General features: G+C 46.7%; 51 protein-coding genes and 2 riboswitches. Of the genes, 46 read left to right on the top strand and 5 right to left on the bottom strand.

Going from position 1 to position 52,301, the window contains the following annotated elements; translation table 11 throughout:
* Nucleotides 1-235: 235 nt before the first annotated feature.
* A complete protein-coding gene (locus ACESZH_RS19435; protein WP_373218523.1) occupies nt 236-505 on the bottom strand; it encodes a helix-turn-helix domain-containing protein in 270 nt (89 codons plus the stop codon).
* A 99-nt stretch (nt 506-604) separates the two neighbouring features.
* Between ACESZH_RS19435 and ACESZH_RS19430 the strand changes: the two genes are divergently transcribed.
* From ACESZH_RS19430 to ACESZH_RS19400, 7 genes are all read left to right on the top strand, one after another.
* Nucleotides 605-835, top strand: a complete 231-nt coding sequence (locus tag ACESZH_RS19430; RefSeq protein ID WP_373218522.1) for a hypothetical protein — start codon at nt 605-607, stop codon at nt 833-835.
* A gap of 121 nt (nt 836-956) precedes the next feature.
* Complete coding sequence (locus ACESZH_RS19425) at nt 957-2,252, top strand: homoserine dehydrogenase (RefSeq protein ID WP_373218521.1); 1,296 nt, start codon at nt 957-959, stop codon at nt 2,250-2,252.
* A gap of 96 nt (nt 2,253-2,348) precedes the next feature.
* Entirely contained in the window at nt 2,349-3,890 is a 1,542-nt protein-coding gene (gene gpmI / locus ACESZH_RS19420; protein WP_373218519.1) for a 2,3-bisphosphoglycerate-independent phosphoglycerate mutase, read from the top strand.
* Between the two features lie 182 nt (nt 3,891-4,072).
* Nucleotides 4,073-5,413, top strand: a complete 1,341-nt coding sequence (locus tag ACESZH_RS19415; protein WP_373218517.1) for an MATE family efflux transporter — start codon at nt 4,073-4,075, stop codon at nt 5,411-5,413.
* A gap of 47 nt (nt 5,414-5,460) precedes the next feature.
* Nucleotides 5,461-6,414: a dipeptidase gene (locus tag ACESZH_RS19410; RefSeq protein WP_373218515.1), complete on the top strand. Its 954-nt coding sequence runs from the start codon at nt 5,461-5,463 to the stop codon at nt 6,412-6,414.
* A gap of 199 nt (nt 6,415-6,613) precedes the next feature.
* Complete coding sequence (locus ACESZH_RS19405) at nt 6,614-8,491, top strand: L,D-transpeptidase family protein (RefSeq protein ID WP_373218514.1); 1,878 nt, start codon at nt 6,614-6,616, stop codon at nt 8,489-8,491.
* 102 nt (nt 8,492-8,593) lie between these two features.
* Nucleotides 8,594-8,887: a DUF3784 domain-containing protein gene (locus tag ACESZH_RS19400; RefSeq protein WP_373218513.1), complete on the top strand. Its 294-nt coding sequence runs from the start codon at nt 8,594-8,596 to the stop codon at nt 8,885-8,887.
* A 48-nt stretch (nt 8,888-8,935) separates the two neighbouring features.
* On the opposite strand, the gene ACESZH_RS19395 is transcribed toward ACESZH_RS19400, so the two are convergent.
* A complete protein-coding gene (locus tag ACESZH_RS19395) occupies nt 8,936-9,556 on the bottom strand; it encodes an HAD family hydrolase (RefSeq protein ID WP_373218511.1) in 621 nt (206 codons plus the stop codon).
* A 123-nt stretch (nt 9,557-9,679) separates the two neighbouring features.
* Here ACESZH_RS19395 and sfsA point away from each other — a divergent pair, with 123 nt between their 5' ends.
* Genes sfsA through ACESZH_RS19380 form a run of 3 tightly spaced genes read left to right on the top strand, consistent with a single transcriptional unit; the run spans nt 9,680 to nt 12,444 of the window.
* Entirely contained in the window at nt 9,680-10,378 is a 699-nt protein-coding gene (sfsA, locus tag ACESZH_RS19390; RefSeq protein WP_373218509.1) for a DNA/RNA nuclease SfsA, read from the top strand.
* Nucleotides 10,371-11,426 (top strand): A/G-specific adenine glycosylase, encoded by a 1,056-nt coding sequence (gene mutY / locus ACESZH_RS19385; RefSeq protein WP_373218507.1) that lies wholly within the window; start codon nt 10,371-10,373, stop codon nt 11,424-11,426. Before sfsA ends, mutY begins: the two co-directional genes overlap by 8 nt.
* A 1-nt stretch (nt 11,427) precedes the next feature.
* On the top strand, nt 11,428-12,444 hold the full coding sequence (locus ACESZH_RS19380; protein WP_373218505.1) for a glycosyltransferase family 2 protein: 1,017 nt from the start codon (nt 11,428-11,430) through the stop codon (nt 12,442-12,444).
* Nucleotides 12,445-12,507: 63 nt separating this feature from the next.
* On the opposite strand, the gene ACESZH_RS19375 is transcribed toward ACESZH_RS19380, so the two are convergent.
* Together ACESZH_RS19375 and ACESZH_RS19370 are read right to left on the bottom strand one after the other, a co-directional pair.
* The gene (locus ACESZH_RS19375; protein WP_373218503.1) at nt 12,508-13,197 is read right to left on the bottom strand and encodes a phosphatase PAP2 family protein; all 690 of its coding nucleotides are present in this window, start codon (nt 13,195-13,197) and stop codon (nt 12,508-12,510) included.
* A 74-nt stretch (nt 13,198-13,271) separates the two neighbouring features.
* The gene (locus ACESZH_RS19370; protein WP_373218502.1) at nt 13,272-14,204 is read right to left on the bottom strand and encodes a diacylglycerol kinase family protein; all 933 of its coding nucleotides are present in this window, start codon (nt 14,202-14,204) and stop codon (nt 13,272-13,274) included.
* Between the two features lie 195 nt (nt 14,205-14,399).
* Here ACESZH_RS19370 and ACESZH_RS19365 point away from each other — a divergent pair, with 195 nt between their 5' ends.
* The 32 genes from ACESZH_RS19365 (at nt 14,400) to ACESZH_RS19210 (ending at nt 48,119) form a co-directional block, all read left to right on the top strand.
* The gene (locus tag ACESZH_RS19365; RefSeq protein ID WP_373218501.1) at nt 14,400-16,598 is read left to right on the top strand and encodes a DNA topoisomerase III; all 2,199 of its coding nucleotides are present in this window, start codon (nt 14,400-14,402) and stop codon (nt 16,596-16,598) included.
* Nucleotides 16,599-16,626: 28 nt separating this feature from the next.
* Nucleotides 16,627-17,304, top strand: coding sequence for a YkgJ family cysteine cluster protein (locus ACESZH_RS19360; RefSeq protein ID WP_373218499.1), 678 nt, complete (start codon nt 16,627-16,629; stop codon nt 17,302-17,304).
* Between the two features lie 5 nt (nt 17,305-17,309).
* Nucleotides 17,310-17,873 carry a class I SAM-dependent methyltransferase gene (locus ACESZH_RS19355; RefSeq protein WP_373218497.1) on the top strand — a complete coding sequence of 188 codons (564 nt, stop codon included), beginning with the start codon at nt 17,310-17,312 and terminating at the stop codon, nt 17,871-17,873.
* 29 nt (nt 17,874-17,902) lie between these two features.
* Nucleotides 17,903-18,379 (top strand): pyridoxamine 5'-phosphate oxidase family protein, encoded by a 477-nt coding sequence (locus tag ACESZH_RS19350; protein ID WP_373218496.1) that lies wholly within the window; start codon nt 17,903-17,905, stop codon nt 18,377-18,379.
* Between the two features lie 178 nt (nt 18,380-18,557).
* A complete protein-coding gene (locus ACESZH_RS19345) occupies nt 18,558-18,950 on the top strand; it encodes a nitrous oxide-stimulated promoter family protein (protein ID WP_373218495.1) in 393 nt (130 codons plus the stop codon).
* Entirely contained in the window at nt 18,947-19,345 is a 399-nt protein-coding gene (locus ACESZH_RS19340) for a YbaN family protein (protein WP_373218493.1), read from the top strand. Before ACESZH_RS19345 ends, ACESZH_RS19340 begins: the two co-directional genes overlap by 4 nt.
* Nucleotides 19,346-19,437: 92 nt before the next feature.
* Nucleotides 19,438-19,623: a (2Fe-2S)-binding protein gene (locus tag ACESZH_RS19335; protein WP_373218492.1), complete on the top strand. Its 186-nt coding sequence runs from the start codon at nt 19,438-19,440 to the stop codon at nt 19,621-19,623.
* 134 nt (nt 19,624-19,757) lie between these two features.
* Nucleotides 19,758-21,692, top strand: a complete 1,935-nt coding sequence (locus ACESZH_RS19330; RefSeq protein WP_373218491.1) for a thioredoxin domain-containing protein — start codon at nt 19,758-19,760, stop codon at nt 21,690-21,692.
* 101 nt (nt 21,693-21,793) lie between these two features.
* A riboswitch (THF riboswitch) is annotated at nt 21,794-21,890 on the top strand.
* Nucleotides 21,891-22,059: 169 nt separating this feature from the next.
* Complete coding sequence (folE, locus tag ACESZH_RS19325; protein WP_373218490.1) at nt 22,060-22,617, top strand: GTP cyclohydrolase I FolE; 558 nt, start codon at nt 22,060-22,062, stop codon at nt 22,615-22,617.
* Between the two features lie 24 nt (nt 22,618-22,641).
* A complete protein-coding gene (locus ACESZH_RS19320) occupies nt 22,642-23,151 on the top strand; it encodes an HD domain-containing protein (protein WP_373218489.1) in 510 nt (169 codons plus the stop codon).
* Nucleotides 23,152-23,171: 20 nt separating this feature from the next.
* A complete protein-coding gene (gene folP, locus ACESZH_RS19315) occupies nt 23,172-23,978 on the top strand; it encodes a dihydropteroate synthase (RefSeq protein WP_373218524.1) in 807 nt (268 codons plus the stop codon).
* A gap of 8 nt (nt 23,979-23,986) precedes the next feature.
* Nucleotides 23,987-24,796, top strand: coding sequence for a 2-amino-4-hydroxy-6-hydroxymethyldihydropteridine diphosphokinase (folK, locus tag ACESZH_RS19310; protein ID WP_373218487.1), 810 nt, complete (start codon nt 23,987-23,989; stop codon nt 24,794-24,796).
* Between the two features lie 173 nt (nt 24,797-24,969).
* Nucleotides 24,970-25,530, top strand: a complete 561-nt coding sequence (locus tag ACESZH_RS19305; protein WP_373218486.1) for a hypothetical protein — start codon at nt 24,970-24,972, stop codon at nt 25,528-25,530.
* A gap of 194 nt (nt 25,531-25,724) precedes the next feature.
* On the top strand, nt 25,725-27,494 hold the full coding sequence (locus tag ACESZH_RS19300; RefSeq protein ID WP_373218485.1) for an AAA family ATPase: 1,770 nt from the start codon (nt 25,725-25,727) through the stop codon (nt 27,492-27,494).
* 28 nt (nt 27,495-27,522) lie between these two features.
* The gene (locus ACESZH_RS19295; RefSeq protein ID WP_373218483.1) at nt 27,523-27,675 is read left to right on the top strand and encodes a CD1871A family CXXC motif-containing protein; all 153 of its coding nucleotides are present in this window, start codon (nt 27,523-27,525) and stop codon (nt 27,673-27,675) included.
* Entirely contained in the window at nt 27,668-28,507 is an 840-nt protein-coding gene (locus ACESZH_RS19290) for a 4Fe-4S binding protein (RefSeq protein WP_373218482.1), read from the top strand. The genes ACESZH_RS19295 and ACESZH_RS19290 overlap by 8 nt, the downstream gene beginning before the upstream one ends.
* Before the next feature lie 193 nt (nt 28,508-28,700).
* Nucleotides 28,701-29,183, top strand: a complete 483-nt coding sequence (locus ACESZH_RS19285; RefSeq protein ID WP_373218481.1) for an NAD(P)H-dependent oxidoreductase subunit E — start codon at nt 28,701-28,703, stop codon at nt 29,181-29,183.
* Nucleotides 29,180-31,057, top strand: coding sequence for an NADH-ubiquinone oxidoreductase-F iron-sulfur binding region domain-containing protein (locus tag ACESZH_RS19280; RefSeq protein ID WP_373218479.1), 1,878 nt, complete (start codon nt 29,180-29,182; stop codon nt 31,055-31,057). The genes ACESZH_RS19285 and ACESZH_RS19280 overlap by 4 nt, the downstream gene beginning before the upstream one ends.
* A gap of 12 nt (nt 31,058-31,069) precedes the next feature.
* Entirely contained in the window at nt 31,070-33,778 is a 2,709-nt protein-coding gene (gene fdhF / locus ACESZH_RS19275) for a formate dehydrogenase subunit alpha (protein ID WP_373218478.1), read from the top strand.
* 140 nt (nt 33,779-33,918) lie between these two features.
* Nucleotides 33,919-35,646, top strand: a complete 1,728-nt coding sequence (locus ACESZH_RS19270; protein ID WP_373218476.1) for a [Fe-Fe] hydrogenase large subunit C-terminal domain-containing protein — start codon at nt 33,919-33,921, stop codon at nt 35,644-35,646.
* The gene (locus tag ACESZH_RS19265) at nt 35,633-36,835 is read left to right on the top strand and encodes a PP2C family protein-serine/threonine phosphatase (protein WP_373218475.1); all 1,203 of its coding nucleotides are present in this window, start codon (nt 35,633-35,635) and stop codon (nt 36,833-36,835) included. Before ACESZH_RS19270 ends, ACESZH_RS19265 begins: the two co-directional genes overlap by 14 nt.
* A gap of 32 nt (nt 36,836-36,867) precedes the next feature.
* Nucleotides 36,868-37,302, top strand: coding sequence for an MOSC domain-containing protein (locus tag ACESZH_RS19260; RefSeq protein WP_373218473.1), 435 nt, complete (start codon nt 36,868-36,870; stop codon nt 37,300-37,302).
* A 112-nt stretch (nt 37,303-37,414) separates the two neighbouring features.
* Nucleotides 37,415-39,010, top strand: a complete 1,596-nt coding sequence (locus ACESZH_RS19255; RefSeq protein ID WP_373218471.1) for an RNA-binding domain-containing protein — start codon at nt 37,415-37,417, stop codon at nt 39,008-39,010.
* Between the two features lie 41 nt (nt 39,011-39,051).
* On the top strand, nt 39,052-40,077 hold the full coding sequence (locus ACESZH_RS19250; RefSeq protein ID WP_373218470.1) for a molybdopterin-binding protein: 1,026 nt from the start codon (nt 39,052-39,054) through the stop codon (nt 40,075-40,077).
* A gap of 15 nt (nt 40,078-40,092) precedes the next feature.
* The gene (gene glp, locus ACESZH_RS19245; protein WP_373218468.1) at nt 40,093-41,295 is read left to right on the top strand and encodes a gephyrin-like molybdotransferase Glp; all 1,203 of its coding nucleotides are present in this window, start codon (nt 40,093-40,095) and stop codon (nt 41,293-41,295) included.
* 30 nt (nt 41,296-41,325) lie between these two features.
* Complete coding sequence (mobB, locus tag ACESZH_RS19240) at nt 41,326-41,847, top strand: molybdopterin-guanine dinucleotide biosynthesis protein B (RefSeq protein WP_373218467.1); 522 nt, start codon at nt 41,326-41,328, stop codon at nt 41,845-41,847.
* Nucleotides 41,848-42,783 carry an NTP transferase domain-containing protein gene (locus ACESZH_RS19235; RefSeq protein WP_373218465.1) on the top strand — a complete coding sequence of 312 codons (936 nt, stop codon included), beginning with the start codon at nt 41,848-41,850 and terminating at the stop codon, nt 42,781-42,783.
* 487 nt (nt 42,784-43,270) lie between these two features.
* Nucleotides 43,271-44,386, top strand: a complete 1,116-nt coding sequence (locus ACESZH_RS19230) for a hypothetical protein (protein ID WP_373218463.1) — start codon at nt 43,271-43,273, stop codon at nt 44,384-44,386.
* Between the two features lie 149 nt (nt 44,387-44,535).
* Nucleotides 44,536-45,063: an O-acetyl-ADP-ribose deacetylase gene (locus tag ACESZH_RS19225; protein WP_373218462.1), complete on the top strand. Its 528-nt coding sequence runs from the start codon at nt 44,536-44,538 to the stop codon at nt 45,061-45,063.
* 155 nt (nt 45,064-45,218) lie between these two features.
* Complete coding sequence (gene modA / locus ACESZH_RS19220) at nt 45,219-46,088, top strand: molybdate ABC transporter substrate-binding protein (protein ID WP_373218461.1); 870 nt, start codon at nt 45,219-45,221, stop codon at nt 46,086-46,088.
* Between the two features lie 224 nt (nt 46,089-46,312).
* Complete coding sequence (modB, locus tag ACESZH_RS19215) at nt 46,313-47,008, top strand: molybdate ABC transporter permease subunit (RefSeq protein ID WP_373218460.1); 696 nt, start codon at nt 46,313-46,315, stop codon at nt 47,006-47,008.
* Between the two features lies 1 nt (nt 47,009).
* Nucleotides 47,010-48,119, top strand: a complete 1,110-nt coding sequence (locus ACESZH_RS19210; RefSeq protein WP_373218459.1) for a sulfate/molybdate ABC transporter ATP-binding protein — start codon at nt 47,010-47,012, stop codon at nt 48,117-48,119.
* Nucleotides 48,120-48,134: 15 nt separating this feature from the next.
* Here ACESZH_RS19210 and ACESZH_RS19205 read toward each other — a convergent pair whose 3' ends face one another.
* On the bottom strand, nt 48,135-48,977 hold the full coding sequence (locus ACESZH_RS19205) for a formate dehydrogenase accessory sulfurtransferase FdhD (RefSeq protein ID WP_373218457.1): 843 nt from the start codon (nt 48,975-48,977) through the stop codon (nt 48,135-48,137).
* A 120-nt stretch (nt 48,978-49,097) separates the two neighbouring features.
* Between ACESZH_RS19205 and ACESZH_RS19200 the strand changes: the two genes are divergently transcribed.
* The 4 genes from ACESZH_RS19200 to ACESZH_RS19185 are packed head-to-tail and all read left to right on the top strand — an operon-like array spanning nt 49,098 to nt 51,691.
* Nucleotides 49,098-49,550 (top strand): MOSC domain-containing protein, encoded by a 453-nt coding sequence (locus ACESZH_RS19200; RefSeq protein WP_373218456.1) that lies wholly within the window; start codon nt 49,098-49,100, stop codon nt 49,548-49,550.
* 56 nt (nt 49,551-49,606) lie between these two features.
* Nucleotides 49,607-50,581 carry a GTP 3',8-cyclase MoaA gene (moaA, locus tag ACESZH_RS19195; RefSeq protein ID WP_373218454.1) on the top strand — a complete coding sequence of 325 codons (975 nt, stop codon included), beginning with the start codon at nt 49,607-49,609 and terminating at the stop codon, nt 50,579-50,581.
* A gap of 29 nt (nt 50,582-50,610) precedes the next feature.
* Nucleotides 50,611-51,099, top strand: a complete 489-nt coding sequence (locus ACESZH_RS19190) for a molybdenum cofactor biosynthesis protein B (protein WP_373218453.1) — start codon at nt 50,611-50,613, stop codon at nt 51,097-51,099.
* Nucleotides 51,086-51,691 carry a molybdenum cofactor guanylyltransferase gene (locus tag ACESZH_RS19185; RefSeq protein WP_373218451.1) on the top strand — a complete coding sequence of 202 codons (606 nt, stop codon included), beginning with the start codon at nt 51,086-51,088 and terminating at the stop codon, nt 51,689-51,691. The genes ACESZH_RS19190 and ACESZH_RS19185 overlap by 14 nt, the downstream gene beginning before the upstream one ends.
* 76 nt (nt 51,692-51,767) lie before the next feature.
* Nucleotides 51,768-51,946: riboswitch (cobalamin riboswitch) on the top strand.
* Nucleotides 51,947-52,301 lie beyond the last annotated feature (355 nt).

The raw sequence follows: 52,301 nt of genomic DNA, 5'->3' as shown, positions 1-52,301 counted from the left end.
ATAAGAATTGTCATATCTGAATTCTTACCAAAAAAGAGTTATTTTTTACCAGAAACACAAACTATTTTACACTACCGTTGAAATCGTTAACTACAACAAATAATCAGTAAATTTAAGACAGCGCCCCCTATTTCTGGGGGCGCTGTAATTTTCTCAGTGTCTCTGATATGAACAAGTACAAAACGTTCTGCAAGAGCCGAAACTAATCCCTTTAAGTATTTCCCGACATAACAGTCTATTTATTTTTATCCGGGGATGCTTTGTCATCGTCTTCAGCAGCGTCTTTAAGCTTTTTTCCAGCTTTATCATCCGGTACATATTGTACGATATCCTCAATATTACAGTCCAAAATACTGCAGAACCTATCCAGTGTATAGATTTCTACATTCATATTCTTGCGGAGTCTGTGGAGAAGAGAACGCTTGATGCCGTAATGTGTGTATAAATCATACTGCGAAACATGACGTTTTTTCATCGTTTCCCATAATGGGTCATAATTGATCATGTTTATATCCTGTCCATTTTGTTCTTGCTATAAACTCATTATTACTGTAAAATTGAAATTAGAATAGTGTGTTTATAAAGACACTACAGAAGGGAGAGTATGATGAAAAAGTTTGTGAAAATACTTGTTTCTGGGGTCCTGACCATCCATATTGCACTGGTGTTGTTCTACAACATGGTAGCAGGCGCACCTGTAGAACAAAGTGCAGCGGAGATCTATATGATAAAGGCTGCTGTTTTTTCCATCATGATATCCGGCTTTGGGTGTGCCTGTATTCATTACATTCTGTATCTGCAGAAAAAACTGGAGGAAAAGGAATCGGAGCCCTGACAGCAAAGTTATCTGAGCCGTTGCACTTGACAAAAATCTGTTTCTGCCCTACTATTAAAGCCAAAGCGCGGTAAGATCATACCGCCGAAAAAAGAAGGTCGAGAACAGAAGGGAGCCTCCGATGGAAGAAAAAGTCATAAACGCCGCCCTTTTAGGGCTTGGAACCGTGGGAACGGGCGTATATAAAGTGTTAAAAATGCAGGAGGATGAGATGACAGCCAAAATCGGCTGTAAGGTCAGGATCACCAGGGTCCTTGTGCGGAATCTGGAAAAAGCAGCGGCAAAGGTGGATGATCCGTCAATCCTGACAAATAACTGGGAAGATATCATCACAGATTCCTCCATAAAAATCGTGATTGAAGTGATGGGCGGTATCAATCCTGCCCAAACCTACATTACAGAAGCCTTAAAAGCAGGAAAACATGTAGTCTCTGCAAATAAGGACCTGATCGCTGTAAACGGAAAGGAGCTTCTGGATGCCGCGGAGGCTTCCCATTCAGACTTCCTTTTCGAAGCAGCAGTGGCAGGCGGAATTCCCATCATCCGTCCGCTGAAGCAGTGCCTTGCCGGAAATCATTTGAGCGAGGTTATGGGAATCGTAAACGGAACTACAAACTTTATCCTGACGAAGATGAGTCAGGAAGGAATGGAATTTCAGGATGCCCTTGCCCTTGCAACAAAGCTTGGCTATGCAGAGGCAGATCCTACGGCGGATATTGATGGCCTTGATGCCGGACGTAAGGTAGCCATACTGGCATCCGTTGCTTTTAACTCCAGAGTAGTATTTGACGATGTATATATTGAGGGGATCACCAAGATCTCAGCAAAGGATATCCGCTACGCAAAGGAAATGGGATGTACCATCAAGCTTCTTGGCGTGGCACGCAACACCGATGAAGGCATCGAGGCATATGTATGCCCCATGCTGATTCCAAGCACCCATCCTCTTGCCACGGTAAATGATTCCTATAATGCCGTATTTGTAAACGGAGATGCTGTGGAGGATGCCATGTTTTTTGGAAGGGGAGCAGGACAGCTTCCTACTGCCAGCGCTGTTGTGGGCGATGTGTTTGATATTGTACGCAACATCCAGGCAGACTGCAGTGGACGTATCGGATGTACATGCTACAAGAACCTTCCGGTGAAAAAAATGGAGAATGCCCACAGTCGTTTCTTCCTGCGTCTTCACGTAGAGGACCGCTGCGGTGTTCTGGCAGAGATGACAGAGGTTTTTGCAAAATATCATGTGAGTGTAGCTCAGATCATCCAGCGTGACACATTGGACGATGGCTGTGCTGAGGTCGTGGTCATTACAGCGAAGGTCCGGGAGGGCGATTTTAAGACAGCGATCGAGGAGCTTTCCAACCGAAGCTCAGTGAAAAAGATTTCCCGTACCATTCGTGTGTACGGAAAATAATGAAATTTGGAATTGCAAAATCTTAGATTTTTGGTACTATATATAAGTAGATGAAAAAACAAAACGAAAATCCAATCACAGATAAAGGAGAGCATTATGAGCAAAAAACCAACTGTTTTAATGATTCTTGACGGATATGGCCTGAATGACAAGCATGAGGGAAACGCCGTATACGAGGCTAAGACTCCTGTTATGGATAAGCTGATGGCGGAATATCCGTTTGTAAAAGGTTATGCAAGCGGACTTGCAGTAGGTCTTCCTGACGGACAGATGGGCAACTCTGAGGTAGGACATCTGAACATGGGCGCAGGCCGCATCGTATATCAGGAGCTTACCAGAATCACAAAAGAAATCCAGGACGGCGATTTCTTTAAAAATGAGGCGCTCCTTGCTGCTATGAAAAATGCAAAGGAGAATAATTCTTCCATCCATTTCATGGGACTTCTCTCCGATGGCGGCGTACACAGCCATAACACCCATCTCTACGGACTTCTTGAGATGGCAAAAAGAGAAGGTCTGGAGAAGGTCTATGTGCATTGCTTCCTGGACGGACGTGACACACCTCCGGCATCCGGAAAAGGCTACATCGAGGAGCTTCAGGCAAAGATGAAGGAAATCGGCGTAGGAGAGATCGGTGTTGTTTCCGGACGTTACTACGCAATGGACCGTGATAACCGCTGGGACCGTGTGGAGCTTGCATACAAGGCTCTGACAAAAGGTGAGGGAGTTAAAGGCACTGATGCAGCAGAGGCTGTACAGGCTTCCTACGACAACGGCAAGACTGACGAATTTGTTCTGCCTACCGTAATGGAAAAAGACGGAAAACCGGTGACCACCATTTCTGACAAAGATTCCGTAGTATTCTTCAATTTCCGTCCTGACCGTGCACGTGAGATCACAAGAGCATTCTGCACTGACGATTTCACCGGCTTTGAGAGAGGCGCGAGACTTGATCTGACTTATGTATGCTTTACTGAATACGATGACACCATTCCGAATAAAATGGTAGCCTTCCACAAGGTAATGCTGCACAATACCTTTGGCGAGTACCTGGCAGCACATAAAATGACACAGGCACGTATCGCTGAGACTGAGAAATACGCACATGTTACCTTCTTCTTTAACGGCGGCGTTGAGGAGCCGAATGAAGGCGAGGAGAGAATCCTTGTAAAATCCCCGAAGGTTCCTACCTATGATATGCAGCCTGAGATGAGCGCACCGCAGGTATGCGATAAGCTGGTAGAGGCCATCAAATCTGACAAATATGATGTGATCATCATCAATTTTGCAAACCCGGATATGGTTGGACATACAGGCGTAGAGGAGGCAGCTATCAAGGCTGTCGAGGCTGTTGACGAGTGTGTGGGCAGAGCTGTGGAAGCACTCAAGGAAGTTGACGGACAGATGTTTATCTGCGCAGACCATGGAAACGCTGAGCAGCTTGTTGATTACAACACCGGAGAGCCATTCACCGCACATACCACCAACCCGGTACCGTTTATCCTGGTAAATGCAGACCCGAAATATACACTTCGTGAGAACGGCTGTCTGGCAGACATCATTCCGACTCTGATCCAGCTTATGGGTATGGAGCAGCCGAAGGAAATGACTGGAACCTCTCTGCTGGTTGAAAAATAAGTAAGAAAATTCGTGATAATCACAACAAAAACCTCTGTTTTTACAGGGGTTTTTGTAATTTCAGAGAAAATTGCGTTTTTAAAAAAGAGGACTTGCAACAAGAGTTGTTTTTTACTATAATCCCTCTCGTGCGAAATGATATGGCACAGCAAATTTTGCGATTTTGTACGGAGGATATTGGAATGCAGACAGACATGACCGTCGGGAAACCGATGAAAATTTTACTCAACTTTATGATTCCTGTATTTATCGGGAATGTATTCCAGCAGTTCTACAATATGGTGGATGCCATTATTGTAGGAAAATTCGTGGGGACCAAGGCTTTGGCAGCAGTGGGCTCTACGGGAACCATTATGTTTTTGATCCTTGGATTTCTGCTAGGATTGACGACAGGATTTACCGTACTCACATCCCAGAAGTTCGGTGCAGGGAAAATGGACGAAATGCGCCAGACCGTGGGAAATGCAGCAATTTTATCTGTTGTGGTATCGATCATCATGACAGCAGTCAGTATGATTGGGATGCGTTCGCTGTTAGAATTTATGAATACGCCGGAGGATATATTTCAGGAAGCCTACTCGTATATTATGATCATCTGCGGCGGTATTTTCGCTCAGGTGCTGTACAATATACTTGCAAGTATTCTGCGCGCCCTGGGAAACAGCAAAATACCGTTGTATTTTCTGATCCTGTCAGCGCTTTTGAATATAGTTCTTGACCTGGTATTTATCGTTGTTTTTCACATGGGTGCAGCAGGTGCGGCATGGGCCACTGTGATCTCACAGGGCGTTTCCGGTCTGCTCTGTCTGCTCTATATTATCAAGGCAGTTCCGGAGCTTCATCTTTGCCGGGATGACTGGAAATTCCGGAAAAAACTTGCAGGAAACCAGATCCGTTTGGGAATCCCCATGGGGCTGCAGTTTTCCATTACAGCGATCGGGGCCATGATGGTACAGTCCGCTCTGAACATTCTGGGCGCCTATCCTGTGGCTGCGTTTACAGCGGGAAGTAAAATCGAAAATATTTTTGCACAGGCTTTTGTGGCGTTAGGAACAGCCGTATCTACCTATAATGCACAGAATATCGGAGCCGGAAAGCTGGAAAATGTTCGACAGGGATTTCGTTCAGCAGATGTGATCGGTGTCATCTATGCAGTGATAACAGGGGCGATTCTGATCCTCTGGGGGAAATATTTTTCCTACCTGTTTATTTCTGATAACGTTGATACAGTTATTCCAATGGTTCATACCTATTTGAAATGCGTGGGATGTTTCATGATCCCGCTGTATATTGTGAACTGTTACCGCAATGGATTTCAAGGCATGGGCTATGGTTTTCTGCCGATGCTGTCAGGCGTGGCAGAGCTTGTGGGTCGAGGTGTGACAGCCGTTATAGCAGCAAAGAAGGAAAGTTATTTCCTTGCATGTATGGCAAGTCCGGTTGCCTGGATCGTGGCAACAACGCTGTTGATTTTCATGTATTTCTTTGTAATGAAGGATATGAAGAAAAAACTTCGCCTGTAAAATACATCTAAGAGAAAAATTGGGGAAACCCGGGAGGAACGAAAAAGATGATCGATTTACACTGTGATACCATATCAAGGCTTGCGATGCCCATACACAAGGGGGATCTTGTGCACAATCCATACAGCGTAGATTTGGAACGCCTGGAAAAAGCAGGCTCACTGGTTCAGTGTTTTTCCACTTTTTTTGATGCAGGAGTCTATCCCATGCCTTTCCGGAGGGAAATGGCATTCAAAAAAGCAAATCATATGATAGACGTTTTTGAAAAAAATATAAAGCTTTGCGGAGAGCGTATGATTCCTGTGTGCGGCACCGATGATATTGAAGTTTGTATAGAGCGGAAAAAGGTGGGAGCGCTCCTGACGCTGGAGGACGGCGCTGCAATAGGCAGCAGTCTGGAACATCTGCATCATTTTTATGACAGAGGAATCCGGCTTATCACACTTACCTGGAATCATGAGAATGATATCGGATATCCGAATTCCGGCGACCCGGAGGTTATGTCAAATGGACTGAAGCCCTTTGGAATGGAAGTGATCGAGGAAATGAGCCGTCTTGGTATGATCATTGATGTTTCGCATCTTTCAGACGGCGGATTTTGGGATGTGGCGCGTCATGCGACAAAGCCTTTTATTGCTTCCCACAGCAATTCACGCTCTATTACCGTTCACTCCAGAAATCTTACGGATGCAATGATTGAAGCTATTGCAGAAAAGGGCGGCGTGATCGGACTGAATTTCTGTCCGGATTTTTTGGGCGCAGATAAAAAGAGCAGTATTTCCAATATGCTTCATCACATAAAACATATTTACCAGGTAGGCGGCGAGGATGTGCTGGCGCTGGGGACGGATTTTGACGGAATCAGCGGAAAGCTGCAGATCAATAGCTGTGATGAGCTGTGGCGTTTAAAAGAAGCGCTTCAAAATCATAAAATGTCTTCACGCGTTATTGACAAAATGTGGCAGGACAATGCGCTGCGCGTGATGAAAGAAATCTTGTAAAGCGGATATTACAATATGGCTGTGCTTTTCGGATAAAATAAATGTGCCGGGATAAAATAATCCTGACACATTTTTTTGTGCATAATCGTAATTATGTGGTATAATATGAACACTTAGTGAATGCAAGCCGTTAGGCGCAGCATGAGGTTAGTGAGAATATAGGCCTGGACACTTAGATAAATTTGAGGAGAGTATATAGATGAGCAGCGAAGAAAAGAGAGAAAAGGGCAGTCCTGGAGACATTGAGGAAAGAATAAATGAAGCCATGGACCGGATCGTGGAAGACCCTGATGAGCAGGAAGATACTCCCATTGATGAAGAATATGACGATGAAGATACGGCTGAAGAGGCAGACGAAGAATGGGATGAGCAGGAATACGATGAGGAATGGGATGAACTGGAGGACGGAGAAGAATCGGAATATGATATGGATTTCGACGATCTCCCGGACGATGAGGACAGACCGGAGCTGAAGGTAGAGCTGATCGAAACAGATCCTAACCGTTCCCGCAGAAAAAAAGCAAAAAAGGGAAAAGCCGCCTCACAGCCGGAAAAAGAATACAGACCTGCAGCACCGAAATCTGCCAGACCGAAGAAAATTACTTATGTGCCGATTTCGGATGAGGAATTAGAGCCTGCAGTTTTTCCTGCTAAAAAGAAAAAATTTAAAGGCCTTAAGGTTGCAGGGCTTGTGGTTGCCATGATGGCAGGAGCTGTTGTATGCGCTTATGGAGCCGTTACCTACTATTATTCCGACCGATTTTTTGAAGGGACGATCATTAACGGCATTGACTGCTCCCATAAGACAGCTTACGAGGCAGAGCAGGCTATAGCAAGTCAGGTTGAGAATTATTCCATTCAGGTCATGTCCAGAAATCTGGAACCTCAGGCAATAGAAGGAAGCAAGATCAATTACCGTTATATGTCTGACGGCGAGGTCTTAAACCTTTTGAAGCAGCAGAAGCCATATGAATGGGTTCGGGGCTTTTTTGAAACAAAGAGCTTTACCACAGAAAAGAGTGTGACCTTTGACAAAAACCTGCTTCAGACTGAGGTAAAGCAGCTAAGCTGTGCACAGCCTGAAAACCAGGTGGAGCCGGAAAATGCTTACGTGGCTTTGAGCGGGACGGAGTTTACCATCGTTCCGGAGACAGAGGGAAGCAAGCTGAGAGTAAAGGAAGCATACAAGGCACTTGACGCAGCGATTTCCGGCAGCCAGACCTCTGTGGATTTTAATGCCGCTCAGGATGTATACGCAAAGGCAGATGTGACAAGCGACAGCCAGGAGCTGCAGGCTACCAGAGATGCGTATAACAATTATACAAAGGCAAGCATTACTTATACCTTTGGGGAGAATACAGTGACCCTGGATGGTACGACCCTTAAGGATTGGCTGCAGTTTGACGAAAAGGGTCAGCTTGTAAAGGATGACGCATCCTTCCAGCAGCATATTACAGAATTTGTAGCGAAGCTTGCACAGGATCATGACACGGTAGGAACCCAGAGGGAGTTCCACACAACAAACGGCAGAACGGTTTATGTATACGGTTCCGCATATGGCTGGAAGATCAATCAGGAAGAGGAAGTAGCACAGCTTACCGAGGAAATCCGCGCCGGAGCACAGGTTACGAGAGATCCGGTTTACAAAATGACCGCAAACTCCCATGGCTACAACGACCTTGGAAACACTTATATTGAGGTGGATATGGGCGTTCAGCATATGTACTATTATCAGAACGGTTCGATAATTTTTGATTCAGACTTTGTTTCCGGTAATATGAGTTATGCAGACCGTCAGACACCGGAGGGAATTTTCACCTTGTATAATAAAAAGAGCCCGGATGTGCTGAGAGGACCTCAGAAGCCGGATGGAACCTATGAATACGAACAGCCGGTAAGCTTCTGGATGCCCTTTAACGGCGGAATCGGTTTCCATGATGCTACCTGGCAGCCGTATTTCGGTGGCGACCGTTTTCTGACAGGCGGTTCTCATGGATGTATCAATCTGCCTTATGACAGCGCGGCTGCGCTGTACAGCATCATTCAGTATAACGTTCCGATCATCTGCTTCTATTAAATAAAATGAGGAACTCACGGAACCTTGTCAATCATAGTTGCTATTCACAGTTGCTAACTGTGGATAGTAACTAATCGTTACAACTATACAGGAGATAAAACAATGGACAGAACCTTTGATATGATATTGACGATCGTAGCGCTGGTGGTAGGCGTTATGATGGTAACAGGCCACGGAGATATTTTTATGAAGGGCGGAAATGCGGAGCTGAGACAAAAGATATACGATGAGAAAAAGATGGAGAAATCGGGCGGCATTGCTATGATCCTTCTTGGAATTGCCACAGGGATCAATATGTACACCGAAGGGCTTACAGCAAAGATCATTTACATCGTAGTGCTGATAGTCATCTTTGGAACTCTTATTTACTATTTGAGAACAAAATGCAGAAAATAAAAATATGAAAGGGTGCTGAAATCAAACCTCAGCACCCTTTTTAGAATTTTAACCAATGCAGATATCCAGCAGATCAGCAGGCTTTTTGATTCGAAACTGCGGTGTGTCAACCTGACCGAATCCGTATTCCGCAAAGACAAATGGAACACCGGCTTTCCGGCAGGCATTATAATCGCCGGCAGTGTCGCCTACATAAACAGGAGCGGAAAGATGATGCTCACTGACAATTCTCATGATATTTTCAGCCTTGGCTTCACCGGTATCTCCGGGACACAGATGACCCGTAAAATAGTGACCGAATCCGGTTTTTTCCAGAAAAAGTTCAATGTACCCGGCCTGACAGTTGCTTACAATAAAAAGCGGAAATTTCCCGGATAGCTTTTCCAAAACCTTATCAAGGTCCGGATAAACGGGCGCACACTGTCTGGAAAGAGCCTGGTGCTCCGCTTCCGTACAGCCGTCAATGAGGCGCATCTGCTCATTTTCCGGAAAATCAGGAAAGAGCTTCCTGGCAATGTCAGGGAGAAGCTGTCCGAACAAGCTCTTCAGCGTATCTGCTGTAAGTGAGATCTCTACATTTTCTGACTTCAGATATTCATTCCAGGCATGGGCTACGATTTCCGTGGAATCCCAAAGCGTACCGTCCACATCGAAGATAATACTGTCCATTGCTATATCCTTTCAATATATATTCTTAAGAACACATTCTATCGAAGAAAAGACAAAAAATCAACTGTATTTTTGCGGATTTTGTGTTATGATGTAAATATTGCAATTGAAGGGAAAAAGTTTATGAAATACGATAAAATTGTCCGCGGTATTTTTCTGGATCGTCCCAACCGTTTTATTGCCCATGTCAGGCTGGATGGACATATTGAGACTGTCCATGTGAAAAATACGGGCAGATGCAGGGAGCTTCTTGTTCCGGAGGCAGAGGTGATTCTGGAGGAGAGCAGCAATCCTGCCAGAAAGACGAAATATGATCTGATCTGTGTAAATAAATCCGGACGCTGGATCAACATGGATTCCCAGATACCGAATAAGGCAGCAAAGGAATGGATCATGGCAGGAGGCCTTTTTCCGGAGGAGGTTACCGTATATACGGAAAAAACCTATGGAAATTCGCGGTTTGACCTGTATGTGGAGTCATCCATGCGAAAGGCGTTCATAGAGGTAAAAGGCGTGACCCTGGAAGAAAACAACATTGCCCGTTTTCCGGATGCCCCCACCCAGAGAGGTGTAAAGCATATCGAAGAACTGATACGCTGTATGGAGGATGGGTATGAGGCATACCTGCTATTTGTTATTCAGATGAAAGGCATTATCAGGTTTGAGCCAAACTGGAATACCCACCGGGAGTTTGGGGAAACCTTACAGAAAGCAAAAAAAGCAGGGGTACACATCCTGGCCCGGGATTGTATGATCGAAACGGATAGGATTGAGATACAGGATGCGGTTCCCATAAACCTGGAGGATCAGATCCATGCGTGAGGAGATGACAGGCGCGCTGCTTGCCTGGTACCGGGCAAATAAGCGGATTCTCCCCTGGAGGGACAAAAATAACGCCTACTATACCTGGGTATCGGAGATCATGCTGCAGCAGACAAGGGTGGAGGCGGTAAAGCCGTATTTTACAAGATTTATTACAGAGCTTCCCGATATTCCGGCGTTGGCAGAATGCCGTGAGGAAAAGCTATTAAAGCTTTGGGAGGGACTTGGGTATTACAGCCGCGTTCGAAACATGCAGCAGGCGGCAATACAGATGACAGAAGAATATAATGGAAAACTTCCTGAATCCTTTTCCCAGTTACTTTCGTTAAAAGGTATAGGAAGATATACGGCAGGAGCCATTGCATCCATCGCATATGGGATTCCTGTTCCGGCAGTGGATGGAAATGTTCTGCGCGTGGTCACCAGGATCACGGAAAATTCCGAGGACATTATGAAACCGTCTCTTCGGAAAAAAATAGAGGCAGATCTGCAGGAAATCATCCCGCAGGATCATCCAGGTGATTTTAACCAGGCTATGATGGAGCTGGGCGCAGTGATCTGTGTTCCAAATGGGCAGCCGAAATGTGAGGAATGTCCGGTAAAGGACTTCTGCCAGGCAAGACTTCACGGCACAACGGACAAGTACCCTGTAAAGGCGCCGAAAAAGTCCAGGACAGTGGAAAACCGTACCGTACTGGTGATTCAGGACGGAGAGCGGACTGCGATCCGCAAAAGACCGTCTAAAGGGCTTCTGGCAGGGTTGTATGAACTGCCCAACAGACCAGGGCATCTCTCCAGGGAGGAAGCTCTGGAATATGCGGAGAGCCTGGAACTGGAGCCACTGTATATACAGAAGCTTCCGGAGGCAAAGCATATTTTTTCCCATATTGAGTGGAGAATGACAGGATATCTCATCCGCGTGGCGTCGCTGGAGCGGACCAGGGAGCCGGAGATTTTGTTTGTAGAAAAGAAAGAGACAGATAAGGAGTATGCCATACCCTCCGCATTTGGAGCGTATGTGAAATATATGAAGGAGGAAGTTGTTTGATATGAAATTACTAAGCATCGCAATTCCATGCTATAATTCAGAAAGCTATATGGAAAAATGTATCGAGTCACTTTTGCCGGGAGGCGAGGAAGTGGAGATCCTTATCGTGGATGATGGTTCCAGTGACAGGACTGCGGAAATTGCAGATTCTTATGCTGAGAAATACCCTACGATCGTCCGTGCCATCCATCAGGAAAACGGAGGCCACGGAGCTGCAGTCAACACAGGGATCAAAAATGCCCAGGGACTTTATTTTAAAGTGGTGGACAGCGACGACTGGGTAAATCAGGAATCCTATGAGCTGATCCTTCATACCCTGGAGGACCTGATCCGCGGCTCCCGGACAGTAGACCTGCTTATCAGCAATTTTGTATATGAAAAGCAGGGCGCACCGAAAAAGAGAGTGATGCAGTACCGCCACTGTCTGCCGGTAAACCAGATCTTTACCTGGAATGATGTAAAGCATATGCCAAAGGGCAAATATCTGCTGATGCACTCCATGATCTACCGGACACAGCTTCTGGTTGACTGTAAGCTTGAATTGCCGGAGCATACCTTCTATGTGGACAATATTTTTGCCTTTGATCCGCTGCCCTATGTGCAGAACATGTATTATCTGGATACGAATTTTTACAGATACTTTATCGGAAGAGAAGACCAGTCGGTAAATGAAAAGGTGATGATCAGTAGGATCGACCAGCAGATCCGTGTCAACAAGCTGATGGTAAATTCCTACACAAGCTGCGGTCCCATGAACAAGCGGACAAGAGCCTATATGATCAGCTACCTGGATATAATCACCACGATCTCCTCCATCATGCTGATCCGTTCCGGCACAGAGGAAGCGCTGGAGAAGAAAAAGGAGCTGCTGTCATACATCCGCACCACAAACAGGACGCTGTATGGAAAGCTGCGTCACAGCCTGATGGGGAACTTTATGAACCTGCCGGGAAGAGGCGGACGGAAGGTTTCTGTGGCAGCTTACAAGATAAGCCAGAAATTTTACGGATTTAATTAAAAGAACAGCAAGTAAGCAAGGACCATGGAAACCGGCGTTTCCATGGTCCTTAATTGTAGTTGTTTAAAAATGTCTGCGTTTTCCTTTTCCGTTGCCTGCAACTGCAACACGGCGGCGGGAGCTTTCGTGGGCCTTCTGCGGATAGAAGAACAGATGACCAAACAGCGCTAGGGTGGAACCTAGACAAACGTCAATAACAGAATGCTGCTTCAAAAACATGGTGGACAGGATGATCAGAACCGTCAGCACCAGAGAAGCACGGCGTATACCCTTGCGGTCCCTTAAAGCCTCGCAGTTTGTGAGAGACATGTGGATGGCAAGAGAGTTAAATACATGGATACTGGGAAGTACGTTGGTAGGAGTATCGGTACGATACAGCCAACGAACCGCATCCGTAAAAATGTTGTCCCTTGGAAATTCGGTGGGACGAAGATGAAGGACATTGGGATAAATGTAGGATACGATCAAAAAGACAGTCATGCCCATCATCAGGTTTAAAATAAGCTGATAGTATTCACGCTTATTATCATTCCAGAATATAAAATACAGTACTGTGCTGATCATATAAGGAAACCACAGCAGGTACGGTACGATGAAAAATTCACAAAACGGTATGTGATCATCAAAAACAGTATCTACAACGTGATAACCATACACAGTCCGGTTTTCCAGATAAGCAAACAGAATGAGATAAATGATGCTGTAAATCAGGATTACTAAACCGTGACCGTATTTTTTGGTAAATCTAACCAAAATTTCAACTCCTTTACAGATGTCCGTTCGGGACATAAAAACATTGCCTGTAAGTTTCCTGATAATCGAAGAGATTATATCACAGGCATAATAACTTTTAAAGTTCTTTTTTCAAAAAACACAGAAACATCACTTTGTATGCCGCCGGATTCCCCGTCTCTGTGTACAGGAAGGGGAACACTGCTATGAATATCTATGTTTTTGCACTGATAAATATGTATTCCCTTTATGTGGGTGTGCTTTCCGAAAAAAGCAGTGGGCAGGCAAAATAAAACCTTAAGCCTGCTGACACCCTCCACCAGAATCACATCCAGAATACCGTCATCAGCCTTTGCCGCAGGGCAGAACATAAAACCGCCGCCCTCGTATTTCTGATTCATCACTGCTGTGAAATATACCCGGCTGTAATGGAAAGTGCGGTTCCCATCCATACGGATCGTCATGGGTGCAGGATTCAGAAACATAAGCTGCTTAAGAGCAACAAAAAGATAGATCAGTTTACCCATCTTCAGACGGTTAAAATGTTTTTTAAAAGGCGTTGAGAGGACCTCCTGGCATACGGCTGCGTCATATCCAAGACCTGTGCTGATCCCGAAACGGTATTTCCGTCCATTCTGCAGCATACAGGGTATATCCATGTTGACGATACGCTCTTCTTTCAGAATGGAATCCAGGGCAGCCATAGGTTCCTGGGGAAGCTTCAGGCTGCGGCAGAAGTCATTGCCTGAACCTGTGGGAATGTAGCCGAATATCACAGCGTCAGGATCCACAATACCGGTAAGCACTTCCTGAATGGTTCCGTCCCCGCCTACCGTTATGAGATGAACCGGATTTTCGGGCGTGGCAGAGCTGGTGATGCGTGAAGCAATTGTTACCGCGTGTCCCACAAAACGGGTAAGATAGCTCTCAAAAGAAATCCCTCTCAAAAGAAGCTCGCGGCGAATTTCGTTCCAGATCACGCCCCCGGCACCGGAGCGGGAGTTGGGGTTTACAATAAAGTAATACATACTGCCTCCTTGGGCATAAAGATTATCATTCCTATAATAGCATTCATACCGTCGGTTTACAAACAAATTTTTGTAAAATATAATGAAATTATTATAAACTGCGTCCCGACAATAGGAGGAAAAAGCAGGAAACAACTGGCAGGGGCGGAAAAGATATGATATACTCATCAAAGATATTAGACGAGGAGTGAAAAAATGAAATCACTGGTAATTGCTGAAAAGCCCTCTGTTGCCCGGGATATTGCCCGTGTGCTGAGGTGCTCCCAAAAGCAGAACGGAGCTCTTGAGGGAAAAGAATATGTGGTAACCTGGGCACTGGGACATCTCGTTACCCTGGCAGACCCGGAGGAATACGATAAAAAATATGAGAAATGGGAGATGGCGACCCTTCCCATGATGCCGGAGCATATGAAACTGGTGGTGATCCGGCAGACTGCAAAGCAGTATAATGCCGTGAAGACCCAGCTTTTCAGAAAAGATATAGGAGATATTATCATTGCCACGGATGCAGGGCGCGAGGGAGAGCTTGTGGCACGCTGGATACTGGAAAAATCCCAGTGCCGTAAGCCGATCAAAAGGCTATGGATCTCCTCCGTGACGGACAAGGCCATTTCAGAAGGCTTCCGGAACCTGAAGAACGGACATGAGTATGATAATCTGTACCGCGCCGCTGCCGCCAGAGCGGAGGCAGACTGGCTGGTAGGTATGAACGGAACCAGGGCTTTGACCTGCAAATACAATGCACAGCTTTCCTGCGGACGAGTGCAGACACCCACGCTTGCCATGATCGCAAAAAGAGAAGAGGAGATCCGGAAATTTGTCCCAAAGGAATATTACGGGATCACCCTGGAGGCAGGAGAGGTGCGGTGGACCTGGCGCGATGGGAAAAGCAACGGCTATCGGACCTTTTTAAAGGAACGTGCAGAGGAAATCCGTGACAAAGTAAAGGACGGTGCGCTGGAGGTTGTTTCCATTACGGAAAAGCCCAAAAAGACACCGGCACCGGGACTTTATGATCTTACCACCCTGCAGAGGGAGGCAAACCAGAAATACGGTTTTTCCGCAAAAGAAACCCTGAACATCATGCAGCGCCTTTACGAGAACCACAAGGTTCTGACCTATCCCAGAACCGATTCCAGATATATCGGAAAAGATGTGGTTCCCACCATCAAAGAACGTCTGAAAGCCTGCGGAACAGGCCCTTACAGAAAGCTTGCAGGGACTCTCTTGAATAAGCCGATCCAGACAAATGCCGGCTTTGTGGATGACAAAAAGGTCAGCGACCACCATGCCATCATCCCCACAGAGCAGTTTGTACAGCTTGACCATATGACCAATGAGGAACGCAAGATTTATGACATGGTAGTACGACGGTTCTTAAGCGTACTGTATCCGCCCTTTGTCTATGAGCAGGTGACTATGGAAGCTGTGGCAGCAGGAGAAACCTTTGCAGCCAGCGGAAGGATCATAAAAAGCCTGGGCTGGAAGGAAGTTTATGAGGGCAGCTATGCCCAGGAGGATGAAGAGGACAGGGAGGATGAAGGCTTAGGGGACCAGCGCCTTCCAAGGCTTCAGAAAGGGGCGCGGCTAAAGGCAGAAAACGTGTCCATAAGCACAGGAAAAACAAAGCCGCCTGCAAGATTTACTGAGGCAACGCTTCTGGCAGCAATGGAAAATCCGGTGAAATTCATGGAAACCAGAGATAAGGAGGCTGTGAAAACCATCGGAGAGACAGGCGGACTTGGCACAGTTGCCACCAGAGCGGATATCATTGAGAAACTTTTTAATTCCTTTCTCATGGAAAAGAAAGGAAATGAGATACACATTACCTCCAAGGCAAAGCAGCTTCTGGAGCTGGTGCCGGAGGATCTGAAAAAGCCGGAGCTGACGGCTGACTGGGAAATGAAGCTTTCCGGGATTGCAAAAGGCAAAATGCGGCAGGATACGTTTCTGGATGAGATCCGGGATTATGCCTGCGACATTGTAGAGGAGATCAAAACAGGAGACGGAACCTTCCGCCATGACAATCTGACCAACAAGGTCTGCCCGAACTGCGGCAAGCGTCTCCTGGCAGTGAATGGCAAAAACAGTAAAATGCTTGTGTGCCAGGACAGAGAGTGCGGCTACCGGGAGACCGTTTCCCGCACCACAAACGCCCGCTGTCCGAAATGCCACAAGCGTATGGAAATGTATGTAAAGGGCAAGGAAGAAACCTTTGTATGCGCATGCGGCTATAAGGAAAAGCTTTCCGCTTTCCAGGCCCGCAGGGCAAAGGAAGGAGCCGGAGTGGGCAAGCGGGATGTGCAGAATTACCTCCGCAAGCAGCAGAAGGAAGCAAAGGAACCGGTAAACAACGCTTTTGCCCAGGCATTGGCAGGGATAAAGCTGGATTAATCCACAGGCAGGGAAAGGCAGGAGAAATATGCGACGCGAAGTTTCAATGGAAGAGATTTCCGATGGAAAGCTTTATGAGGCAAATGATATGGTAAAGGCTGACTGCCATGACTGTGAAGGCTGTCACGACTGCTGCACAGGCATGGGGGATTCCGTGGTGCTGGACCCGCTGGATGTCTTCCGGTTATGTGCAGGCCTTGGAAAAACGGCGGAGGAGCTTGTCAGTCTTGGATATATTCAGTTTGATGCCGCGGACGGCAACATCCTGCCCCATCTCTGTATGAGGGGCAGGGAGGAGAGCTGCGTCTTTTTAAACGGGGAGGGAAGGTGCTCGATTCATGGATTCCGGCCGGGATTCTGCCGGCTTTTCCCACTGGGAAGATACTATGAAAACGGAGGCTTCCGATATTTTCTGCAGATTCATGAGTGCAAAAAGACGAACCGCAGCAAGATCAAAGTAAAAAAATGGATCGACACGCCGGAGCTTAAAAAATATGAGAAATTTGTGGCAGACTGGCATTATTTCCTACTGGATGTGCAGGAGGTATTGTATCAGGCTGAAGACGGGGAGCTGATCAAGAATCTGAATCTCTATGTGGTGAACCGCTTTTATATGAAGGCATATGAGAAAAATGAGGATTTTTACGCCCAGTTTTACACAAGGCTTGAGGAAGGCAGAAAGCTTTTGAGTCTGGCAAAGGAGTAAAGAGAATGAAACAGTCACAAATTACCTTATGGTGCCATGAAATGATCCGTTCCCAGTCACCGGAAGGGGGCTTTTATATTGATGCCACCATGGGAAACGGCAGTGACACCCTGTTTCTGTGTGAGCTGGCAGGGGACAAAGGCCGGGTGCTGGCGTTTGATATCCAGGATGCAGCGCTTCAGAAAACGGCGGAGGTTTTAAAAGAACATGGATATGAGGAAAGGGCAGAGCTGATACATGACGGGCATGAGCATATGGATCTCTATGCAGGGGAAGAGTTTGCGGATGTGATCTGCTTTAACTTCGGATACCTGCCTGGCGGTGATCACGCCATTGCGACAAGGGCAGATACCAGTGTGGCAGCAGTGGAAAAAGGACTCCGTATCCTGAAGAGCGGCGGCATGATGAGCCTTTGCATTTATAGTGGCGGTGACACGGGGTTTGAGGAAAAAGAAAGGCTGCTGGCCTTTTTGAAGGAGCTTCCGTCCAGAGAATATACGGTGATCGTCAATCAATATTACAACCGGAGCAACAATCCGCCTTTGCCGGTTTTTATATTCAAAAAATAGTGGAGAATACTGAAAGGAGCGTAAACGCTATGAGACGCAGTGACAGAGAAGTAACGGACAGAAATGAGATGATCCAGATCATGGAAAAATGTGATGTATGCAGGCTTGTTCTGAATGATGAAGGATATCCTTATATTGTCCCTCTGAATTTTGGAATGCTGGTAAAAGAGGACAGGCTGGAGTTATATTTCCACGGTGCCGCAGAAGGAAAAAAATACGACTTGATCGCAAGAGACAACAGAGCGACCTTTGAAATGGATTGCGAACATCTGCTCGTGCTGGATGAGGAAAAAGGAAATTGTACCATGAACTACGAAAGCGTGATCGGAAGAGGCTTTGTAGAAATGGTTCCGGACGATGAAAAATACGAAGGGCTGTGCATCCTTATGAATCATTACCGTGAGGAAGGCTTTCCTTTTAGCCAAAAGGCAATTCCCCGCACAAATGTATTTAAGCTTGTTGTCACAGAGATGACGGGAAAAATCCGTACCAAAAAGAAGAAATAATCTTATTGACAAAACTGCATTTCTTCAGATAAAATATCAAAAGTAAGCCGCTTTAGAGAGCGGCTTATTTTAACAATACAAATTAGATAAAACTAATTAAAGTGAGTGTATAAAAACAAAAGGCAGAAACATCAACTTTGATGTTCAACAGACGGCTGGTTGGCACAGGCAGTTGGCGATGCCATTGCGGAATTATGTATTCGATGTGAAATGGGAGGATAAGCTGGTGAAGGGTAATGTGGACGAAAAGAGAAAGAGAGAGAAACAAACCGTAGCTCTGATGATAAGGATTTATTGCCGCAAAAATCACGGTACAAAACAGGAGCTTTGCCCTGAATGTAGAGCGCTCAGTGATTATGCAGATCAAAGGAGTGATAAATGTCCCTTTATGGAGACAAAAACCTTTTGTTCCAATTGCAAGGTCCACTGCTACAAGCCGGAGATGAGAGAAAAAATCCGTGATGTCATGCGTTTCTCCGGCCCGCGGATGATTTTTCATCATCCGGTTATGGCGGTGCGGCACGTGATTGAGACAAAAAAAGAGAAAAAAAGATTGGAGGAAACCAAATGAGACTGAAACGACTTTTATTATTGATCGTGGGGTGTATTTGCCTGGGACTTGGATGCATAGGGATCGTGCTGCCCATCCTTCCCACAGTACCCTTCTTTCTGGTAACAGCATTCTGCTTTGCCAATTCTTCTCAGAAGCTGCATGACTGGTTTGTTGGTACAAAAATGTACAAGAAGCATCTGGAGTCTTTTGTGCAGAAACGGGGTATGACTACTGAAACAAAGATTACGATCATTACCAGTGTGACTGTTTTAATGGGAATCGGCTTCCTGCTGATGAGCCGTGTTCCGGTAGGACGGGTGATCCTGGCGATTGTGTGGATCTGCCACCTCTTGTATTTTGTATTCGGTGTAAAGACACTGCCAAAGAATGCCGTACCGGAATCAGAGACATAAAGGCGCATATTTCGGCTGGATGGAGCCGAAGGCGCAGCATGAACTTAGTGACCACGGTATAATGTACCGCAAAGAATACAAGGAGGTTTGTTATGAACAGAGAGAAAGTAATTTGCCCCTGTTATCACGTTACAAAAGGGGATGTGGCAGATGCGGTAAAAAACGGTGCTTCTTCTTTTAAAGAGGTAAAAAAAGCTACGAAAGCCGGGAAGGGCTGCGGAAAATGCAAGAAAAAGGTAAAAAAACTGACGAAAAAATTGCTTGAAAAGCAGGCATAAAGAAGGCGGCGTAACCAGGTTGTCTGGTAAGCAAAAAAAGCGCATAAATCTCTGCTGACTGTACAGACTAACTTATGTGCTCATTTTCTTCAGGAAAAAGGAGTGGATTATATTCTTGCAGAAGGAGGAAATACATGAAAAACCGATTGAAAGACCAGAACAGCCCATATCTTTTGCAGCATGCGTCCAATCCCGTTGACTGGTATCCCTGGGGAGAAGAGGCTTTTGAGAAAGCGCGGCGGGAAAATAAGCCTGTGTTTTTAAGTATCGGCTACAGCACCTGCCACTGGTGCCATGTTATGGCTCATGAGAGCTTTGAAAATCAGAAAATCGCAGAAATCCTGAATGAGAACTTTGTGTCCGTTAAGGTAGACCGTGAGGAAAGACCGGATATTGACAGCGTATATATGGAGGTCTGTCAGGCGCTTACAGGAAGCGGCGGCTGGCCTATGAGTATTTTTCTCACAGCAGAGCAGAAGCCTTTTTATGCCGGAACGTATTTTCCACCCTCATCACGATACGGAGTCATGGGCTTCCGGGATCTGCTCATCGGGATCGCAGACGCATGGAAGCATAAAAAGGCGGAACTGCTGAGATCAGCAGACTATATTCTGGAACAGATTACGGTCCGGGAGCAGGAATCCGACAAAGCTATAGACAGAAATCTGCCGGGGCGTGCTGCAAAAATCTTTTCCGAAAGCTTTGATAAAGGATACGGCGGTTTTGGGCAAGCGCCGAAATTTCCCACGCCGCATAACCTGATTTTTCTCACCCTGTATTCGTCTCTGAATGAGGATGAAGCAGCTTTTGTGCAGGCAAAAAGAACACTGGAGAAGATGCGCAGAGGAGGAATTTTTGACCATATTGGATATGGATTTTCCAGGTATTCCACAGACAGGTATTTTCTTGTCCCGCATTTTGAGAAGATGCTTTATGACAATGCGCTTCTGATCATCGCCTACTGTGCAGCGTACAAGAAATCCGGCGACAGCCAGCTTCTTGATACAGCGGAGAAAACGGCGGAGTATATTTTCCGCGAAATGACAGACCCAGACGGAGCATTCTATTCTGCTCAGGATGCGGACAGCGAGGGAGAAGAGGGAAAGTTTTATGTCTGGAGCTATGAAGAGGTATGCAGGATTCTGGGAAATGAAAAGGGCGCACAGTTCTGTGAATACTTCGGTATGACAAAAGAGGGAAACTTTGAAGGAAAAAACATCCCCAATCTTTTAGATGGAAATGAGATTTCGGAGAAATTTGAAGCAGAGCGGAAGGTTTTATTTGAATACAGAAAGGAAAGGACAAAGCTCCATCTGGACGACAAAATCCTGACCTCCTGGAACGCACTGATGATTTGTGCAATGGCAGTTTTGTACCGGGCAACAGGCTGCGGGAAATATCTTTCCGCAGCAAAAAAAGCTGATGAATTTATCCGAAAGAATCTTTCAGACGGAGAGCAGCTTTATGTAAGCTGCCGTGAAAAAAGGCGTTCCGTCAAAGGCTTTTTGGATGAATACGCATATTACACGGCTGCCTGTCTCTGCCTGTATGGGGCAAGCCAGGAGCGTGGATATCTGGAACAGGCGGAAAAGATCTGCAGACAGGCAGAGCAGCAGTTTGGGGACAAGGATGGCGGCTATTTCCTTTATGGGAAACAGAACAGCAGTCTGATCACAAGGCCAAAGGAAACCTACGACGGCGCCCTTCCAAGCGGAAACTCGGTGATGGCATTCTGTCTGGTGAGACTTTCGCAGATTACGGAAAAGGAAGAATACAGGCTGGCAGCAGAAAAACAGCTTGCCTTTCTGTCCGCACAGGCAGCCGCCTACCCGGCCGGATACTGCATGTTTCTCATAGCAGAGCTTCTCTATTTTTATCCGCCCCAGAGGATCACAGCAGTGCTGGCAGAGGGAGACAGCGAAGAGAAGATAATTTCCCGTCTGCCCCTTGAAGCCGACATTCAGATCCTGAGAGCGCCTGCGGAGGAATATGGTCTGTTAAATGATAAAACAACATACTATGTGTGCAAAGGAAACAGATGCCTTCCGCCTTCAAATGAGGAGCCGTAAAGGCTTCGGGGCTTTCACGTTCACGAAAAGCTGCGGTAAAAAAGCAGAAATATGTTGAACTGTGGGGACAATCGCAGTATAATAGCCCCAGATAAATAATATGCAAAATAGGATTCCATGCGTCAAGTGTTCAGTGGATGGGGAGTTGCCGCAGAAACGAAAAGCTCGTCTTACGATATGGGATCCGCACCCGTTGCAACACACAGATGACAGACATCTCGATTGTGAAGGGATACAGGGATTATTATTTATCCGGATGCTCATTCACATCGGGATGTTTTTTGTGTACATAAATTTTTACGCATTTCTCTGCAGCAATTCAGGGCCAAATGCCGCATCCCGAAATAATTTCAAGGAGGTATGGGGCATGATGGATCATGAAAAGATCAAACAGGGAGTCCGGCTGATGCTGGAAGGCATCGGCGAGGATATCCACAGGGAAGGGCTACTGGAGACACCGGACCGCATCGCGCGTATGTGCGAGCAGATCTACGGCGGTCTTTACCAGGATGCAGCCACCCATCTGAACAAACAATTCCAGGCAACCAACAACAATATGGTATTGGAAAAGGATATCACCTTTTATTCCGTATGCGAGCACCACCTGCTTCCGTTTTACGGCAAGGCACATGTGGCATACATTCCCGATGGAAAAGTTGCGGGCTTAAGCAAGCTTGCGCGTACTGTTGAGGTGTTTGCCAGAAGACCGCAGATCCAGGAAAACATGACTGCCCAGATTGCAGATGCACTGGAAAAATATCTGAATCCCAAGGGTGTCATGGTAATGATCGAGGCGGAGCATATGTGCATGACCATGCGAGGCGTTCAAAAACCGGGAAGCAAGACTGTTACAACCATTGTGCGGGGTGTGTTTGCAGACGATTATTCCCTGCAGCAGACCTTTTTGCAGATGGTAAACCGCTGACCGGGAAAATGTGAGGACGATTAGATGAAAAATACGGAAGCAAGAAGCATGGATCGTGTCCATCGCATACAGGCGCATCCGTTATTCCAGGAACTGTGGAAGAAGCTTCAGGACGCAGAAAAGGACCGTATATTCTGCCGCCATACCATGGAACATTTTCTGGATGTGGGGAGGCTTATGTATATTTACAGCCTGGAAAACGGCGCAGAGATCAGAAAGGATGTGATCTATGCAGCCGCCCTTCTTCATGATATTGGAAGGTATGAGCAGATCGCGGAGGGAACACCGCATGACATTGCCAGCGCCAGGATCGCAGAGGGGATCATGAAGGACTGCGGCTTTACACTGGAAGAGATACAGGCCATTCAAAATGCCATTTTGGGACATCGGAAAAAAGAGAGCCTCACCAGTGAGGACAGCCTGACCGCATATCTTTACCGTGCGGATAAGAAATCCAGAAACTGCTTTGCGTGCCCGGCGGAGCCTGCGTGTGACTGGTCGGTGGAAAAAAAGAACCTATGGATCGAATATTAGTGGAAAAACAGGAGAAAAGCATGAAAATCGGTGGAAAAGAATTTGATGTAAGCAAGAAAACATATATTATGGGAATCCTGAACGTCACACCGGATTCCTTTTCAGACGGAGGAAAATATAACAGGATGGATGCAGCCCTTTCCCATGCAGAGGAAATGATCCGGGACGGCGCAGATATTGTTGACATTGGCGGAGAATCCACCCGTCCGGGACATACTGTGATCACAGACGAGGAAGAGATTGCCCGTGTGGTACCTGTGATCGAGGCAGTTAAATCCCGTTTTGATATCCCCGTATCCATTGATACATACAAAGGAAAGGTTGCGGAGGCAGCTTTGAAAGCCGGAGCGGACCTGGTAAATGATATTTGGGGCTTCAAGCATGACCGCCGTGTGGCAGAGCTGACTGCACAGTACGGCGCAGCCTGCTGTCTGATGCACAATCGTCACGAGGCTGTTTACCAGGATTTCCTGGAAGACATGGTGCAGGATATGAAGGAGTGCGTCAGCATTGCAAGAGAGGCTGGCGTAACAGAGGATAAGATCATTCTGGATCCGGGAGTTGGATTTGGAAAAACATATGAGATGAATCTGGAGGCAATTCATCATGTGGACGTACTTCACAGGCTGGGATTCCCGATTCTGCTGGGAACCTCCCGGAAATCTGTCATCGGTCTGACTTTGGATCTTCCGGCGGACCAGCGTGTGGAGGGAACCCTTGCCACAACAGTGATCGGTGTGATGAAGGGCTGTGCATTTGTCCGCGTACATGATGTAAAAGAAAACAAGCGTGTCATCCGGATGACAGAAGCCATTTTGGGATGTTAGGGGGCTTTATGGATAAGATTACCATAAAAAAACTGGAAGTATTTGCAAAGCACGGTGTTTATCCGGAAGAGAATGTTCTCGGACAGAAATTTGTGATCTCAGCAGTCCTGCACACAAGCACCAGAAAGGCAGGCGTCACCGATAATCTGGAATATTCCGTAAATTACGGAGAAGTAAGTCATTTTATCCAGGAGTTTGCCACCAAACATACCTGGAAGCTGGTGGAAAGCATAGCGGAGCAGCTTGCCCAGGCGCTGCTGCTTCAGTTTCCGCTGGTGGAGAAGGTGGACCTGGAGATTGAAAAGCCCTGGGCACCCATCGGCCTTCCGCTTGATACAGTTTCTGTGGAGATCAGCAGAGGGTGGCATACGGCGTACATCGCGCTTGGCTCGAATATGGGAGATAAAAAAGGCTATCTGGATATGGCGGTAAAAAGACTGGATGAAAGAAAAGACTGCCAGGTGAAAAAGGTTTCCGATTATCTGGTGACCGCACCTTATGGCGGTGTGGAGCAGGATGATTTCCTCAATGGAGCACTTGAGCTGCGGACCATGCTGGCTCCGGAGGAACTTCTGGAGATACTTCATGAGATCGAGCAGGAGGCAAAACGTGTCCGGGAAATCCATTGGGGGCCAAGGACGCTGGATCTGGATATCCTTCTTTATGATGATCTGGTAATGGATACGCCCGAGCTTCATATCCCACATATTGAGATGCACCTGAGAGATTTTGTGCTCATTCCCATGGCGCAGATCGCACCGTGGAAGCGCCATCCCCTGACCGGGAAAACCGTTGAGGAGATGCAAAAAGCCCTTTGACATTTTTGAGAATTTTGTGATAAAATGTCTGCGGTAAAAAACTAAATAGAACATATATGATGACACAGGTAGTGCTTTGCACGTAAATCTGATTACGGAACATGGTTTTTGATTCTCAGAAGATTGCGTGCAGGCCGGCCTGTGTTTTTGTATGTGAAGAGGAGGAAATAAGTATGCCAAGAAATCAATTTCAAAGAATGGTGTTTGCATTTATTACTGTTGTGATAACAGTGCACGCCTATGTATTTTACAGCCTGTATGTGGTGAACGGCTCTCTGCTGATGGAGATAACGGGAGCCGATTCGGTGATCCATGCGATCAATGCCCAGGGCGGCGTTTATATGTTTGGAAAGATGCTGCCGATCTGGGCCGTGATACTGGTGGAATTCTGTTTTGCATATGGTCTGGAATGTGTGATGGGCAGCCCATGCTCCTTCAGGCTTGCATGTAAGGTGTATAACCCCAGGGAAACCCATCCTGTAACCTTTGAGACAACGATCATCTGTGCAACGGTTGGCCTGATGTGTCCTGCCATGAGTTTTTTAGCGGCATGGTTTTATTATCCTTACTATGCTGGCTTTAACATTTTTACGCTGCTGGCAAACTGGCTGAAGCTGGTATGCTTCAATTTTCCATTTGCATTTTTCAGCCAGCTATTTTTCATCCAGCCATTTGTCCGGACTGTGTTTAAGGTTCTTTTCCGGAAAGATATTGAAAAAAGAGCAAAATACTAATTCAGGGAAATTTCCCGCACAAAAGCCAGACCAAGTCCTGCACCGCCCATTACGCGGCTGCAGGATTTTTTAATCGCATCCTGTCTGTTCTGACAGGCATTCACCTCTTATCCATCCATACGAAGTGTTTTTAACTTTTTAACTTTACAAATGAGGTTAAAAAAGATAAAATTGAATTGCAAGGAGGGATGCACATGTCAAACGAAGAATACAGCAAGATTATTTCGGAGATTGAAACATTACCATCCGGTGGTATCACTTACAAGAAAATAAATGGTAAGGAGTATGCTTATTATCAATGGAGAGAAAATGGAAAGCAGCGCTCCAGAAGAATAAAGGATGAGGAATTAGAAAAATTTACAAAGCAGATTGAAAGAAGGAAGGAACTACAAAATCTGATTAAAAATACGGAAACCCATATAATAAAAATGACGAAGCCTGTATATCAGTTTCGTTGTGCTGTGAGAATCGGTAAAGATCTGGAGCGTTTTGTGAAGCCTGTTGCTAAATGGATGAAGCGTGAATGTTACCAGCAGTTACATGATTATGTTTATGGAGACCTTTACGACAGAGTATACATTTTATACGGTCTGCGAAGAACCGGAAAGACTACACTGATTCGTCAGTTGATTTACGATATGGATGCAGAGATGAGAAGTAAATCGGTGTTTATTCAGATACAGGACAGAAAGAGCCTGGATGATGTTAATCGCGACCTAAAATATTTGGAAACAAATGGTTACCGATATGTGTTTATTGATGAGGTTACGCTTTTGGATGATTTTATAGAAGGTGCAGCTTTGTTTTCCGATGTTTTTGCTGCCAGTGGGATGAAAATTGTTTTATCTGGTACGGACTCTCTGGGATTCATGTTCACAGAAGATGAGGAGTTGTATGATAGATGTATGATGTCTCATACTACTTTTATTCCATATCGTGAATTTGAAAATGTGTTAGGCATAATTGGAATAGATCATTATATTCGATATGGCGGCACTATGAGTCTGGGCGGAAAGCATTACAATGATGATGCGATTTTTGCTACTAAAAAAAGTACGGATGAATATGTAGACAGCGCGATTGCCCGTAACATCCAGCATTCTTTGAAAAATTATCAATATGAAGGCCATTTCCGTTCATTGAGAGAACTGTATGAGAAAAATGAGCTGACAAGTGCAATTAACCGGGTAGTTGAAGATATGAATCATCGGTTTACCATGGAGGTTTTGACAAGGAATTTCAGGTCAAATGATTTAAGGATATCGGCAAAGAATCTTAGAAAGGATCGTGAGAATCCTACGGATATTCTGGATCGGATTGATATTGTGAAAGTAAATGAAACGTTAAAATCTCTGTTGGAAATCAGGGATAAAGCGGAACAGTCTGTGGAAATACAGGACGTGCATCGGTTTGAGATAAAGGAGTATTTGGATCTTTTAGATCTTACGGCAGAAATTGAAACCCGATGGATGTCTGACTTTAATCGTAAGGAAACAAGGACAGCGTTTTCACAGCCAGGTATGCGTTATTCGCAGGCTGAGGCTTTGATTAAATCTCTTATGCAGGACGAAAAGTTCAGGGATATGTCTCTGACAGAGAGAAATGGAGTAACTGAACGGATTCTGGATGAAATCAAAGGTAGAATGATGGAGGATATCGTTCTTCTTGAAACGAAGATCTCCAGGAAAAATTGTGAGGTATTTCGATTGCAGTTTGCGATTGGCGAGTTTGATATGGTTGTCTTTGACCCGGAGAAAGAGAGTTGTGAGATATATGAAATTAAGCACAGTATGGAAATGGTTGCGCAGCAATGCAGGCATTTGCTGGATGAACAGAAATGTAAAGATACAGAATTTCGATATGGTAGAATCATTGGAAAGTATATAATTTACAGAGGTGTAACGGCTGAATTGAAAGGTGTCACTTATCTGAATGTGGAAGAATATTTGAAAGGTTTGTATTAGATGTGAAAAATGTAAGGAGAAGCATTGTATGAAGAAAAGCTGGCTGCAGTCATCATGGAAAGGAATCTGTATTGCTGCTCTGGGAGTGGGAATGATGGCGTATGGCATCTTCCGGGGCGAGATGGCAGTGGTACTGACAAAAGCGATTAATATATGTCTGGAGTGTATTGGAATTGGATAAGAAGAAAAATACAAATGAATGGCCGCGCCACGGAGCTCAGGCTCTCTGGGCGCTTCTGACAAACAGCTACCTGGCAGGTTTTGTCCAGGGGAAGATTTATAAAGGCAAGCTGAAAAACCTGTGCGTTCCGGGCATGAACTGCTATTCATGCCCGGGAGCCAGAGGCGCCTGCCCCATCGGGGCAATGCAGGCAGTGATCGGAAACTGGAATTTTAAATTTGCTTTTTATGTGGCAGGCTTTCTCATGTTCGTGGGAGCGCTGGTGGGCCGCTTTGTGTGCGGCTGGCTGTGTCCTTTCGGGCTGATCCAGGATCTGCTGCACAAGATCCCTTTTCCGAAAAGGATCAAAACCTTTCGGGGCGATAAGCTTCTGCGGAAGCTGAAATATGTGATACTGGTGGTTTTTGTAATCCTCCTCCCCATGTTTCTGGTGGATATTCTGGGTCAGGGGGCACCGTATTTCTGCAAGCTGATCTGTCCGGTGGGAACGCTGGAGGGAGGCATTCCTCTCGTTCTTCTGAACAAATCTCTGCGCAGCGCCCTTGGCTGGCTGTATGCGTGGAAGCTGGTGATACTGGCGGTTACGATCTTTGCGTCCGTTTTGATCTACCGCCCCTTCTGCAAATACATATGTCCCCTTGGGGCTGTCTACTCGGTATTTAACCCTATTTCGGTATTTAGGTACCGGTTGGATAAAGAAAAATGCGTAAACTGCGGCGCCTGCGCAAAAGCCTGCAAAATGCAGGTGGATCCTGTACAGAACGTGAACCATCCCGAATGTATCCGCTGCGGACAGTGTAAAAAGTCCTGTCCTGTGGGTGCGATCAAATAGCGAAAGGAAATATGGCGTACAGGTATGTTAATGTATCGGTACGTTAAAAAATTAACCAAATTATCTGATAAATTTAAAAATAATCAGAACGTTTCTTGTAAATTATTTGGTCATAGTGTATAATGATGTCTATATGAGTAAGGTATAACAGAAACTTATATGGGGCTGCAAAAAAACAAAGGAGGTAGGTTATATGCTTGACCAGTCGTATTATGCAAAAGCGGATGAGGTGATTGCGCGTTACGGACGAAAAGCGGGCTCACTGATTCCGATTATGCAGGATATCCAGGAGGAATACCGGTATTTGCCAGGTGAGCTTTTGTCGTACGTTGCGGAACAGATCGGTGTGACGGAAGCCAAGGCTTACAGTGTGGCAACATTTTACGAGAACTTTTCTTTTGAAGCAAAAGGAAAGTACGTGATCAAGGTCTGTGACGGAACTGCATGTCATGTGCGTAAATCCATTCCGGTGCTGGAAGCTTTGTACAAAAAGCTGGGTCTCAGCAAAACTAAGAGAACAACAGACGATATGATGTTTACGGTGGAGACAGTTTCCTGTCTCGGCGCCTGTGGACTGGCACCCACTATGATGGTGAATGATGAGGTGCATCCCAGAATGACGCCGGAAAAAGCGGAAGAGCTGATCGACACATTGAAAGGGGGCGGACAGGCATGATCGAGAGCAGAGAAGCATTGCAGCAGGTAAGAGAAGAGGCAAAGAAAGTCCTGGATTCCTATGATTGCCGGATTCTTGTCTGTTCCGGAACCGGCTGTATTGCAACCGGTTCACAGAAAATATATGAGAAATTTATGGAGATCGCAAAGGATGCTCCCGGAGTTACCATTGAATTTGGTCCCCATGACGAAAAAGCCCATGTAGGCGTGAAAAAGACAGGCTGTCAGGGTGTCTGTGAGTTAGGACCCCTTGTCCGTATCCAGAAGGGCGAGGATGTCATTCAGTATACAAAGGTCCAGTTGGACGACTGCGAAGAAATCTTTGAGCAGAGTGTCCTTGGAAATGAAGTGATCGAGCGTCTGCTGTATCAGAAGGGCGGAAAGATCAGCAAAGGCCCGGATGATATTCCGTTTATTGCAAAGCAGACGAGGATCGTGCTGAAGAACTGCGGAAAATATGATGCAGAGTCTCTTCAGGAGTACATAGCAAGCGGCGGCTTCGAAGCGCTTTGCAAGGCAATGTATGAGATGGACCCGGATCTTGTAGTGGATGAGGTTGATAAATCCGGTATCCGCGGACGAGGCGGCGGAGGATTTCCGGCAGGCCAGAAGTGGAAACAGGTGGCACGCCAGGCTGATCCGGTTCATTATGTAGTATGTAACGGCGACGAGGGTGACCCGGGAGCGTTTATGGACGGATCTGTTATGGAAGGCGATCCCTACCGTCTGATCGAAGGTATGATGCTGGCAGCTTATGCAGTAAGAGCCCAGCATGGATATATTTACGTGCGTGCGGAGTATCCCCAGTCCGTGGCACGCCTGAAGCACGCCATCGCAGTTCTTGAGGAAGCAGGACTGTTGGGAGATAACATTCTTGGCACAGACTTCAGCTTCCATATGCACATTAACCGCGGCGCAGGTGCGTTTGTCTGCGGCGAGGGTTCCGCCCTGACAGCCTCTATCGAGGGAAGCCGCGGAATGCCCCGTGTAAAACCTCCTCGTACAGTTGAGCAGGGACTGTGGGCAAAGCCGACTGTTCTGAACAACGTGGAGACCTACGCAAATATACCTGAAATTATTTTGAAGGGTGCAGACTGGTACCGCAGCATCGGTACGGCAGGCTCACCTGGTACGAAGACCTTCTCTCTGACCGGAAGTATCGAGAATACCGGTCTGATTGAGGTACCTATGGGTACCACTCTTCGTGAGATCATATTTGATATCGGCGGCGGATTGAAGGAAGGCGCTGCTTTTAAGGCTGTCCAGATCGGCGGACCGTCCGGCGGCTGTCTGACAGAAGAGCACCTTGATGTGCCTCTTGATTTTGACTCCGTTAAAAAATACGGCGCCATCGTAGGTTCCGGCGGTCTTGTTGTTATGGATGAGCATACCTGTATGGTAGAGGTAGCGCGGTTCTTCATGGGCTTCACACAGAGAGAGTCCTGCGGAAAATGCGGCCCATGCCGTATCGGTACAAAACGTATGCTGGAGATCCTGGAAAAGATCGTGGACGGAAAAGGCGAGATGGAAGATCTGGATAAGCTGGAGGAGCTTGGCCGCTTCATAAAAGACCGTTCTCTCTGCGGCCTTGGAAAGAGTGCTCCGCTTCCGGTTCTCTCTACGCTTAAGAATTTCCGTGATGAGTATGTTGAACATATCGTAGATAAGAAATGTGCAGCGCATGTATGTAAGTCCATGCAGGTATATGCAATTGATCCTGAGAAGTGCAAGGGCTGTACCAAGTGCGCGAGAAATTGTCCGGTGAATGCCATCACAGGCAATAAGAAAGAAGCACATACCATTGATACCTCCAAATGTATTAAGTGTGGAACGTGTCTGGATAACTGTGTGTTTGGCGCAGTATACGTGAATTAAGGAGGGAGAACTATGATACATTTGAAAATAGACGGGATCCCTGTGGAAGTCGAAAAAGGTACGACGATCCTGCAGGCGGCGAAAAAAGTCGGTGTTAAAATTCCGACACTGTGTTATCTGGAAAATGTGCTGCCGGATGGTTCCTGCCGCCTTTGTGTGGTAGAAGTGACAAATAACGGCAGAACGAAGTTTGATACAGCATGTACACTGCGCTGCGCAGAAGGCGACGAGGTGCAGACCATGTCTGAAAAGGTGGTGGAATACCGCAGAAAAACTCTGGATCTGCTTCTGTCTGACCACCGTATCCACTGCTTCTCCTGTGAGGCAAACGGAGACTGTAAGCTGCAGGACTACTGCTTTGAGTATGGCGTGGAGCATACAAGCTATCCGGGCGAAATGAAGCCTGGTGAGATCGACGATACAAATAAATTCTTTACCTATGACCCAAGCCTTTGCATTCTCTGCCACCGCTGTGTAAATACATGTAAAGAAATCGTAGGACGAGGCGCGATCGACACCATGGACCGCGGTTTCCAGTCTGTGATCGGTGCTCATTACGAAAACAAATGGGCAGAGGGTATCTGCGAATCCTGCGGCAACTGTGTGCAGGCATGTCCCACAGGTGCTCTGTCTATGAAACGCAGAAAGAACTACCGCCCATGGCAGGTAGAGAAAAAGGTTCTTACCACTTGTCCGCACTGCGCAACAGGATGTCAGTATTATCTGATCGTCAAGGATGGTAAGATCGTGGATACAGAGGCATATGACGGACCATCCAACAAGGGTCTGCTCTGTGTAAAGGGGCGCAGTGGAAGCTTTGATTTCGTACACTCTCCGGAGCGTATCAAATATCCGCTGATCAAGAATAAAGAAACCGGTGAATTCGAGCGTGCTACCTGGGATGAGGCTTTGGACCTTGTGGCTTCCAAATTTATGGAGATCAAGAAACAGTATGGCCCCAATGCACTCGCAGGATTTGCATGTTCCCGTTCCCCGAATGAAGATATTTATATGGTGCAGAAGATGGTTCGCTGCTGCTTTGGCACGAACAATACCGATAACTGCGCCCGCGTCTGCCATTCCGCATCCGTATCCGGTCTGGCGATGACACTTGGCTCCGGTGCTATGACGAATCCTATTGAGGATATCACAAAGAATGCAGATGTGATCATGCTGGTAGGCTCCAATCCTGAGGAGGCACATCCGGTTGTCGGTATGCAGATTCGTCAGGCGATCAAGCGCGGCTGTAAGCTGATCGTTGTGGATCCGCGAGACATCGGACTTTCCAAGAAGGCAGACATCCATCTGAAACTGAAACCGGGCACCAACGTTGCGTTTGCAAACGGTATCATGAATGTCATCATCGAAGAAGGGCTTCAGGATGAAAAATTCATTGCAGAGCGCACAGAAGGCTACGAGGAATTAAAAGAGATCGTAAAAGAGTACACACCGGAACGAGTGGCTGAAATCTGCCATATCGATGCAGACGATCTGAGAAAAGCTGCCATTATGTATGCAAAAGCAGACCGTGCACCGATCATCTACTGCCTTGGAGTTACCGAACACTCTACAGGTACAGAGGGCGTTATGTCCATGTCCAACATGGCAATGATGGTGGGCAAGCTGGGACGCGAGGGCTGCGGCGTGAACCCGCTCCGTGGACAGAACAATGTGCAGGGCGCCTGCGACATGGGCGCACAGCCTAACGTATATCCAGGCTACCAGAAAGTAACGGATCCGGCTGTCAGAGAAAAATTTGAAAAGGCATGGGGCGTTAAGCTTGACCCGAATATCGGTACCCATGCGACAGATATTTTCCCGAAAGCGATTTCCGGCGAAGTGAAAGGCCTGTATATTTACGGTGAGGACCCGGTTGTTACCGATCCGGATACCTCACACATCATTAAGGCGTTAAAGAGCCTTGACTTCTTTGTTCTGCAGGAGCTGTTCATGACAGAGACAGCACAGTATGCGGATGTGATCCTTCCGGGCGTAAGCTACGCAGAGAAGGAAGGTACCTTTACCAACACGGAGCGCCGTGTGCAGAGGGTCCGCAAGGCTGTCACTCTGGAAGGTGAGATGAGACTGGATACGGATATTATCATTGACCTGATGAACCGTATGGGATATCCGCAGCCGCACCTGACTTCTGCCCAGATCATGGATGAGATCGCATCTGTGACACCGAGCTTTGCAGGAATCAGCCACGAACGTCTTGACAGCGAAGAGGTGGGCGGCAGAGGCTTACAGTGGCCATGCACCTCCAAGGATCATCCTGGCACAAAGATCATGCACGTGGGCGAATTCACACGCGGTCTTGGATGGTTCTATCCGGCGCAGTATGTGCCGTCAGCGGAGCTTCCGGATGAAGAGTATCCGATCATTCTGATGACAGGACGTATCCTGTATCACTATACCACGAGAGCTATGACCGGAAAGACTCCGGAGCTTATGGAGATTGAAGGCAAGTCCTTTATTGAGATGAACATCGTGGATGCCGAGAAGCTTGGCATTGCAAACGGCGACAAGGTAAAAGTATCCTCAAGACGCGGTTCCATTGAATCTACGGCGCGTGTGGGTACAAAGACATCACCGGGTGAGAGCTGGATGCCATTCCACTTCCCGGATGGAAATGCAAACTGGCTGACAAATGCAGCCCTTGATAAATACGCAAGAATACCGGAATATAAGGTATGCGCCATTAAGATCGAAAAGGCTTAATGAATACCCGCGGTTCAGCCAGGCAGGTGCGCCTGGCTGGACTGCCATATAAAATGTTATGACGCAGGAGGAGTCATCTTCCTGCGTTTTGCTGGTTACCAGGCATTGGAAAATACATGATAGGAGGGGCGACAGTTTAGATGGGGGAATTTCTATCTATCCTGCAGTTTAAAAAGGTAAATTGCAAAAATTGTTATAAATGTGTGCGGTATTGTCCGGTAAAAGCAATCCGTGTGCGGGGACATCAGGCACAGATCATAGAAAGCCAGTGCATACTTTGCGAAAAGTGTACGATCGTCTGCCCGCAAAATGCAAAGGCAGAGCAGAATCTGATACCGGAGATCCAGGCTGCCATGGGGCGGGGCGAGAAGCTGATCGCGTCCGTACATCCCGCATATCTGGCAAAATTTGGTGTCACGGATTTTTCATGGCTGTCCCAGGCGCTGAAAAAGCTTGGCTTTGCAGAGGCATTTGAGGCGGCTGAGGGCGCATACCTGATGAAACAAGAGTACGAGAAGGTGATTTCGGAAAGAGCCGGACGGAAGCTGATTATTTCCTCAACCTGCCCGGTTATCGTGCAATTGATCGAAAAGCATTATCCGGAGCTTATGCCGAATCTGGCGCCGGTGCTGTCTGTTATGCAGAGTCATGGAAAATATCTGAAAGAATCCCATCCGGATGCAAAGCTTGTCTATATCAGCCCCTGCATTTCCGCTATGGCTGAAATGAAAGAGCCGGAAAACTATGTGGATTATGTGATCACGCTGCAGGAGCTTTCTGAGTGGATGGAAAAAGAAGGGATACCGAAGGAAGAGAAAGCCGGGGAAGAGAAGGTTTGTCTTTCCAGAGCCGTGGCGCTGCCGGATGGGCTGATCCTTTCCATGCACCGTCAGGAGGGACAGAGGTATTTGCCCATCAATGGCATGGATTCCTGCAAAAAAGTACTGAAGGAGCTGCAGGAGGGCGGCTTTGAGGACTGCTTTGTTGAAATGAACGCCTGTGTAAACGGATGTATTGCGGGGCCGTCCTTTCAGAAGGAGGAGCGCAGGCTTTTGGCTGATGTCTTTGCTGTGCGCAATGGGGCGCTTGTACAGGGACAGCCGGAGTTTGAGCAGGATTATCACATTGACAGCGATATTTGCCTGACGAGAAAATTCGGCACCTTTGCACGCCGCAGGGAGGAACTGGTTTCCGAGGAGGAAATCCGCGATATTCTGGCAAAAATGGGAAAATACTCCGAAAAGGATGAGCTGAACTGCGGTGCCTGCGGCTATGACACCTGCCGTGAAAAGGCAATCGCCATCAGCCAGGATAAGGCTGAGGCCGCTATGTGTATTCCTTACATGCAGGCAAGGCAGGAGGATTACTCGAATAAAGTATTTAATGCCATGCCGGGTCTTCTGGTGACGGTTGACTATGATCTGAAGATCGTCCAGATGAATCACGCGGCTATGGATCTGTTCAATATACAGCGGAAAAAAGAGATGATCGGAAGATCTGTGTCTGAGATCATGGATGATTACAGCCTTGCAAGTATCTTGTCCTTTGACCGGAATCTGATGCAGGATGAAATATATCTGGAGGAGCAGAAACGGTATCTGGACCGCGTCATGACGAATGACCGGAAAAACCGTATGATCCTGTGTATCATGAAGGATGTGACAAAGGACCGGGTGCGCCGTGAGGAGATTCACAAAGCACAGGTGGAAGCAGCACGCATTGCGGACCGTCTGATGGAAGAGCAGCTAAAAATCGTACATCAGATCGCTGGCCTTTTGGGTGAGACGGCGGCTGACACGAAGGTGGCAGTGGAGGAACTGAAAAATACGATCCTGATGGAGAGTGAGCGCCAGAATGAAAAGAAATAAATATTATGGTATGAATGTGGAGTTTGATGGTCTTTGTGTGGACTTCGGCCATGTCAGCCTGAATAAAAAGAAGGAATTTCTCTGCGGAGATTATTATAAGATCCAGGAAAAGGATGACAACCACGTGCTGGTCCTTTCTGACGGAATGGGAAGCGGCGTGAAGGCAAATATCCTGTCCACGCTCACGGCGACAATGCTTTGTACCATGATCAGCAATCGGGTGCCTCTTGGGGAGGCGGTTTCTGCAACAGCAAAAACACTGCCTATCTGCAGTGTGCGGCAGATGGCGTATGCCACCTTTACCGTACTGGACATTCAGGGAAGGGAGGCGAGCCTTTATCAGTTTGATAATCCGGATGCCATTTTGATACGGGACGGCAGGGTTTTTGAATATCCGATCCAGGTGGAGGAGATTGAGGATAAGGTGATCCATCAAAGTACGATCCGGCTGCAGGAGGAGGACATGCTGATCCTGATGTCAGACGGGGTGACAAACGCAGGAATGGGAAAAACCACCAACGGTGGCTGGGGCAGAGAGGATGTTGTGCGTTTTTGCCAGAGTAAATACAAAAAAGGCATGAGCGCGCAGGAAATGGCCGGATATGTGGCAGAGGCAAGCGTGGATCTGAATCTCAATGAAACAGATGACGATATCACGGTGATTGTGCTGCGCATCCGCAAAAAGCAGACCGTCAACCTTATGATTGGACCGCCCCGTAATGCGGAGCATGATGAACAGTATCTGCAGACCTTCTTTAACAGCGAGGGCTATCACGTGATCTGCGGCGGTACGACCGCAAAATTTGCTGCCAGATACCTTGGAAAAGAGGTGATCACGCTTCAGGATTCGGCGTGTAATGACGTTCCGGCGCGCTCCCGGATAGAAGGAGTAGAGCTGGTGACAGAGGGCTATCTGACGATGAAACGTCTGCTAGAATACTGCGAAGAATGGCTTTCCGACCGGATGTATTATAATCGTCTTAAAAAGCAGAAGGACGCAGCGGCAATGCTGGGAAAAATGCTGTTTGATGAGGCAACTGAGGTAAATCTTTTCTTCGGCGGTGCATCAAATACAGCGAATGAGGGAATTGGTATATCTGTGAAGAAGAAGGAAGAGCAGGCGGAGCTTTTAGTCGGGCATCTGCAAAACGCGGGCAAAAATGTGCGCATTGCACTCTGGGAGCTGTAGAAGGCCGGACTGCGAAATGGAGAGGAGCTTATATGGGAGTCTTAAAATGTGTGTGTATCAGTAAGGAACGGAAGACCAGCGCACAGAATATTCATCAGTGCCGTGTGGAATTGGAAGGGCTTGTGGGAGATATTCATTTTGGGTTTGACAAAAAGCAGGTGAGTCTGTTACCGTATGAGAGAGTAAAGACATATTTTGAAGAAATGGGAGAAAAAGTTCTTTACGGCAGATTCGGGGAAAATCTTGTGGTTGACGGAATTGATTGGGAGACAGTCCGTTTGGGAGATCGGTTTTGCTGCGGCCAGGTCATTCTTGAGGTGGTGAAGATAGGAGCAGGTGGCCCTGCATCCGATGCCTATAAGGGTGAAAAAGTATGTACCCCTATGGAACCATATTTTATATTCTGCAAGGTGCAAAAGGCAGGCATTTTGGCAGAAGAGACAGCGTGCTGTCTGCAAAGTGAGTGAGCATATATATTAATCCGCCATAGTGGATGGCCTCTAAATCAAAAAAATGATCCTATGCGCAGAGGTATGAATTATGCTGACAATGCGGAGAGACTTTTAGGATGTTTGGGGCTTGAAAGAGATACATGATTTTGGCTCATGTAGGGAAGAAGGTGATAAAATGGACATGCAGGAATTAAAGCAGCTTATCTACAAGGGTGAAAAAGTTGATGTAGAATGTAAAAAAGCGGAAAACAGTGTTCCGAAGTCTGCCTATGAATCATATTCTGCATTTGCAAATACTAAAGGCGGTTATATTATCCTTGGAGTTAAGGAAGATAAGACGAAAAAGGATCCAGAAGAACGATTTATAATACAGGGTATTGAAAATCCGGAGAAGCAAAAAGAAGATTTCTGGAATACAATTAACGGCAGTAAAGTCAATGTCAACATTTTAAAAGATGAAAATGTTTATGTTATTGAAGAGAATGGAATCAGTCTTATTGTTATCCAGGTGCCAAGGGCTGATTTTAATATGCGTCCGGTGTATATTGGAGAAAATCCATACAAGGGAACATATAAAAGAAATCATGAAGGTGATTATCATGCAACTGGGCATGAAGTCAGAGGGATGATTCGAGATCAGAATCCTGAAGGCAATGATAATATGATCATCGAATATTACACGATGGATGATATTGATAAGGAGACACTTAGAAAGTATCGTCAAATTTTTGAAATCAGAAATGATGGACATGTATGGAACGCGCTTGATGACAAAGCGTTTCTTGAAAAACTCGGCGGGTACAGAAAAGATAGAAGAACAGGTGTAGAGGGGCTTACACTTGCAGGACTTATGATGTTTGGAAGCGGGCAGGCTATCCGTGAAAAGTTCGATAATGTATTTATGGATTATCGAAATGAAAGCGAAGTTACGGCAGATATTCGTTGGAATGATCGAATTACTTATGATGGAACATGGGAAAATAACTTGTTTAATTTTTTTATGAAGGTTACACCGAAGCTGACCGAAGATTTGAAGAAACCGTTCAAACTTGAAGGTATACAGCGCATAGATGAGACTCCGGTGCATAAAGCAGTCAGAGAAGCCTTTGTTAATCTGATTATTCATGCGGATTATCTGATGGATGCAGGCGTTTTGAAGGTGATTAAGAAGTCTGAAGGATTTGAGTTTACCAATCCGGGAATATTGAAACTGCCACTTGAGGATATTTATCGTGGTGGCAATTCAAAATCAAGGAATCCTCATATGCAGACAATGCTTAGACTGGTTGGATTTGGCGATAATGCAGGTTCTGGATTTCCGACAATTCTTGATACTTGGAAAAAAGAAGGGTGGATGAAACCGGAACTTACGGAGGATACCAATCTTAATCAGGTGATACTTGTGTTAAAGATGGTTAAAGAGGATGCTGAAACACTGTCAACAATGAAATCAGCAGAAAAATCAGCAGAAAAATCAGCAGAAAAATCAGCAGAAAAATCAGCAGAATCAGTAAATTTTGAAGCTTTAAGTTTGTCAAAGAGAAAAAAGCAGATTCTTTCGAACATGGATGAAAATGTAGAGTATAGTACAGAACAAGTGGCAGAAAAAATCGGCTTAAAAGGAGCAAGAACAAGGCAATTGCTAAATGAATTAGTTGATGCGGAAATTTTAACCTGTACGGCAGCGACAAAAAACAGAAGATACATTAAACGCAGTCATTAGGCAAGCACAAATTTGTTTGTAAATATAGGGAGGAAAAACAAATGAAATGTATTGACACAACAGATGCAGTCGGACATGTACTGTGCCACGACATTACGCGGATCATCAAGGATGTGGTGAAGGATACGGCATTCCGGAAAGGCCATGTGGTGACAGAGGAGGACATTCCGGTGCTTCTGTCCTTGGGTAAGGATAGGCTCTACGTCTGGGAAAAGGATGAGTCCATGATGCACGAGAACGAGGCCGCGGAGGTTTTATATGGCATCTGCAAAAACGACAACATGCACCCAACAGAAGTAAAAGAGGGAAAGATCGAGCTGGTCGCAGACTGTGACGGCGTTTTCTGTGTGGATGTGGCGCGCCTGGATGAGATCAATGAAATTGACGAGATCATGATCGCTACCAGACATACCAACTCAGCGGTGAAAAAAGGTGACCGTCTTCTGGGAACCCGCGTGATTCCCCTTGTCATTGCAAAGGAAAAAATGGAACTTGTGAAAGAGACAGCGGGAGAGAAGCCGCTTGTTTCCCTGACGCCTTATAAAAAAATGAAGGCAGGCATTGTGACAACCGGAAATGAAGTATTTTACGGCAGAATAAAGGACACCTTCACTCCTGTGATCGTAGAGAAGCTGGCAGCTTACGGAATTGAGGTGTGCGGTCATATTCTCTGCAATGATGACCGGGAAAAGATCACAAATGCGATCCTGGAACTGAAGGAGCAGGGAGCAGATATGATCGTGTGCACAGGCGGCATGAGCGTGGACCCGGATGATAAAACACCGGGAGCCATCAAAGAAACAGGCGCGCGCATTGTCTCCTATGGAGCTCCGGTGTTGCCGGGAGCCATGTTCCTGCTGGGATATTTTGAGGATGGAACTCCGGTTATGGGACTGCCAGGATGTGTCATGTATGCAAAAGCTACAGTATTTGACCTGGTACTGCCCAGGATCGCAGCGGGGATCGAAGTGACGAAAAAGGATCTGGCGCACATGGGCAACGGCGGATTCTGTCTTGGATGTAAGGTCTGCCATTATCCGGACTGTGGATTTGGCAAAGGGGTATGACCGGAAAGGAGATTTATGGAAGGAGTTACGGTAGAACAAGCTGTGGAACTGATCCTGGCGCACACATCCGTGATCACGGAAACAGAGGAAGTTGGTCTTCTGGAATCGCCGGGCCGTATTCTTGCACAGGATATGGCGGCGGCTTTTGACAATCCTCCCTTTGACCGCTCTCCGGTTGACGGCTACGCGTGCCGGGCGGAGGATCTGAAGGGAGCAGCGCCGAAGAATCCGGTCATGCTGACAGTAACAGAAGAGATTGACGCAGGACAGTATTCGGAACGGGAAGTAAAACCGGGACAGGCTGTTCGGATTATGACGGGAGCAGCGATTCCTCCGGGATGCGACTGCTGTATCCGTCAGGAGGATACAGACTACGGGGAGGAAACTGTAGCGGTTTACTGCTCCCTGAAAAAATGGGACAACTACTGCTTTGCAGGAGAGGATTTTAAGAAGGGGAGCGTTCTGCTGAAAAAAGGCACCAGGCTTGGCTATGTGGAAGCGGCTGTTCTGGCTGGCATGGGAGTAGACCGGGTAGCTGTGTACCGCCAGCCTAAAGTGGTGCTTCTGACCTCCGGGGATGAGGTGGTGGAGCCGGGAAAAGCATTGCCGCCAGGAAAGATTTACAACAGCAATCTGACTATGCTGGCTGCAAGAATGCAGGATTTCGGCATCCGACCTTCCTATGCCGCAGCCATTGAGGACGATGAGGCAGTTATGGCGGAGACGCTTTGCCGGGCGGCAAAGGAGGCGGACGTGATTATTACCACAGGCGGAGTTTCCGTGGGAAAAAAAGATATTATGCACGCGTCGCTGCAGCGGATCGGAGCGCAGCGCATATTCTGGCGTGTCCAGATAAAACCGGGAATGCCCACGTTGTTTTCCGTGTATCAGGGTGTGCCGATTATCAGCTTGTCCGGCAATCCCTTCGGCGTGGCAGTGACAGCAGAGCTTCTGATACGTCCGCTGCTGCACAAAATGATGCAGGATGATATGCTGAAGCTGGTGCGCGTAAAGGGAATCCTGAAGGACTCTTTCCAGAAACCGATCCGCGGACGCAGGATGGTGCGGGCAATTTATGAGGATGGAAGCTTCCGGCTTCCGGACGGCCTTCACTCAAACGGCGTACTCAGCTCTATGGCAGGCTGCAACTGCCTGCTGGATATAGGGCCGGGAGGGTCGGCTGCAGCGGGAGCTGAGGTTGAGGCAATTTTATTATAAGGTGTCTTCGCAGGATTCAGGAGGAAGAACATGAAGGAACGCGGGAAAATATTTGCTGTCAGCGGCGTGAAAAATTCCGGAAAGACAACACTGATCTGCAGGCTGCTTGAGATTTTTTCAGAAAGGGGAATGAAAGTGGCTGTGATCAAGCATGACGGACATGATTTTGATGCGGATGTGCCGGGTACAGATACCTATAAACAGTTTCATGCAGGAGCATACGGAACAGCCGTCGTTTCTTCCGAAAAATATATGATCGTAAAGCGGCAGAAGGATGTGTCCGAAGGACAGCTTATGGAGTTGTTCCCTGAGGCGGATATGATCCTGCTGGAAGGTTTTAAGCACTGTCCCTATCCGAAAATCGAAGTAGTACGAAAGGGAAATTCTGCAAAAAGTGTATGCGGAGGTTATAATCTCCTGGCAATCGCTACGAATTTACCGCCGGAGGAGCTGGAACGGGATCAAGAGGAAATCCCGCTGCTTCCTCTGGAGGAACCGGAGAAGGTTGCGGAATTTATCCAAAAGCATATGGCAGAGAAACGGGAGGAGTAAATGAAAACGGGAGCTTTGATTGTCGCTTCATTAAATCCTGATATGGAAAACAGAGATAACGAGGATATGCCGGTATTTCTGCCCATGCAGCATCTGGACGGCACAACGGTGATCAAGCGTGAGATTTTTAAGTTGCGGAAGGCGGGAGTCACTCCGATCATTGTGCTGTGCGGCTATCAGCAGGAGGTACTGAAAAACCATCTGAGCCACAATGGAGTTGTATTCTGTGAGGATGAACTGTTTGAAACGCATAGCTATGCGGAAACTCTGGCAACAGGACTGGAATTTGCGGCAACGCTTTGCGAACGGGTTCTGATCGTGCCGGTGGAATATCCTGCCTTTTCCATTGAGACAGCAGAGAAGCTTATAGAGTGCAGGAAATCCTCGGCGCCTGTATATCAGGGGACAGCGGGGTGGCCGCGGCTGCAGGTCTTTGGAAAGGCAGGAGCAGAAGACAACACTTCTGTACCGGTTTCGCCGGAAGCTTCCCAATGGGCAGAGCTTGCGGTGGAGGATGCCGGCATTTTGTATTCGCTGGCAGGCGAAAATGGGCTGGAGCGTGTGGAGAACTATGTCCGTGAATTGCGGGATGCAAATGCCCTGCAGCTTAAGCTTAAGGTAATGCTTACCAGGGAAGAAGATTTTTTCGGCCCGGGAGTGTACTGGCTGCTTAGAAACATTGATGAAACCGGATCCATTCAGGCTGCTGCGGCAAAAATGCAGATGTCTTATACCAAATGCTGGAAAATGATCAATAAGGTGGAAGCGCAGATGGGATTCAAGTTTGTAGACCGTGTAAACGGCGGAAAGCACGGCGGAAAGTCCACGCTCACAGAGGATGCAAGAGTGTTTCTGGACCGTTACAGGGCATTGACGGAAGATCTGAAGCGGATCAGCCGGAATTTTTTCGATGTATATTTCCGGGATTTTCAATAAATTAATAATATCAGGCGTACAAAATGGAATATTTATATTGAATTTGCACAAACAATTATTTATAATATAAATAATATTTGGCAAAGCTGTTGGAAACCACTAATAAGACCTTTCAGGGGTAGTAGGCCTGGGAGAATTGTTGGCATTGCAGGTATTAAAATCTGCAATGCCTTTTTTCATTAAAAAGAGCAAAATATACAAGAAATCCCCATAATTTAAAGAATTTCCTTTAAGTAATTGTTAAATGTATTTTAACCAATGAGTTGGGGATGAGGAATTCGATTACTGAAGAGCACAAATATTTTTGGAGAGTAACGGTTTTGTGCAAATGAAAGACCGGTGATTTATTTTACCGTAAAAACAGACCCGCTTCAGGGTGGCTTGGATTGCACCGATTCCCATTGAACTTACCGACAACGGATTCTTCTGTCTGGATGAGAACAGAGTTATTCCAATAATCAAGACATGATAAAAAGGGGGATGCAGCTTGGAAGTAAATAGAGAGCATTTAAGGAAAAACAATGCTGTGGACAAGCTTTGTATGATTTTAATACTGGCAGCAGTGATTGTATTGGAGGCTTGGGCAGAAACCAGGACATGGAAATATCCGGACTACAATATAGTCAGAACAGAATCCGGATTTATAAATTGGTACTTATTACGGATTGCGGTAGTTCTACTATTTTCTGTTTTGTTATCTGCCACAAAATACTTTTGGTCAAAATCGAAGATTCGGATTGGTATTTTATTTGCGTTAGCGGGGGTAACTATTTATTTGGCATGGCTGTTAATGAATGGAAGCTGGGTTGCTTATGAATTGCAGCAGCTTATGATCGGGGGGTACGTAATATGGTGCTATGGACTGTCTAAATTGGGAAAGAGATGCCTGGGTCCCCGGGGCGGGAGCATTGTTTACCTGGTATTTGGAATCGGATCCATGTGGTTTAGCAATTATTCTTGTTTATATGAGGAAGCTACTTCAGGAAGACCTTTGACGATTCTGTATCTTGCAATGATATTTATGATCGTATATGCGGAAATTTTTTGGAAAGATCTATGGATAAGCTTAAAAGAGAAAAAAAGACGAATTGCTATTCTGACAGTTGGTATGGCGGCAGTTTTTTCTTATAAAAGACTTTGGGAAATTTTTCAGAGTATAACAGAATCTGCCGCATCAGGGTATCAAGGGTACCAGGCTTCAAACTGGTTTTTATATCGGGTGAATGTTTGGAGGGCAATACTTACAGGGCAGTATCGGGATACATGGCTGGATATACCGGGAAAAGTGGCAGTTCAGAATTTTCATATGACCTGGCTGGGATATGCTTTTGACAGAAAATATCAATACTTATATCTGTTTTTGTTGGCTGCATTTCTGGGATTATTGGGATACATGCTCCGAAAAAGCGAAAGCAGATCATCGTTTTATTTCGTGTTGATCCAGAGCATTTTATTAACTAATATTGGAGGAATTATTGCAGAAATAAATTTGTTCTGGGGAGCGGATATAGGGGTTTTTCTGACACAGAATGTTTATCAGATAATGCCAATAGTGTTTTTATATTCAGAAATTTCCAGTATAACAAGCCCATGTATTTACTGAAAGGAGAGGAGAAAAATGTCTCACAAAAATAAAGTCAGAATATATCGCCAGAACCGGACGATGGAAACGTGCTTATGCTGTTACGTTTAATATCAAAAAAGAACAGGTAGTAGAAAAGGTTTTATAGCTGATAAGGAGGAAGAAGGCTTATGATCGAAAAAATGATCTCAGAGAAACAAAAAATTGAGGTGATCGTTGGGGATATCACTACCTTTGGCGGATGTATTGTAAATGCTGCAAATGAATCTTTGCTCGGAGGAAGCGGTGTGGATGGAGCAATCCACTGGGCCGCCGGTCCAAAGCTTCTGGAAGAATGCCGGATGTTAAATGGCTGCAGGACCGGAGAGGCAAAGATTACAAAAGGATATAATCTAAAAGCACACCATGTAATTCACACGGTAGGACCTGTTTATTCTTTCCATAAAAATCCGGAAATTTTGCTGGAAAACTGTTATAGGAATTCATTGAAGGTGGCATGTGAAAATGATATCCATGAGATTTCTTTTCCGGCCATTTCCACAGGAGTGTATGGATATCCGAAAATGGAAGCTGCAAAGATTGCAGTAAAAACGGTTCGTGACTGGCTGAAGGAGCATGAGGATTATGAAATCATAGTTCGTTTCGTATGCTTTGGTGAATATGATTACAATTTTTATCAGGAAGTTATGAACGCATAGCAGATGATTGATAGTTGAAATGTCTATACCTCACAAATATGCAGCGTCTTTTGATTGACGGGAGCTGTTTTGTGAGGTATAATTTAATCAAGCGTTATTTTTTGAAAAAAATAACGGAATATACAGATGATGTATTGATAAAGGGAGGAACAAAAATGAACAAATTATGGAAAAGAGCAGGAGTTGCAGCGCTTGCATGTGCGATGACGGCAGGAATGTGCGTACCAGTATCCGCAGACGATGAGGTCGAGATCGTTGTATTTGCGGCAGCATCCATGACTGAGACGCTGACCGAGATTGCAGAAATGTATAAGGAGGTAGCTCCGAATGTGACCGTTATATACAGCTTCGATTCTTCCGGTACTCTGAAAACACAGATTCAGGAAGGCGCTGGTTGTGATTTATTTATTTCAGCAGCACAGAAGCAGATGAATCAGCTTGACATTACAGCAGATCCTTCTGTAAATGAAGAAGGTCTTGATTTTGTTGTAGAAGACAGCAGGATCGATCTTGTTGAGAACAAAGTTGTTCTCGTGGTACCGGAGGGCAATGAGGCTGGCATCGAGTCATTTGATGACCTCACTACTGACAAGCTTTCTCTTCTCTGCCTTGGCAACGAGGATGTTCCGGTAGGTGCTTACTCCGATGAGATCCTTGAGAATTTGGGAATTGATAAAGCGCAGCTTGAAGCTGAAGGCAAGGTAACCTACGGAACGAATGTAAAAGAAGTTACCTCTCAGGTTTCTGAGGCAGCAGTAGATGCTGGTATCATCTATGCCACAGATGCTTATTCAGCAGGGCTTACGGTAGTGGATGAGGCTACATCCGATATGTGCCGTCAGGTTATTTACCCGGCAGCAGTTCTGAACATTTCCAAGAACCCGGAGGCAGCCCAGGCATTCCTTGATTATCTGCAGACAGATGAATGTGCAGCGGTATTTGAAGAGGTTGGCTTTACAATGGTTCAGGCAGAGGAAACAGAAGCGGAAGCTGACGCTGAAGCGGAAACAGAAGCAGAGTCATAAATTTATCGAACCAAGGCTGCCGTACACCTGCATTTGCAGTCTGTACGGCGGCAGATCACGGATATTCCGGAATTCCAGGGCAGGTTTGCCCTGTTTTCCCGAGAGCACATGATGAATGCCTTTAAGCAGCCCCCTAATAATAATTTATCTTTTCGTCATGTGTTTTCGGGAAAGCGTGGGAATTTTCGAATACTATTTTTGATACAAGGTCAGGAGAGAATACTATGGATTGGTTTCCTCTATATAATTCACTTAGAATCGCGCTGATATCCAGTGTGATCGTATTTTTTACAGGCGTATTCGCTGCATATTACATTGCAAAACTGCCCCCCATACTGAAGGGTGTACTGGATGTGATACTGACCCTTCCGTTAGTGCTGCCCCCCACAGTGGTGGGATATTTTCTTCTTGTGCTGATGGGACCGAACCGCCCGTTTGGGAGCTGGTTTCTGGAAACATTTCACACAAAGCTGGTAATGACGTGGTATTCCGGGATTTTTGCCGCTGTGGTGGTAGCCTTTCCCCTTATGTACCGTACGACGCGGGGGGCTTTTGAGAGCTTTGACGAGACACTGGCGTTTTCCGGGAAAACGCTGGGGCTGTCCAACACCTTTATCTTCTGGCGTATCCGTATGCCGGCCTGCAGGCAGGGCATTATGGCAGGTACGGTGCTTGCATTTGCAAGAGCATTGGGAGAATACGGGGCGACCAGCATGATCGCCGGATACACGCCCGGCAGGACGGCGACCATATCCACAACCGTTTACCAGCTCTGGCGCACCAATGATGATGGAATGGCGTTTCGGTGGGTCATGATCAACGTTACAATTTCCGCTGTGGTGCTGCTGGCAGTCAACCTTTTGGAAAAGAAAGGCAAAACCGAAAAAAAGCCCACAGGCACGGCGGCTGGGAGGAAGTAAAATGGCATTGTATGTGGACATAAAAAAAGACTTCGGAGGCTTCACCCTTCAGACAAAATTTGAGGCGGATAGTGGCGTGATGGGAATCCTGGGCGCGTCCGGCTGTGGAAAAAGCATGACGCTGCGCTGCATTGCAGGGATTGAAAAGCCGGATGAAGGCCGGATCGAGCTGGATGGAATCGTATTCTTTGATTCTGATAAAAAAATTAATTTAAAGCCCCAGGAGCGCCATGTGGGACTTTTGTTCCAGAACTATGCGCTTTTTCCAAATATGACAGTGCAGCAGAATCTGATGATGGGTCTGAAAGCGTACGAGAAGGATAAAAAGAAAGCGAAGGCTTTGGTGGAGCAGATGATACGCAAATTTTACCTGACAGGTCTTGAGAAGCATAAGCCATCCCAGCTTTCAGGCGGACAGCAGCAGCGGGTTGCCCTTGCCAGGATCCTTTTGTCAAAGCCGCGCATGCTGATGCTGGACGAGCCGTTCTCGGCTCTCGATGAGTTTCTGCGCTGGAATCTGGAGTTGGAGCTTTCAGAGGTGCTAAAGGAATTTGGCGGAAACACTTTGTTTGTATCCCATAACCGTGCGGAGATTTACCGTATCTGTGACAGGGTATGCGTAATGGATCAGGGAAAATCCAGTCCGGTCATTCCGGTGAAGCAGCTCTTTGAGGTTCCGGAAACGCGGGCAGCGGCGCATTTGTCGGGCTGTAAGAATTTTTCCCGGGCACATGCAAAGGGAGAGCATGAAATATTTGCGGATGACTGGGGTGTGTCTCTTGAAAGTGAGGGAGCAGTGCCAGAAGGCTTTTCCTGTATTGGAGTCCGCAGTCACTATATTTATCCGGTTGCGGCAGAAGAGGCGGCAGGACAAAAAAATACCTTTTGCTGCAGTATCCTGAAAATTGTGGAGGATGTGTTTTCCATTGTGATCATGCTTCGTCCCATAGAAGCAGCATACAGCAGTGAAGCAGAGCTTACGGAACAGCATAACGGGCAGATACGGATGGAAGTCTCGAAGGAGTGCTGGGAGGAATTCTGCAAAAAAGAGCACCCGGCACAGGAAGTGTGGGTGCAGGTTCAGCCTCATGATATTATGCTGTTGAGATAGATCGGGCTAAGCGCATTATGTATCAGCAGGAGCAGGACCGCAAAACTGCTTCATCCGGTCTCGCCTGGCAGCACAGATCAGTGTGAGGCGGTATGCCTTTGCAAGCTCTACTGCCTCGGCAGAGGGTGATGCTTTGCTGGCAAGAATGGGAATTCCGGCGCGGATCGCCTTCATCGCCATATCCGTAGGGATACGTCCGCTGGAATATACAACGCATTTTGTCAGGTCGATATGGTTGCGGAGCGCATAGCCGATCGCCTTGTCCAGAGCATTATGCCGTCCGATGTCCTCGCACTGGAAAAGCAGTTTGCCCTCACATGCCAGGAAACAACTATGGGTTGCCCAGGTCTGGCTGTGCAGGGGCATTCCCTTGGAAAAAAGATCTGCCAGGTCAAAGATCCAGGAGGTTTTCCAGGAAATCGGTGTGACAGGACGAATATCCGCATATGTCAGGAAATAGTCGTTTAAAATATGATTTCCGGTGCAGCAGGAAAGCGTAGGCTCCACATAATTACCGGGATCAGCCTTTGGCGCACTGTCATGAGGGCAGGTATCATGCGCGGCGGAATTTTTCAGCATAACTCTGACACGTTTACCAAATTCACATACATATATCTGTCCAACCTCGTCAGCGGTACGGATGATGCCTTCGGTAAGCAGGCGTCCGAGCACAAGCTCGGTCAGATATTCAGGAATACAGACCAGCTTCATTGTAAGCTTCTCATTCACATACACATCAACCAGATGCTCAGCGAGCACCGGTTCAGTCTCTTTATAAACTTCTCCATCACGTCCGATATATTCATGTTCTACATTTTTTAATAATGGAAGGTCATGATACTGTTCATTAATATACACGTTTTCCTCCAATAAAATACAGTGTTTTTTGTTATTGTATATGATATAATAGTAACTGTCAATTATCGTTGCCGGGGAAAAAGCGGAATATCTTCAGTGAAGAGTAACGGGAGGATTACTATGGGAAAGATCATGGCTGTAAATATCAGTGAGAAAAAAGGAACGCAGAAGGTGAACGTTCATTCTGCGAAGGTTATAGAGGATTTCGGCCTGGAAAATGATGCTCATGCGGGCAAGTGGCATCGCCAGGTCAGTTTATTATCTTATGAAAAAATTGAAGATTTTAAGGCAAAGGGCGCTCCTGTGGAGGAGGGGGCATTTGGAGAAAACCTGATCGTTCAGGGATTTGATCTGAAGGCGCTTCCGATAGGAACGAAGCTTTGCTGTAACGATGTGGTGCTGGAAGTGACACAGATTGGAAAGCAATGCCACAGCGGATGTGAGATTTTTAAGATCATGGGCGACTGCATTATGCCGCGGGAAGGAATTTTTACCCGGGTGCTCCATGGAGGTATCATATCCGAGGGTGATGAAATAACTATCATGGAAGAAAACGAAGCGCAGGCATTATGATAAATGCGGAAAAAACTGGGGGAAAAGCGGGCACTATGTGAACCCGAAATAATAAAATGTTAGATAAATATGGCAGAACGATCGATTATCTGCGCATCTCACTGACCGACCGCTGCAATCTGAGATGCGTGTACTGTATGCCGGAGGAAGGGATCCACCAGATTCCGCACGCGGAGATCCTGACGTATGATGAAATCCTGCGTATCAGCCAGTGTGCGGCAGAGCTTGGCGTACGAAAAATAAAACTGACAGGCGGGGAGCCGCTGGCGCGCAAAGACTGCGCCTGGCTTGCGGGGCAGCTCAAAGCCATCCCGGGAATCGAAAAGGTGACCCTGACTACCAATGGGATACTTCTGAGTGAACAGCTTGGGGCGTTGACAGAGGCGGGGATTGACGCGATCAACATCAGCCTGGATACCCTGGACCCGGAACTGTTTCGACAGATCACAAGAAGAGACAGCCTGGATAAGGTTCTGGAGGGGCTTGAGGCAGCTCTTGCCTGTCCAGGTCTTTCCGTAAAGCTGAATTGTGTTCCGGCAGTAAAGAAAAAAGAAAATTTTGTGGCAATGGCGGGTCTTGCAAAAAAGTATCCGCTGCATGTTCGTTTTATTGAGATGATGCCCATCGGATACGGGAAAAAATTTCCGTTTCAGGATGAGGAATCCATTAAAGCAATCCTGGAAGAAGCCTATGGTCCCATGACGCTGATCGAAGAGCGTTTTGGAAACGGGCCATGCCATTATTATAAAATAGAAGGCTTTCAGGGAAAAATCGGGTTTATCAGTGCAGTGACCCACAAATTCTGCAGCCAGTGCAACCGTGTCCGGCTCACCGCCGAGGGGTATCTGAAGGGCTGTCTGCAGTTTCAGGAGGGAACCGACCTTCGGGCGCTTCTGCGGGGAGGCTGCACGGACGGGGAACTGACAGAGGCAATCAGATCGGTGATCTGGGAAAAGCCTGTGAGCCACAATTTTTATGAGGCGCAGACAGAGCAGGATGAAGTGCGTGCCATGTCCCAGATAGGCGGATAGGGTAATGTTTGGAAAGAAAGGAAAAGAAGATGAGAGCAGCGATTATTACGTCAAGCGATTCAGGATATGAAGGAAAGCGGGAGGATTTAAGCGGTCCGGTGATAAAGGAGATTCTGGAGGCAAATGGCTATGAGGTAGTCCATACGGTCTTACTGCCGGATGAACGGGAGATGCTGGCAAAGGAGATGGCAAGGATCGCAGATGAAGGTATGGCGGAGCTGATCGTCACCACGGGAGGAACGGGATTTTCGCCCAGAGACTGTATGCCCGAGGCGACAGCAGATGTGACAGAGCGTGCCGTACCAGGTATCCCGGAGGCAATGCGGGCTTACAGTATGACCATTACGCCCCGGGCAATGTTAAGCCGTGCTGCAGCAGGGATCAGAAAATCCACACTGATCGTAAATCTTCCCGGAAGCCCAAAGGCAGTGCGGGAGAGCCTGGAATATATCGTGCCTGCGCTGCGCCACGGCCTTGAGATCCTGACGGGAGAGGCGACCAATTGTGCCAGAAAATAAAAGCATGAGGAGGGAGAGCTTATCCATGGTAGTTCTGGCAGGCGGAGCCAGCAGCCGCATGGGAAAGGATAAATCAGACCTGATGATACACGGAAAGACGTTTCTTGAATTACAGATTGAGAAGGGGCGCTCACTTGGCATCGAAGATATCCTTGTTTCCGGTTACCGCGGAAAAACATGCAGTGCGCCTATTGTAGAGGACCGCATCTTAGGCAAAGGCCCCCTTGGAGGTTTGGAAGCTTGTTTCCGTGCGGCCAAAAACGGACAGTGCCTTGTTCTGGGGGTGGATGTGCCTATGATCCCGGAAGAGGTTTTAAAAGAACTGATCGGGAAAGCGCTTGCGTCCAGTGCTCCGGCTGTGATCCTGCAGCATGGAGAAAAGGAAGAGCCGCTACTAGGTGTTTACCGGACAGAGCTGGCGGATGCCATGGCAGAGGAGATCACGCTGCGGAAAGGCTCTGTGTTTGCGTTTCTACGCAGAGTGGGATACGAAACGTATGCCAGCGAAGCGCCGGATATCTGTTTTGCCAATGTGAACGACCCGGCTGCTTACGATGCACTGTTAAGGGAATCAGGAGATGCTTTGCATTGAGTTTTTCGGTTTTGTGAAGCAGGAAGTTGTTTCTCTGTACCCTGTCATTTTTGTTGTTTTTTTAATATAGATATGCTATAATGACAACGCAATAAGTGTCGGTTTTTGGAACCGATGAAAAGGGAAACAGGTGAAAATCCTGTGCGGTGCCGCCGCTGTAAGCGCAAATAAGGCAAATGTGTCTCACTGTAGTGGGAAGGGACGCATTATACTGCCGCGTGAGCCAGAAGACCTGCTTATTGTACTTTTGCAGCCACGGTTCATGGTAACGCAGGAGAAGAGGGAAGTGTGCTCTGATGCAAAAAACGGTAGCATCATTTGCGTGTAAGCAGATGGTGCTTTTTTTGTGTCATGTGCGAGTATGCGTTAATGTATAGAGATGGGAGGGCAGGAAGAGATTTCGAGCCGCTGGTGACGGATTTGTTTTTGATAAAAAATACAGAAAGAGAAAGGTTGAAAATTATGAAAAATAAGAAAGCACTCAGCTTATTACTTGCAGCTTCTATGCTGGCAGCGTCAGCAAATGTTACTACTACAGCATTGCATTAATAATTAAGCAATATCAAACCGTCAAAGGTATACCTTTATAAGTCCATTTAAAGGGCTTTGC

Source organism: Ruminococcus sp. 5_1_39BFAA (assembly GCF_964240875.1).
Classification (GTDB): Bacteria; Bacillota; Clostridia; order Lachnospirales; family Lachnospiraceae; genus Blautia_A.
Note: the sequence above shows the minus strand (reverse complement) of the source record. Positions and strands in the feature narration are given on the sequence as shown.

What these genes read in the sequence shown, in the direction of transcription:
- ACESZH_RS19225 (WP_373218462.1), top strand. Translation starts at nt 44,536, where the DNA reads ATGATCGAAAAAATGATCTCAGAGAAACAAAAAATTGAGGTGATCGTT.
- ACESZH_RS19200 (WP_373218456.1), top strand. Translation starts at nt 49,098, where the DNA reads ATGGGAAAGATCATGGCTGTAAATATCAGTGAGAAAAAAGGAACGCAG.
- ACESZH_RS19430 (WP_373218522.1), top strand. Translation starts at nt 605, where the DNA reads ATGATGAAAAAGTTTGTGAAAATACTTGTTTCTGGGGTCCTGACCATC.
- ACESZH_RS19405 (WP_373218514.1), top strand. Translation starts at nt 6,614, where the DNA reads ATGAGCAGCGAAGAAAAGAGAGAAAAGGGCAGTCCTGGAGACATTGAG.
- fdhF (WP_373218478.1), top strand. Translation starts at nt 31,070, where the DNA reads ATGATACATTTGAAAATAGACGGGATCCCTGTGGAAGTCGAAAAAGGT.
- folK (WP_373218487.1), top strand. Translation starts at nt 23,987, where the DNA reads ATGGATAAGATTACCATAAAAAAACTGGAAGTATTTGCAAAGCACGGT.
- ACESZH_RS19350 (WP_373218496.1), top strand. Translation starts at nt 17,903, where the DNA reads ATGAGACGCAGTGACAGAGAAGTAACGGACAGAAATGAGATGATCCAG.
- ACESZH_RS19250 (WP_373218470.1), top strand. Translation starts at nt 39,052, where the DNA reads ATGAAATGTATTGACACAACAGATGCAGTCGGACATGTACTGTGCCAC.
- ACESZH_RS19410 (WP_373218515.1), top strand. Translation starts at nt 5,461, where the DNA reads ATGATCGATTTACACTGTGATACCATATCAAGGCTTGCGATGCCCATA.
- gpmI (WP_373218519.1), top strand. Translation starts at nt 2,349, where the DNA reads ATGAGCAAAAAACCAACTGTTTTAATGATTCTTGACGGATATGGCCTG.
- modB (WP_373218460.1), top strand. Translation starts at nt 46,313, where the DNA reads ATGGATTGGTTTCCTCTATATAATTCACTTAGAATCGCGCTGATATCC.
- ACESZH_RS19285 (WP_373218481.1), top strand. Translation starts at nt 28,701, where the DNA reads ATGCTTGACCAGTCGTATTATGCAAAAGCGGATGAGGTGATTGCGCGT.
- ACESZH_RS19300 (WP_373218485.1), top strand. Translation starts at nt 25,725, where the DNA reads ATGTCAAACGAAGAATACAGCAAGATTATTTCGGAGATTGAAACATTA.
- ACESZH_RS19320 (WP_373218489.1), top strand. Translation starts at nt 22,642, where the DNA reads ATGAAAAATACGGAAGCAAGAAGCATGGATCGTGTCCATCGCATACAG.
- ACESZH_RS19330 (WP_373218491.1), top strand. Translation starts at nt 19,758, where the DNA reads ATGAAAAACCGATTGAAAGACCAGAACAGCCCATATCTTTTGCAGCAT.
- mutY (WP_373218507.1), top strand. Translation starts at nt 10,371, where the DNA reads ATGCGTGAGGAGATGACAGGCGCGCTGCTTGCCTGGTACCGGGCAAAT.
- ACESZH_RS19265 (WP_373218475.1), top strand. Translation starts at nt 35,633, where the DNA reads ATGAAAAGAAATAAATATTATGGTATGAATGTGGAGTTTGATGGTCTT.
- ACESZH_RS19260 (WP_373218473.1), top strand. Translation starts at nt 36,868, where the DNA reads ATGGGAGTCTTAAAATGTGTGTGTATCAGTAAGGAACGGAAGACCAGC.
- ACESZH_RS19280 (WP_373218479.1), top strand. Translation starts at nt 29,180, where the DNA reads ATGATCGAGAGCAGAGAAGCATTGCAGCAGGTAAGAGAAGAGGCAAAG.
- ACESZH_RS19380 (WP_373218505.1), top strand. Translation starts at nt 11,428, where the DNA reads ATGAAATTACTAAGCATCGCAATTCCATGCTATAATTCAGAAAGCTAT.
- ACESZH_RS19270 (WP_373218476.1), top strand. Translation starts at nt 33,919, where the DNA reads ATGGGGGAATTTCTATCTATCCTGCAGTTTAAAAAGGTAAATTGCAAA.
- ACESZH_RS19210 (WP_373218459.1), top strand. Translation starts at nt 47,010, where the DNA reads ATGGCATTGTATGTGGACATAAAAAAAGACTTCGGAGGCTTCACCCTT.
- mobB (WP_373218467.1), top strand. Translation starts at nt 41,326, where the DNA reads ATGAAGGAACGCGGGAAAATATTTGCTGTCAGCGGCGTGAAAAATTCC.
- ACESZH_RS19345 (WP_373218495.1), top strand. Translation starts at nt 18,558, where the DNA reads ATGCCATTGCGGAATTATGTATTCGATGTGAAATGGGAGGATAAGCTG.
- ACESZH_RS19295 (WP_373218483.1), top strand. Translation starts at nt 27,523, where the DNA reads ATGAAGAAAAGCTGGCTGCAGTCATCATGGAAAGGAATCTGTATTGCT.
- ACESZH_RS19435 (WP_373218523.1), bottom strand. Translation starts at nt 505, where the DNA reads ATGATCAATTATGACCCATTATGGGAAACGATGAAAAAACGTCATGTT.
- glp (WP_373218468.1), top strand. Translation starts at nt 40,093, where the DNA reads ATGGAAGGAGTTACGGTAGAACAAGCTGTGGAACTGATCCTGGCGCAC.
- moaA (WP_373218454.1), top strand. Translation starts at nt 49,607, where the DNA reads ATGTTAGATAAATATGGCAGAACGATCGATTATCTGCGCATCTCACTG.
- ACESZH_RS19370 (WP_373218502.1), bottom strand. Translation starts at nt 14,204, where the DNA reads ATGTATTACTTTATTGTAAACCCCAACTCCCGCTCCGGTGCCGGGGGC.
- ACESZH_RS19340 (WP_373218493.1), top strand. Translation starts at nt 18,947, where the DNA reads ATGAGACTGAAACGACTTTTATTATTGATCGTGGGGTGTATTTGCCTG.
- ACESZH_RS19400 (WP_373218513.1), top strand. Translation starts at nt 8,594, where the DNA reads ATGGACAGAACCTTTGATATGATATTGACGATCGTAGCGCTGGTGGTA.
- ACESZH_RS19425 (WP_373218521.1), top strand. Translation starts at nt 957, where the DNA reads ATGGAAGAAAAAGTCATAAACGCCGCCCTTTTAGGGCTTGGAACCGTG.
- folP (WP_373218524.1), top strand. Translation starts at nt 23,172, where the DNA reads ATGAAAATCGGTGGAAAAGAATTTGATGTAAGCAAGAAAACATATATT.
- ACESZH_RS19360 (WP_373218499.1), top strand. Translation starts at nt 16,627, where the DNA reads ATGCGACGCGAAGTTTCAATGGAAGAGATTTCCGATGGAAAGCTTTAT.
- ACESZH_RS19365 (WP_373218501.1), top strand. Translation starts at nt 14,400, where the DNA reads ATGAAATCACTGGTAATTGCTGAAAAGCCCTCTGTTGCCCGGGATATT.
- ACESZH_RS19235 (WP_373218465.1), top strand. Translation starts at nt 41,848, where the DNA reads ATGAAAACGGGAGCTTTGATTGTCGCTTCATTAAATCCTGATATGGAA.
- ACESZH_RS19305 (WP_373218486.1), top strand. Translation starts at nt 24,970, where the DNA reads ATGCCAAGAAATCAATTTCAAAGAATGGTGTTTGCATTTATTACTGTT.
- sfsA (WP_373218509.1), top strand. Translation starts at nt 9,680, where the DNA reads ATGAAATACGATAAAATTGTCCGCGGTATTTTTCTGGATCGTCCCAAC.
- folE (WP_373218490.1), top strand. Translation starts at nt 22,060, where the DNA reads ATGATGGATCATGAAAAGATCAAACAGGGAGTCCGGCTGATGCTGGAA.
- ACESZH_RS19355 (WP_373218497.1), top strand. Translation starts at nt 17,310, where the DNA reads ATGAAACAGTCACAAATTACCTTATGGTGCCATGAAATGATCCGTTCC.
- ACESZH_RS19415 (WP_373218517.1), top strand. Translation starts at nt 4,073, where the DNA reads ATGCAGACAGACATGACCGTCGGGAAACCGATGAAAATTTTACTCAAC.
- ACESZH_RS19395 (WP_373218511.1), bottom strand. Translation starts at nt 9,556, where the DNA reads ATGGACAGTATTATCTTCGATGTGGACGGTACGCTTTGGGATTCCACG.
- ACESZH_RS19190 (WP_373218453.1), top strand. Translation starts at nt 50,611, where the DNA reads ATGAGAGCAGCGATTATTACGTCAAGCGATTCAGGATATGAAGGAAAG.
- ACESZH_RS19335 (WP_373218492.1), top strand. Translation starts at nt 19,438, where the DNA reads ATGAACAGAGAGAAAGTAATTTGCCCCTGTTATCACGTTACAAAAGGG.
- modA (WP_373218461.1), top strand. Translation starts at nt 45,219, where the DNA reads ATGAACAAATTATGGAAAAGAGCAGGAGTTGCAGCGCTTGCATGTGCG.